Source organism: Paenibacillus sp. FSL R10-2736 (assembly GCF_038000245.1).
In the GTDB taxonomy this organism is placed as follows: Bacteria; Bacillota; Bacilli; order Paenibacillales; family Paenibacillaceae; genus Paenibacillus_AQ; species Paenibacillus_AQ phytohabitans.
The window spans coordinates 5,706,741-5,764,411 of record NZ_JBBOBN010000001.1 but is presented as its reverse complement, the minus strand read 5'-3'; the positions used below and the strand labels follow the sequence as shown (position 1 = coordinate 5,764,411).

Here is a 57,671-nt window from a genome sequence, read left to right as displayed (position 1 = left end):
GCTGAGACTGAACTCTCTCAATACCTGAATTCCCTGCTGCAGCGGGACTCCTGTAATCTCCGATACTTTGATCCGGTCATTGTCCTGCTTGGCTGTGTGCAGCAGATCCGCCTCTACCTGTCTGAAAATATCCCCGGCGCATCTTTTTATGAATTTATATTGTGCCATTAGCTCCTTATCTGCGGATTGCCTGAAAAGAATCTGTAAGGCGTCCTCCAGTATGCGGCAGGTTCCCCGGAAGGTGAATTCGAGCGTTCTTGCATCTCTGACCTTTGCTTCGAGATTATGCGCTTCATCTATTACGATCAGCGCCGGCCGTTCCGCAATTAAGCCCTTGGTTCCCTCCTTCTTCTTAATCAGGTCACGGATAAGCAGGTCCTGATTAACGATGATGAAATCCATGTCGCCGGGGCCGGCATTAATTTTGGCCCTCATCTCGTAGAACGAGCAGGTGCTCCGGTAATGGCATTGCTCAAATTTGCAATCATTCACACAAACTCCGGACCATACCGCGTCACTAACACCGCCCTCAATATCTGCCCGCTCATCGATCCCGTAATTCACAATACGTTCGGCAAGCGCAGACAGGGGGGGAGCAGCAGCATCCGGCTTGATTAGTTCAGCTGCCCTGTACCGGCAGGCATATTGCCCCATACCTTTCCCGACTACGGAGCGGACTGAGGTGAACCCGAGCCGGTTGCCGATGAACCGCAGATCTTTATGGATCTGTTCGGAGAGCTGGATGGAGGAGGTGGCAATAATGACCGGCTGCCGGGAGATCTGGTTAATGAGCAGGCCGGGGATAAGGTAGGCAAAAGACTTGCCGATGCCGACTCCGGCTTCAATCATCGCATTGCGGCTATGTACATAAGCATCCGCGATATCCAGAGACATATCCTGCTGGCCGAGCCTCTCTGTGAGACCGATCCTCGGAAACCGGTCATACATCCGGAAGATGGCATTGACCAGAGCGGGTTCGATGTCCTTTTTCAGCTCCCGCTTCTGTAATTTATAGAGATCATTTAACCAGCTGATAACGACCGCCCCTTTTCTATAATCAATGATGTGCCTGTCCCGAATCTATTTGGGTGAGGTTGTTATTATCATAGATGAAGCGCTAACAGTCAAGGGTTAGAATGTAACAGATTCGTGGAATGCTCCAGTCTCTTTGTCAGACAGTTCTTGAAAACAAAAGGCGCGCCTGCTACTGTTACTGTTATAGAGCGGGAAGGAAGGTTTAAAGATGACAGAACACGCGCAAGTATTCAAACCTGCGGAGACACATGTGAAATTGACCGGCCGGACGCATTACAGCAATGATGTGCTGTGGCTGGCACTCTCCGGCAGCGGTATCGAATTTTCATTCTATGGCACCAAAGCGGAGATTACATTGAAAGCTGATAATATTGCCTTAACCGGTAATAATCTGGCCAGGATTGGCATCTGTGTAAACGGAGTACGGGTCATTGACGACCAGCTGGACACGCTGCTTAGAACGTATACGATATTTGAGAGCGAGACGGAGCAGGAGGTCAGGGTAAAGGTCACCAAGCTGTCTGAGGCGGCAATGTCAACGGCAGGGATTCAGGAGATTGCTGTCCATGCAGCGGATGGAATCAAACCGGCTCCGGCAAAAGTACATAAGATCGAATTCATCGGCGATTCCATTACCTGCGGCTACGGCGTGGATGATGAGGACGGGCTGCATTCCTTCTCCACAGCTACAGAAGATGTCACCAAAAGCTATGCTTATCTGACGGCCCGCCATCTTGATGCGGACTATAGTATGGTTTCGTATAGCGGCTATGGCATTATTACAGGATACACAGAAACCGATCAACGGCTGCTGACACATCTTCTCCCGGATTATTATGAACGGGTAGGCAAGTCCGAGGGTAAATTTGACGGCGTTCTGCTGCCCCAGGATATTCGTTGGGATTTCAACAGGTTTGTGCCCGATCTGATTGTCATCAATCTCGGAACGAATGATGATTCCTACACCAGAGACGATACCGGCAAGCAGACGGAATATGCCGGGGAGTATGCTGAATTCCTCAAAATGGTCAGACGCAATAACCCCCGCACACCCATTCTGTGCACGCTGGGCATCATGGGAGACAGATTGTATCCTTATGTCGAACAGGCAGTGAAGGGATATATGCAAGAAACAGGAGACAGCAATATTTCTGCCATGAAATTTGACGTGCAGGAGGCAGCGGATGGATACGCCTCCGACTCCCATCCTTCCCAAGCTACGCACAGTAAAGCTGCCCGGAAGCTGACGGCTCATATCAAGGGGCTTATGGATTGGTGATACAGGGAAGCATGATTGGGCAGAATAATATCTGCTCTGAATATTGCCTAAAGGAAGAAAGCGGCCCGTCTCCGGACGATCGCTTTTTTTGTTTTTCCTACACTGGTGAATACATAGAGAACAATGGGAAAGCTATAAGGGTAAAGGGAGTTTCGTTATTTGAAATTATGGGTATATAAGCTATATTTTCGAAATATAAACGTCAGCAAGCCACAAGTCGGAAAGTGAGGGTCCTCATGGATTTCCCAGTCAACATCCTTCTCGTAGACGATCACCCCGAAAACTTGCTTGCCATTGAGGCTGTTCTAAGCGGAGAACCATATCATCTGTTTCGGGCATATTCCGGGGTAGAGGCTTTGCGCTGTTTATTGGAAGAAGAATTTGCCGTCATCGTCATGGATGTGCAAATGCCGGGAATGGACGGGCTGGAGACGGCACGCCTCATCCGGACCCGGGAGAAAAACAATTACGTGCCTATCATCTTTATGACAGCGACCAGTAATACAATGGAGGATATCTTCGCAGGCTATTCGGTCGGTGCAATGGATTATATGACGAAGCCCTTCGTCCCGCAGCTGTTCAAATCCAAAATCGAGGGCTATGTCAGTATGTATGAAGCTAACAAAACCCTGCAGATCCAAAGCGACATGCTCAAGCAACAAGCGAAGCAGATGGAGAAAACGAATCAGGAGCTCAGAGAGGCTAAGGAAGCGGCGGAAATCGCATCCCGTGTGAAATCGGAATTTCTGGCCATGATGAGCCATGAGATCCGGACTCCGCTGAATGGGATCATAGGCATGTCTGATCTGCTGCTCACCTCCGATTTGCCGGAAGAATACGCTGAGATGGCAGGAATTATCCACACGAGCAGCAATGCACTGCTTTCGGTCATCAATCCTATTCTCGATTATTCCAAAATTGAATCCGGAAAGATGGAAGTGGAAGAGGCGCCGTTCTCCCTTCAGGACTGCCTGGCTGAAACGATAGATTTGTTCACAGCCAAAACCAGGGAGCGGAAACTGGAGATGGCTGTGACCGTAGATCCTTCGGTTCCGCCTTATATAACGGGTGATATGACCCGCCTCCGTCAGGTATTGAATAATCTGGTGGGCAATGCAGTGAAATTCACCCATGAAGGCAGTATATACATAATGGTTAACAAGCTGTCCGAAGAGGCGAATACGCTTACGCTTGAATTTACAATTAAAGATACGGGCATCGGAATTCCCCCGGATAAGATAAACGAGCTGTTCCAGCCCTTCTCCCAGCTGGATGCCTCTACAACACGCAGGTTCGGAGGCACAGGGCTTGGATTATCGATCAGCAAATCTTTAGTTGAATTAATGGGCGGCAGCATCCGGGTAGAACCGTCGAATGAACCTGGCGCCACCTTTGTTTTTACAATTGCAGTCAAACAATTCCAAGTAAATAATGCATAAGGGGCAGGGTTGATACTATGAGCGATCAGAACCAAAGCAAAGAGATAAGCGGGGATCAGATTGATGCCGGCGAATTGCTCAACGCCTTAATGGCGATGAAGAAAGGAAACTTCTCCCACAGAATGCCCTATGACCGCACGGGAATAGCCGGTAAGGTAGCGGATACCTTCAACGAGATCATGGATATTCAGGAGAGTCTGGTGAATGAAGTCCAGACAGTAGCCAGGGTGGTCGGTAAAGAAGGTAATCTGTCGCGCAGATTCGTGCAGAAGAATCTGGGCGGCTCCTGGGAGACCATTACCGATTCGCTGAACGGGATGGTTATTGACTTAATTCAACCGACCAGCGAGATGGTCCGGGTGATTAACGCCGTAGCCAAAGGCGATCTGTCCCAGAAGGTGGAGCTGGAGATCGAAGGGCGGCCGCTCACTGGTGAATTCCAGCGGACGGCAAGCAATATTAACATGATGGTGAATCAGCTCAGCACATTTGCCTCCGAGGTTACCCGGGTAGCACGCGAGGTTGGTACGGAAGGGATTCTGGGCGGCCAGGCAGATGTCAAAGGAGTATCGGGAACCTGGAAAGACTTAACTGACAGCGTGAATTACATGGCGACTAACCTTACGGATCAGGTACGTAATATCGCGGCGGTAACGACTGCTGTGGCGAACGGTGATCTGTCAAAGCAAATTACAGTAAATGCACGGGGAGAAATCCTTGAGCTCAAAAATACGATCAACACCATGGTGGATCAGCTCTCCATGTTCTCTTCCGAGGTTACTCGTGTAGCGCGTGAGGTTGGTACGGAGGGCAAGCTGGGCGGGCAGGCAGACGTGAAGGATGTATCGGGTACATGGCGCGATCTAACCGAAAGCGTAAACTACATGGCCTCTAACCTGACCAACCAGGTGCGTAACATCGCGGTTGTGACCACTGCGGTCGCAAACGGCGATCTGTCGAAGAAGATTACTGCCGATGTCCAGGGCGAAATTCTGGAGCTCAAGAACACCATCAACACGATGGTGGATCAGCTGTCGACCTTCGCTTCCGAGGTTACCCGGATGGCGCGTGAGGTCGGTACGGAAGGGATCCTTGGCGGACAGGCAGATGTCAAAGGCGTATCCGGCACCTGGCGGGATTTGACGGAAAGCGTAAATTACATGGCCTCGAACTTAACCAATCAGGTGCGTAACATTGCTGAAGTAACAACCGCTGTCGCTAAGGGCGACTTATCCAAGACGATAACTGTCGATGCGAAAGGCGAAATTCTCCAGTTGAAGAGCACCATCAATATTATGGTGGATCAGCTCAGCAACTTCGCCTCTGAGGTGACACGGGTGGCGCGGGAGGTCTCCACGGAAGGAATTCTCGGCGGTCAGGCGGATGTGAAGGGCGTATCCGGCACCTGGAAGGATTTAACGGACAGCGTTAACTTTATGGCGGGTACCCTGACCGATCAGGTGCGTAATATCGCTGAAGTGACGACGGCGGTGGCCAAGGGCGACCTGTCCAAGCAGATCACGGTAAATGCGACCGGAGAAATCCTTGAGCTCAAGAACACAATTAACACCATGGTGGAGCAGCTCTCTACCTTCGCTTCCGAGGTTACCCGTGTGGCGCGCGAGGTGGGTACCGAGGGCATGCTGGGCGGACAGGCCCAGGTTAAGGGCGTTGCCGGGACTTGGCGGGATTTGACCGAGAGTGTAAACTATATGGCCTCGAACCTGACCAATCAGGTGCGTAACATTGCTGTTGTAACGACGGCAGTAGCGAACGGAGATCTGTCCAAGAAAATCACTGCCGATGTACAGGGCGAAATCCTGGAGCTCAAAAATACCATCAATACAATGGTGGACCAGCTCTCGATGTTCTCCTCCGAGGTGACGCGTGTGGCCCGCGAGGTAGGTACAGACGGCAAACTGGGCGGACAGGCGCAGGTGAAGGGCGTCGGCGGAACCTGGAAAGACTTGACCGAGGGCGTAAATAATATGGCCCGGAATCTGACGGACCAGGTGCGGAATATTGCGGACGTTACGACGGCGGTAGCCAAAGGGGATCTGTCCAAGAAGATTACCGTAGATGTCAAAGGTGAAATTCTGGAGCTGAAGAATACGATCAACACCATGGTGGACCAGCTCTCCATCTTCGCCTCCGAGGTTACTCGTGTAGCGCGCGAGGTCGGCACGGATGGCAAACTCGGCGCGCAGGCAGAAGTTAAGGATGTTTCCGGTACCTGGAAGGATCTGACCGATACGGTCAACTACATGGCCAGTAATCTGACCATTCAGATGCGCAACATTGCCGGTGTTACGACAGCGGTAGCGAACGGCGATCTGTCCAAGAAGATTACGGTAGACGTTAAAGGCGAACTGCTTGAGCTGAAGAACACGATTAATACGATGGTGGACCAGCTGAATTCGTTCGCTTCCGAGGTTACGCGTGTGGCGCGCGAGGTCGGTACAGACGGTAAGCTGGGCGGACAAGCCCAGGTGCGCGGCGTCGGGGGGATCTGGAAGGATCTGACCGACAACGTTAACATTATGGCGACCAATCTGACGGATCAGGTGCGCGGGATCGCCAAGGTTGTGACTGCCGTTGCGAACGGTAATCTGAAGCAGAAGCTGACCGTGGAAGCCAAAGGTGAAATCGCCGAGCTGACCGATACCATCAATAATATGATCGAGACACTGGCGACCTTCGCCGACCAGGTGACCACGGTGGCGCGGGAGGTAGGCGCCGAAGGGAAGCTGGGCGGACAAGCCAGTGTGCCTGGAGCAGCAGGAACGTGGCGTGACCTGACCGACAACGTTAACTACATGGCGAGTACGCTTACCACGCAGGTGCGGGCCATTACGAATGTTGCCACGGCGGTAACGAACGGCGATCTGTCACGGGCCATCGACGTATCCGCCTCCGGGGAAGTCGCGACACTCAAAGATAATATTAACGAAATGATCCGGAACCTGAAGGAGACGACCCGGATTAATACAGAGCAGGATTGGCTCAAAACCAACCTGGCCAAATTCTCACGGATGCTGCAAGGGCAAAGAGATCTGTATGCGGTGAGCCGTATGATCCTGTCCGAGCTGGCTCCGCTTGTATCTATGCAGCATGGGGTCTTCTACATCAATGAGCCTTCTAACGGTGAAGCGGTTCTGAAGCTGTTCGCCAGCTATGCTTATCAGAGCCGCAAGCATCTGGCGAATGAATTCCGGGCCGGGCAAGGGCTGGTCGGCCAGTGTCTGATTGAGAAGCAGCGAATCCTGCTTACCAACGTGCCGGGTGATTATGTTGTGATCTCGTCCGCATTGGGAGAAGCTACCCCGCTTAATATTATTTTGCTGCCGATTATTTTCGAAGATCAGGTGCTGGCGATACTGGAGCTGGCCACCTTCCGCCCTTATAGTGATATCGACATCGCCTTCCTGGATCAGCTTACAGAATCCATCGGCATTGTGATCAACACCATGCAGGCGAACCAGCGTACGGAGGAATTGCTGATCCAATCACAGTCGCTCACCGAGGAGCTCCAGAAGCAGCAGATGGAGCTGCGGAGTACGAATGACGAGCTTGAGGATAAAGCGAAGCTGCTGGTGCTGCAGAAGGCGGAAGTGGAGAGCAAGAATCATGAGGTAGAGGTAGCCAAGCGTTATCTGGAGGAGAAAGCGGAACAGCTTGCGCTCACGTCCAAGTACAAATCCGAGTTTCTGGCCAACATGTCGCATGAGCTGCGAACCCCGCTGAATTCCCTGCTGCTCCTGGCAGAACAGCTGGCCGAGAACCCGGATGAGAATCTTCATGAGATTCAGGTGAAGTTCGCGAAGACCATTCAGGACTCCGGACTTGAATTGCTTAACCTTATCAACGATATTCTGGATCTGTCCAAAATCGAATCGGGCACGATTACGCCGGATTACAGCGAGGTTTCTCTGGCAGAGCTGACAGACGGGCTGGACCGTACCTTCCGCCATATGGTGGATGCCAAGAAGCTGGACTACCGGATCATCATTGATTCCGGCGTGCCGGCCAGAATAGCAACGGATTTCAAGCGGATTCAGCAAATTCTGAAGAACCTGCTGTCCAACGCCTTTAAGTTCACGGAGCAAGGGCAGATCATGCTGCAGATCCGGAAAGCAGGCGAGGGCTGGCATCCGGAGAATGAATCGCTGACGCGGGCCAAAACGGTGATCTGCTTCTCAGTAAGCGACACGGGAATCGGTATCCCGCCTGAGAAACAGCAGATTATCTTCGAAGCCTTCCAGCAGGCAGATGGCAGCACGAACCGGGAATACGGCGGGACAGGCCTGGGTCTTGCCATATCCCGCGAGATCGCCGAGATGTTAGGCGGAGAAATCACCCTGTACAGTGAAGCGGGCAAAGGAAGCGTCTTTAATCTGTACCTGCCTACTGAAGCGGAATTCACCGAACCGGAGATCCCCAAGGCACATGTTCCGGAGGTGATCGATATCACCCCATCCAAACGCAGAAGTACTCTGGCTAAGCTGGCAGATGACACGTTCCTTGATGACCGGGATCAGATCGAGCCGGGAGACCGTGTCTTCCTGATAATTGAGGATGACCAGAAGTTCAATGAAATTATGCTGGATCTGCTCCATAAAAAAGGAATCAAAGCCGTGATTACATCCAGCGGCTATGATGTGCTGGAGCTTGTTCATAAGTACCAGCCGATTGCTATAACACTCGATCTGCATCTTGGCGGAGACGCCGACGGCTGGCTGGTACTCGAGCAGCTGAAGAACGATATTGAGGTGCGGCATATTCCGGTTTGTGTGATGACGGTCGATGAGGATGAGGTACTGCTGTTACAGCGGGGCGCTCATGATTACTTCCGCAAACCGGTGACCAATGAAGAGCTGGAGAACGCGCTCGACCGTCTGAACCAGTTTGCGGATAAGAAGACCAGAAATCTGCTGGTGGCGGTCCAGAATGAGGAAGAGCGCAAGCAAATCATTGAGCTGTTAAGCAACCCTGATATCAGTCTCACGGCAGTGGACACGGCACGCAAAGCGTTGAACCAGATGAATACCAAAGAATTCGATTGTGTGGTACTGGACAGCGGCCTGCCGGAGATGAATCTCATCCGGTTTATCCGGGATATGTACAAGAACGCGAAGAACAAAAAGGTTCCCGTCCTGGTTCACATGAGCAAGAAGCTGACACCGGCGGAAGAAAGCGAGTGGGATGAGCTGGTCAAAATGGCGGTGCTCAAAGAGGTGAAATCGAATCTCCAGCTGATCGATGAAACGACCCTCTTCCTGCACCGCAAGGCGGAGAACCTGCCGTCCGGTTCAAAGGATAAGCTGGTTAAGCTGCATCACTCGGATGAAATGATTGAGTCCAAAAAAGTGCTTGTAGTGGATGATGATATCCGGAACATCTTCGCACTCACTTCCATTCTGGAACGTCATCAGATGAAGGTCATCCCTGCGGAGAACGGGCAGGATGCCATCACTCTTCTGGAACAGACACCAGACATCGAAATTGTCCTGATGGATATCATGATGCCGGGGATGGACGGCTATGAAACGACCCGTGCCATCCGGCTCAAGCCGGAATTCAAGGACCTCCCCATTCTTGCGCTGACGGCGAAAGCGATGAAGGGAGACCGGGAGCTGTGCCTCGAAGCAGGCTGCTCGGATTACATTACCAAACCGGTCAACAGTGCACAGCTGTTATCTATGATGCGTACATGGCTGGATAACGGTAACTAAGATTTATAAAAAAGGAGCCGACCCCAAAGCCGTGAAAAGGCTGCTTGGGTCAGGCTCCTGTTTTATTAAAATGATTCATGGGAAGGTTCAAGCCGCAGGCAGGATGATCTTTCGATAAACAGCGTATCGACCTTGACCTTGGTGGTGACTGCAGACGGCCTTTGAATGGCAGCGGTTAACAAATCAACAGCCCATGCAGCCATCCGTTCTTTCTCTACATGAACAGTAGTCAGCTCAGGTGTCACGATAAGAGCTTCGTTGATATTATCAAATCCGATGACAGACACATCATCCGGAATCGAGAAGCCCAGTTCGCTGAGCGCCTTCATGGCGCTGATGGCAATATAATCACATTCACAGAAGAAGGCTGTGGGGAAGGGCTGTCCGCTCTCCTTTAAGTGCTGCAGCTTGTCCCGTAACGGCTCCTGGGAGGAGAACATGGTTGGGGGCACCGCCAGAATGTTGCTCCGGGATATCTCCACATGATATTCAGCCATTGCAGACATGAATCCCCGTTGCCGCTCATCAAAGTTATGTATCCGTTCCTCGGAAGCGATATAACCTATTCTCTGATGGCCCCGCTCTGCCAGATAGGTCCCCGCCTGATAAGCCCCCATGTAATTATTGATCTCTACAAAATGGACAGGGAGCGCATCGAAGCAAGTGTCCAGGACGACCAGGTGTGGCAGCTTGTCCGCAATATCGGCAATTCTGGAGGCCCCTAAATTGGTGCCCAGAAGAATAACTCCGCTGGTCCGTTCCTCCATAATCGTCCGGATTCCCTCCGCATAGTGCTTCTCTTCGATCGCTGAGAAGATCAGGCTGTAACCGCCCATACGGCAGCGCTCTTCAATATAATGAATGAGTTCCCGGAAAAAAGGCTGCTGATAATATTGCTCATGGACAAGTCCGGCATTGGTGAACACCAGGAACCTCAAGGATCTGCCGTTCGGATCTGCGTGCGCCGCCCGTCCTTTACCTGTATATCCTAATTCTTTGGCCAGGCGGAGAATACGCTCACGTGTATCCTGTGAAACCCCCGGTTTCCCGTTCAGTGCCAGAGAGACGGCTCCTTTGGAGACCCCGGCCAATTTAGCAAGCTCCTCCATATTCAATGGATATTCCTCCATTCCCAACATGTTCAGTACGTTTAGTGTAAGGGAAGATATTAAATATAGCAATTGGACAGATTTCTTATGGGAACGACAAGGTGAGGTGTTAGAAATCTCGACAGGTTATGCGTTTTGTTTAGTGATGTTTAGTTAAGGTTACTCCTGATTTAGCATTAATTTGCAGTGGGAAATAAGGTTGTTGACGAAGTTTACTTGCGTAGTGTAGGATTGGTTTATATAAACAATATTGATTTATATACATATTGTTTAGTTATTGTTTAGTTGGTGTTGGTTAGTTATTTGCTTGTTATTTATCTTATGTTTCATACAGAAGGGAGCAGGTATTATGACTATTCAAGGGAGTGTCTCTATTTCGGTCCCGGACCCGGTGTTCAAATGGGGAGTATGTGAAATTGTACTGCATGGAGGGCTTGTACGGGGGAATCCGTATACGGATGTTTCATTGCATGCAGAATTTACACTCGGAGAACGCTCTATTCAAACTTCCGGGTTCTATGACGGGGAGGGAGTGTACCGCATCCGGTTCATGCCAGGCAGCGCAGGGAAGTGGGGGTTCCGGACAAGCAGCTCAGAACCCGCTCTTCACGGGATTGAAGGAGCCTTCGAATGTGCAGCGGCAAGTACAGGGAATCATGGGCCGGTCCGTGTCAGGAATACCTTTCATTTTGCCTATGAAGACGGGACGCCGTATCTTCCAGTTGGAACCACGTGCTACGCATGGACGCACCAGGAAAAAGAGATGGAACAGCAGACTCTGGAAACTTTGAAAGCGGCTCCATTCAACAAATTAAGAATGTGCGTCTTCCCTAAGTCATATTCCTACAACTCTAATGAGCCGGTGTATTATCCGTTCGAAGGCTCGCCTGAGGATGGCTGGGATTACAGCAGATTTAACCCGGCATTTTTCCGGCATTTGGAGGAGCGGATTGCCGACCTCGGTGAGCTTGGCATTGAGGCAGATCTCATTCTATTCCATCCTTACGACCGCTGGGGATACGCTGATATGGGCAGGGAAGCGGATAACCGCTACCTTCGTTACCTTGTGGCAAGACTCTCGGCTTACCGTCACATCTGGTGGTCTCTTGCGAATGAATATGATTTCATGGGAAACAAAACGCTTGAGGACTGGGAGCGATACGCCCGAATCGTGACAGAGAATGATCCTTATCAGCACCTGATCTCCAACCACAATGGCTCGATATTCTACGACTTTGGCAAACCCTGGGTTACCCATTGCAGTATTCAGCGTGTTGACGTATACAAGACATCTGAGAGTACAGACGAATGGAGACAACAATGGAACAAGCCGGTAGTGATCGATGAATGTGCTTATGAAGGCAACATCGAACACGGCTGGGGAAACATTACCGGAGAAGAAATGACCCGCCGGTTCTGGGAAGGGTTCGTACGCGGAGGATATGTGGGGCACGGTGAAACCTATCTGCATCCGGAGGAGAAGCTTTGGTGGGCCAAAGGCGGCCAGCTCTATGGTACCAGTCCTGAGCGTATTGCGTTTTTGCGGCGTGTATTGGAAGAAGGGCCTGCCGGGGGCTTGAACCCCTTGCCTTCCCAGTGGGATCTGCCTTGTGCCGGGGTTGAAGATGAATATTATCTGTTCTATTTCGGGTTCAATCAGCCTATGTTCCGTGATTTCAAGCTGAACCCGAATATCCGCTATAAGGTTGAGCTGCTCGATACCTGGAACATGACCGTGGAGACACTGGAGGGCAGCTATGAAGGCAATTTCCGGATCGGCCTGCCCGGGCGGACTTACATGGCGGTGAGAATGACACGTCTCTATGGGGACAATCAGCAGCTGGGGGAATCTTGTTAGAGGTGAGGGATATGTGGAAGATAGGTGTTGTGGGTGCGGGGTATTGGTCCGATAAGCATCTGAAGGCATGGCAGCGCATCCCCGGGGTTCAGATTCAAGGCCTATGCGATACAGATACGGAAAGGCTGCATAGAAAAGCACAGGAATACGGTATTCACGCCGATAAGCTGTACGCTACGCTGGATGAGATGCTGGCTGCTGCTGATGTAGATGTGATCGATATAATTACTGCGCCCGGTACCCATCCGGAGTTAGTAGGTTCAGCTGCCCGGGCAGGCAAACATATCATGTGCCAGAAGCCGTTTGCCCGTTCCATAGAAGAAGCCCGTGGCATGGTTGAAACCGCCAAGGCTGCGAAGGTGCGGCTGATGATCACGGAGAACTGGCGCTGGCTGCAGCCGGTCCAGACCCTCAAGCAATTACTTGCTGACGGTGCAGCCGGAGATTTAAATATGATCCGCTACATCCATACCGATTATTATTCGCCGCGGTTTGCACCGGAGAATGAGCTTCCGCAGCCGTTCTTCCGGGAGATGCCGAAGCTGCTGTTCTATGAGATGGGTGTTCACTGGTATGATACATGGCGGTTCCTGTTTGGAGACCCCAAGCGGTTGTATGCGGAGATGAGACGGATCAGCCCGTACATTACAGGTGAGGATGCAGGACTGATTACTCTCGGATACGAGAATTATATGGGCTTAATGGATATGAGCTGGGCGACCCGGCAGAATCTGCAGGGCAAGCTAACGGCACCAGTGCTGCCTAATCATCTGGAGCAGCTGATCATCGAGGGCGATAAGGCAACAGTGAAGCTATACAGCAGCGGCACCATCAGCGTGATTGATAACAATGGTGTGGAGACTATAGTTTCGGAGAACAACGGCCTTGATTTCGAAGAGAGCCACTACCGCCTGCAGTCACATTTCATTCAATGCCTGAATACGGGCGGGGAATTCCAGACGAGCGGAGAAGACAATTTGAAGACGCTGGAGCTTGTATTCGAAACGTACAGAAGCGCTGAGGAACATAGGGTTATACATTTTTGAGCAGCTTTAGCGCCTTGATGTGTTCATTATGGATGATTACCAACACCCCAAACTACTCCGCCTAAGCGGAAGGCTTGGGGTGTTCTATATTTATACAAATATATATTTTAAAATTGAAATAAATATGGATTTGCTTTATTTTTAAGCAGGAAAATATAAACATATATTGAATACATCAAGCAAAGAGGGAGGATGGAAATGGGATACAGTGAAAATCAGTTGCGCTCGTCATTAACACCGGCAGTTTCAATGATTCTGAACACTCATTATCACTCTGTAATCATGAAAAACCCCCAATCCGCCTGGTTCATAGAGACGCATAAGGAATTATTAGATGCAACCTTCACTATGACCTTAATGTCTATAATAGAAGCATTGTTCCTGGGGCCTTCTGATTATGAGCAGTACCTGCACACACAGGAGCAAGAGGGGTTTGCGCAAGGGGCTTATACTGCAGAGATATTCGGCGACCATTTTGATATCCTGCTTGAAATGAGCAAAGATTTGAACTTAACCGCCCAGAATATGATGTTCCGGACCATTGAAGCGCTTGTGGATGATTCGGCGAACCGGCTGTTTTTCTATAATCGGCTGATGGAATCCAACTGGACCCGGTTTACCGGCTTCGCTCAAGGTTATTTGTCTAATAAAAACCAGCAGATCGACAATCTGCATGAACAAAAAATTGCGGTTATGGGACAGATGGCCGCAGGCATGGCACATGAAATCCGTAATCCGCTGGCTTCAATCAAGGGCTTCGCCCAGCTTGTGAATAATAGGCTTAATGAGCCTGAGATCAAAGCTAATGAACTGCGTGCCTACATGGATATTACAATTAAAGAGATCGATACGCTGAACGGCTTAGTTACGGACTTCCTGATGCTGTCGCGGAAAGGGGATCATGCGAAGAACAGCGGCGTAGTGTTTAATGTAATCGAGGTTATACATAGAGTGAACAACATTGTGAATCAGCTCATACTTAGCGGCGATATTATTCTGGCAGTGGATTATTCGGATGAGACTATTCTGACTTTCGGAAATGCCTCACAGCTGGAGCAGGTCTTCCTGAATATTTTGAAGAATAGCATTGATTCCTTCACCGCATGCCAAGGCAGGATAGATATTACAGTGACCACGGCGGATGAGACCCATGAAATCATGCTGATCTTCAAAGACAATGGCGAAGGGATACCGCCGGATAAATTAAAACGGATCTTCGATCCGTTCTATACCACCAAGCAAAAAGGGACAGGCATCGGCTTGTCCATCTGTAAACAATTAATTGAAATGTACGGCGGTCAGATTAGGGTAGATTCGGAATTTCAGGCAGGAACCAGCGTGAGGGTAACTTTGCCGTGGGTGTGCGAATCCAATGAGCGTGTGGAGGGTGGTCTGTTGAATGCCCAGTAGGGAGCTTTGGTGTGTTGGCTGTGGTCCCCAAGGGCATAATTCGAGTAGGTTAGGGAGTGGAAGATGTTTTCTATACTCAGTATGATTATTTTTTATATCTTCGTAGTCCCTTTATCTGTGTTCCTTCATGAGATGGGCCATGCCGCTGCTGCAATAGGTTTAACGAAGAAGGAAGTGCTGGTCTGTATGGGGTCAGATAATCCCAGCCAACAGGCATCATTGAGATTAGGCCGTTTGAAAATTCACTTCACCTGGGGTTTAACCGGTAGCGTTTCGACAAAGGATGAGGGAGCAGCTCTTTCAAAAAGGCAAATTATTGGCATCGCATTAGGCGGCCCCATCGTTTCACTATTGTTAGCCGTTTCTATGCTCGTTGTATATCTAACTGTTCCAAAGAGTGCATTTATAGACAATCTAGTTTTTGCAGCCGGTATATTCAACGTCATTAACCTTGCTGTAACGTTAGTACCGGTGATCTATTCTGCAGGGCCTTATGCCGGTCGCCCATCTGACGGGTATCGGATTCTTGCTGCTTTGGGGAGAAGATAGCTCATTAGTATGTTTTCACGTACACTGGTAGGATAGAGCAATTATCGAACTGAGCTGCGGGGTGAGTGGAATGGAGAAGCTGATAGAACGGATCAAGGGTGAGTTATTGGCACAAGCAACGATAGAGAGTGTTGATCCACTGGAACCCGTGAAGGTCCGCAGCGTGCCGAAGCCCTGGAAGGTGCTGGGAACCGGGAATTACGCTGCCGTATTCTATCATCCGGAAGCTCCCGGTTATGCAGTGAAGGTGTACGCCCCGGGCAGGCCGGGCCTTACGGAAGAAGCAGAGGTGTACCGCCGCCTCGGCCGTCATCCGGCATTCTCCGAATGCTATTACAGCGGACCGGACTTTCTGATCCTGAAACGGCTGCAAGGAGTTACCTTCTATGACTCGATGAAAAGGGGAATTCTCATCACCGCGCAGGCCATAGAAGATATTGACAGCGCGCTGGGTTATGCCCGTTCCCGCGGACTCCACCCGCATGATGTCCACGCCAAGAATGTGATGGTTCAGGACGGCCGCGGCCTGATCGTAGATATATCCGATTTCCTGAAGGATGAGGACTGCAGCATGTGGGAGGATTTCAAGAAGGCGTATTATCACCTGTACCGGCCTGTTGCCTCCCGCTGGATGTTTCCGGTTCCCCGGCCCATTCTGGAGATCGTCCGCAAGGGCTACCGGTTGTGGCGGCGGTTGAAGGAATAAGCTGGGCGGTCACTTATTTCTATTACCGGAGGATGGAGTAGTAGGCGACCGATTCGTCGATCAAGCGGGATAACGTCAACTCACGGAAGCGGCTGTTTACCGGGTATGGAGTAAAGGCGGCATGAGAGTTTACCTGATGCGCATGTCTTCCGTGCCCCGCGGTAACAGGAACCCTGACCTGAAGAATGCCGGATAAGGCGGATTGCAGCAATCCAAGCTGACCTGTTGCCCACTCCTGCTCCTTGCGGCGCAAGGTTACCACTATCTCCTCCACTGTTGAATGGTGAATACATCTCAGAGGAGCCCCCCATTTCGTCAAATCAAAGGATTGTCCACTTCGTGTAATCTCGATCTCGCATGCCCCGTAATGAATTTGTTCTCCCCAGGTGAGCCGCAGCAGCAGATATAATGAACCGGCCCGGACCGGTCTGTCGGCGAACGAAGGAGTGGTATCAAATGCAAAGAGTTCAATCTGCGATAGCTTGTTACTATTCATGGATACTGCCCTCCTGAAGTTCCATAGGCACTATTGATGTTAAATGATGGGTTTGTTTCGCCCGGGCCAGATAACCGGTAAGCTGGGCTTCATTCTCGCAAACGGCCGCATGCTCCAGCCAGATACTATATTTAGTTTTACGGACAACAGACAGATGCAAGGGGAATTTGTCACGGGACCGGAGGACATACCAGCCATAAGACATACTTTTCCAGGGTTCCTTGAAGGCTGTCCAAAAAGCCAGGCGCTTGCGCGTCTGCCAGTCACGTTCCTGCTGCTTGTCTCTGATGCTAGTGTAAATATTGTACAGCACCTGTTCATTAGAACAAGTGAAATAGGCTGAGGCTCTGCAAAAGTGAAACAGCGTTTCGATCTGGTCTGCCCCAAATCCGTAACCTACAACATACCGTTGCTTGCCCTCTTCGTACCACAGTACCCCAAAGCTCGAATACTCCAGACTTACCGGATCCAGCATATGCGGATGAATGCCCAAATAATAGGTTGTCGATGTCTGTATCTCTGCCACTCTTCAAGACTCCCTCCAGTTGCTCACAGGAACTCAGCATAGGTGTTAATGGGAATCATACACGCAGTTCTATTCCATGTAAAAAGCGCAACCGGCGTTAAAAGTCAGCCATAGCACATATCCCGGCAGAAAGTGAGAATAATCCTGCTTATTCTTGGTGTCAGCATGGTTTTTCTTCCGTATACGTTAGTTTGTTGCCTTCTTAACGGGATCTTAACTGATGGCAGAATAGTCTTATAAGTTCTTAATCCCGGGGCGGAAGGCCGAGATCATCTTGAACACCTTGCCGAAATGGGTGAGGCTCTCGAAGCGGGCAATGTCTATATTCTCCTAATCGGGTGACTTGAAAATTAAGGTTTGATATAGCCGGCTCCATTTACAATGGTAGGGATAGTTACAGCTAATTGAAAATGGACAGGAGCGCGGCCAATGCAATATACCAACCCCGTAATACCCGGATTTCATCCCGATCCCAGCATCTGCCGGGCAGGTGACGAATATTATCTGGTGACCAGCACATTTGAATATTATCCGGGAGTACCCATTTTTCACAGCAGGGATCTTGTCCATTGGCGTCAGATTGGACACTGCCTTACAACGGCCGGACAGCTGCCTCTGGAGAATGCAGGGAGCTCCGGCGGAATATACGCCCCGACGCTCCGCTATCATAACGGCTGGTTCTATATGGTGACCACCAACGTTAGCGGAATGGGCAATTTCTTCGTCAAGACACAGAACCCGGAAGGTCCCTGGTCACAGCCGTACCCGGTTGCGCAGAGCGGCATCGATCCTTCCCTGTTATTCGATGAGGACGGACGCGTCTACTTTCAGTCCGCCCGGGACGGTGAGCAGGGGAACGGGATCTACCAGTGTGAGATTGATATCGAAACCGGGTGTATGCTGACAGAGAGTATGCTGATCTGGAAGGGAACCGGCGGCGCTCATCCCGAGGCTCCGCATGTCTACCGGAATAACGGCTGGTACTATTTGATGATCGCCGAGGGCGGAACGGAATACGGGCATATGGAGACCATCGCGAGAAGCCGCCAGCCTTACGGGCCTTATGAAGCTTGTCCGCATAACCCGATTCTGTCCAACCGCAGTATGCACAGCAGCATACACGCTACGGGTCATGCGGACCTGATTGAAGCGCAGGACGGCAGCTGGTGGGCGGTTTGCCTGGGGATCAGACCGGTCTCTTATCCGATGGGGCATCATTTGGGCAGGGAAACTTTTCTGGCTCCGGTGACCTGGACGGCTGAAGGCTGGCCGGTGATTGGGAACGGCGGCCACATCGAGCCGGTTATGGACTCGCCGCTGCTGCCGGAAGTTCGCTGGCCGGAGAAGCCTGTGCGGGACCACTTTGACGGCACCGGGCTTGGCCTGGACTGGACTTTTCTGCGCAATCCCGCAGAGGGAAGCTGGTCGCTGGAGGAACGGCCGGGCCATCTGGTGCTGCATGGCCACGAGGCCACGCTGAATGAAGCGGCTGCGCCCGCTTTTGTTGGCCGCCGGCTTAGTCACTTCACGGCCAATATAGCAGCAGCGCTGGATTATGAGCCGCAGCATGAAGGAGAAGAAGCCGGGCTTACGGTGTATAAGAATGAGAGGCATCATTATGAGCTGGTCCTCCGCACTGCGAACGGCCGGAGAGTCGCCGTGTTCCGGCGGACGGTCGGTTCGCTTCGGGTGGAGCATGTAGAAGAATGTCCGGCCGGACCGGTTATTCTGAGGATTAAGGCGCTGCCCGGCAGCATAGAAGCCTCGGTTCAAAGCCCGGAGTCCGGGGTGACGGAAATTGGCAGCGGAGAGACACATCATCTCAGCACAGAAATCTCCGGAGGATTCACAGGCGTATTCGTTGCGATGTATGCAACGTCAGGGTCTGGGCTGGCTACTCCGGCGGCGTATGACTGGTTCGATTATGAGCCGCTGGATCAGCCCGCGGTATAGAGTACGGAGCAGGGGTCCATGCAGACCTGCTGTATGGACCCCTGCAACTGCTGCCCTGGCGGCAGGATCACCCGTCCCCGCTGGGGTTTAAACTATAACTGATTGAGCTTGCTTTCTGGCTCTTCACCATTTCCTACACGTTTTATATTATTTATGAAGAAATCATATCTTTTTTTATGGAATTTTCGGCCATCAGGCATTCCTGCTGTATGAGGAGTAAGGATCACATTACCCAGATTCCGGAGTTCACTGTCAATGGGAAGCGGTTCCGATTCAAACACATCCAGGCATGCGCCTGAAATATCCCCGTTTTTTAAGGCATCTATCAAATCTCTTTGGTTGACAATCCCGCCCCGGGCTGTATTGATGAAAAGACTGGTATTCTTCATTTTGCTCAATGCCGCTTTGTTGATCAGCTGTTTGGTTTGCGGAGTCAAGGGTACATGTACACTGACTATGTCCGATGTGCTTAGAAGAGTATCGAAATCTGTCATTTTCACCAAACCGTCTGATTGAGGAGCAGCATGTCTCGCATAAGCCAGTACATTCATATCAAAAGCCCCGCAAAACGCAGCTACTTTTTTGCCGATAGCGCCCAAACCGATAATCCCAATCGTTTTGCCGTTTAATTCACTCCCTGTATAGTCCAATTGATGTTCATCCAGCTTGTTTTTCATGAAATGATCAAGAAACGGTATGTTTTTATAATAAGACAATATCAGTGCCATTACGTGCTCGGCCACTGCCTGTGCATTCACTCCTGCAGCATTGGCCACCCAAATACCGAGCTGTGTACAGGCAGGGATATCTACATTATCAAATCCTGCACCCGTCTGTACCAATTTTAATTTTTTGGCGTTAGCAAGCAGGCTGTGATCCACTTTAATATGTTCAGGGATGAGTACCTGGCAGTCTTCAATATGATGCAGCATTTCTTCTCCGGGCGGTACAATAACCACGTTCCAGTCTTGCGGAAAATACCTTGCAATATTTGATTTTGCGGTCTCGTTAAAATAGCCAACGATGAGAATCTTCATTACTTAACCACCTTTCATATTTTTAAACATACTGAATAATTTTGTGAAACACAAATACTACTGCTGATTACGGTAAGCCTTTGGGGACCTGCCGTACGTTTTTTTGAAGAGGCGGGTGAAGTAGTTGCTGTCATTAAATCCGCACCTATAGGAGATTTCTGTAATCGGGTGTCTGGTTTGCCTGAGCAGTGAGCAGGCCTGTTCCAGCCGGAGGCGCTGAATATAAGCAATCGGTGTAGTCTGATAATACGCCTGGAAGATCCGGTTCAAATGCCGGACAGAGATATCTGATTTGGCGGCAATGGAATCAAGGGTAACCGGTTCATGATAGTGATCCTCGATATAGGAGATCGCACTGGCGAGGTGCATCAGGCTGTTGTCCACGCCCTTCTCCTGAGTGTCATAATGTCTGGACAGATAAACGACAAGCTCCATGAATCTGGAGGCGAGCATGGTCTGATAACCGTGGTGCTTCTGCTCATATTCGTTAATCATCCCGGCCACAAGCGATGACACATATTCCAGGCTGACGATGGGGAGGTTCATTTTGCTTTTATAGGCGTTAATGCTGCGGTAAAAGGGTTCTAAGACAAACAGCGCCTGATAGCCGTTCAGCGTTCTTAAGTCCGGTCCGGCCAGCTTGAGCATATCGGCTTTGTACATAATGTTGCAGATCTTGAAATCATACGGGTCCTTATACGCATGCGGAGTACCGCCGTTAATGACGAATACATTGCCTTTCTTAATAAAGGCTTCCTCATCATTGACGATATGCGAAGCATGCCCCTTCAGCACAATCACAAGCTCCGAGAAATCCGCATGCATATGCAGATCCATATCTTCCTCATGGCCGCCGTATTGAATAAAGAACGGGAAATGCTCATCGGTCGTGAACCAGTTCAAATATACATTGCTCATAAAGCTCCCACCTCTGAAATACGTGTTTGTCTATATAATGCTAGTCTGCGACTCGAAAATCAAGGTTATCCGCCAACATCGGCGCTAAAATGAGACTGTAAACGCATTCAGCAAAAGGGGATGAGAGAGATGAAGGCAACACTTTCAAGAAAACTAGGCACGGCGCTTCTGGCAGGCACGCTGCTCATTTCGGCAGGCTGCAGCAGCAATGCGGGCAATAACGCCGGGAATGCTGCGAACGGGAATACCAGCGGAAATGATACAGCTCCGGTCACCTTTACTTTTTTTGGTGCCGATGCCAGTCCGAACTGGAACAAGATGCAGGATGATATCGGCAAAGAGATTACCGCCAAGACAGGGGTTACCCTGAATGCGGAATTCGATGTCGGCAGCGGCGGCGGTCAGGACAAAATCTCCATGATGGCAGCCAGCGGGGATTATCCCGAACTCATCTATGCCAAGGGCGAGCTGGGCAAGCTGGTGGATGCGGAAGCCGTCCTTGATCTGACCGATCTGATCGACAAATACGCGCCTAATATCAAAAAAGTAATGGGTGATAACATGAACCGGATGAAATACAGTAACGACAACCAGGCCATTTACTCGATCCCGACCAATGTCGGTGTGGATAACCAGAATTTTGATGCAACCAACGGCTTTCAGATTCAGCACCGCGTATTGAAGGAGCTTGGCTATCCGGAGGTCAAAACGGTGCAGGATTATGAGAATGTGCTTAAGGAATATGCGGCCAAGCATCCGACCACGGACGGGCAGCCGACCATCCCGATGACGGTGAACGCGGACGGCTGGAAGGTTATGATAACCGTCACCAATCAGGGGGATGTCACAACAGGCGGAACCAATGACGGCGAATATTATGTGAATCCGGAAACGTACGAGACGATGCTGCATTATAAGAAACCGGAGGAGAAGGAGTACTTCCGCTGGCTGAACCATATGTATAATGAAGGGCTGCTCGATAAGGACTCTTTTGTCCAAAAGGATGATCAATACAAAGCCAAAATCGCCAGCGGCCGGGTGCTGGGTCTCACTTCTGTAGAATGGGAGTATCAGGATGCGGAGAATGCCCTCAAAGCGGCCGGCAAAGATGAGTATACGTATGCGCACTTCCCGGTGACGCTGAGTGAGAAGTATAAGGATCATGCGATGCAGTCAGTAGGAGTGGACGGCTATGGCATCAGCATCACCACTGCCTGCAAGGATCCGGTCCGCGCAATTAAATTCCTGGACTGGCTGTCCTCGGAAGAAGGCCAGGTGCTGAGAAACTGGGGCATCGAAGGCAAACAATACAATGTGGACAATGGACAACGTGTCATTCCTGCTGACATTCTCGACCAGAAGGTTAACGATGCCGCAAATTTCACCAAGAATACAGGGATTGGCTTATATTCCATCCTGGGTGTCCGCTACGGTGACGGGGTGAAGGATTCCACGGATAATTACTATACCACGAACTTCCCCGAACAGATCCTTGCCGAATATTCGGATGCAGAGAAGGAAAGCCTGGCCGCTTATAAAGCGACAACCTGGAAGGATCTCTTCCCTGCGGAGGATGAATTCCCGGTCAAAGAGTGGGGCGCGCTGTACAACATGCCGGTGCCAACCGATGGGGACTATCAGGTCATCTATCAAAAAACACAGGATATCGTCCACAAGCGCATACCGGAAGCCATCCTCGCCAGCACAGCCGAGTTCGATACAATCTACGATGATTTCATTGCAGAGCTGAACAAAGCCGGTGCTGAGAAGATGGAGAAGGAATATACGGAGCTGGTAAAAGCGAGAGTGGAGCTGTTTACCGGGAAGGATGTTGAGTAGGAGCATATGAAGAAACAGCGGCAATCCGGGACGGGGAAATAAGGTCCCGGATTGCCGCTGTTTGATTTAGCTGCCGCGCTCAATTTCTATGGCTGCGATTTATCGTTTAGAAATTTGACAACCTCTTCATAGGCGATTTGCGCAGGCTCCGTCTGTAGTTGGTAGATATAATCATGAGGCAATTTATTTCCGCTGCCTGTCCAATAAACACTTGTAACGTCAACACCCTTAGCTCTGAGAACGGCGTCCATTTCGTAGGTTTGAGGTTCCAGAGGATCAGCATCACCTGCGGTTATAAATGTTGCCGGATATTCGGAGGTGATATTTTTTACAGTTGAAAGCTCGTCTAATCTGGAGTAGTTTTCGTAATCTTTCTGTCCAGTGTAACTCCAGGCATATTTTCTAAACCCGGGGAAGTTATCCCGTGCTACAGTATCAAAGTCATATACACCATTCAATAACAGTAAGCCTTTCACGTTTGCAGCCGGTATATCCAAATTTACCCCGACTTGCTGTTCAAGAGTGGGATTAGTAATCATCGCTCCCAGCTGACTTGATATTTGCGCACCCGCTGAGTTACCGCCGATGAAGAGCTTTGCAGGATCTGCATTGTATTCCTCAGCATGAGTCTGCAGATAATGGATTGCTGCTGCGGCCTGCTGTATGGGAGCCGGATATCTGTACTCAGGAGCGAGCGAATAATCCAGGGAAGCCACAACATATCCTTCCGACGTTAAGAGTTTCGAGAAGGAACCCACTTGTTTCGCAGTACCTACGGTCCAGCCGCCGCCATGTATGAATAAAATCAGGGGCTTAGGCTTGTCTGATTCAACGCCAAAGGTATACATGGTTATCTGCGCATCGGGTAAACCCTCGACAGGAATACTGATTACGTCACTAACTTCAACATCTATGATTTGTTCAGCGTACGGACCCACATTTACAGCATTCTCCTGGGTACTAATTAATGCTCTAAAAATAGCCACAAAAGGACGCGGTGTTAGCTGGTTTACAACGACAATTGCGATGATCAGGATAGCTATAATACTTAATGTGATTCCGGTTTTCCTGCCGATCCTGAATTTTTGAACTGATATGTTCATGGTGCCCTCCTAATGAGATTTCTTTGGGTCGAACCGGAATTTAAAAGGTACATTAATCGTTGTGAAGGAATGTTAGCCCTTTGGTATTTTCCGGTAGCTTGAAGGAGAGAAGCCCGAAATCTTCTTAAAGAGCCGGGAGAAATAATAAGGATCATGAATACCCACGGCCGAGCTGACCTCTTTAATGCTCAGTTCAGTAAGATCCAGAAGATGACCTGCCCGTTGGATCTTCAGCCGCAGGAAATATTCAATTGGAGAGACTCCGGTTTCGGAATTAAACAAATAGATCAGATGCTGCTTCGACACTCCCACATGATTAGCCAGCTCAATTAGTGAAATAGAGCCGCCCATATGCCCATTCATGTATTGAACCGCCTGCTCCAGATAAGTTTCGCGTTTCTTCTCTTGAGCCGATTTTCCGGCATTAAGCCCAATTCCTGAGAGCAGCTGCCTTACGGTCTGCGCAACATGTACATGTGTAGTCAGCGCATAAGTCCGCTCGGCCAGCATCTCAAAGGCAGGGATGAACCATTCAATTAAACGGGCTTTACCGCTTGGTGATAATGAGAGGGGAGCATTAGATAAACCGAACAGCTGCACCAGTCTATTCGCGTGGCTTCCTTTGAAATGAAACCAGTAGATGCTCCAGGGGTTCTCCTGCATTGCCCCATACCTGTGTGCGGTTTCGGGAGGAATAATCATCATGTCTCCCTGCTGCAGGTGCATGCGTTCTCCGTGATTCAGCTCGATCCAGCCCGCTCCGGCTTCGCAAAAGATAAAGATATGCGACGGGCTGCCTTCCAGGCGTTCCCTGAAATGATACTGGGCGTTAGGGAAATAACCGATGTCCGTAATAAATAAGGAAGCAGTCAGCTCCTCCTGCTCCAGCTCCTTCATCCAGTATTCCGGAAGCACATATAGCTTCTCCTCGACAAACCCTTCAGGCTTGCGAATATGGTCATGACTCATTTCTGCTGCCCTCCCCCTGTTAAGGGAATATATAGAATCACTAAGCAATAAACGAAAAGCGAATAGGAACGGAGGGGGAATTTGGAACTGTAGGAGCGGTAGCGACCGCCTTTGTCACCGGATTTCAAACCGCGGACAGCGGCAATAATCAAGAAATCTGGTGACAACAGCGGCCGGAAGTCCAAATGTTCACCGCAGTGACGAACACGCTTTAAGTTTAATGCTTTTGGGCTTCTCATATATTTTCGAATAAGAATATAATCCATCACTTCCCGCATTTCGTCAATTGGAACCTTCCCCGGCAGACGCTAAAGTATAACTATCAAGACTAGGGAGGCAGTTTAAGCATGAAGCAAGAAGCTGTAGAGCGTACATTGGAGGCGGCTCCAGCCGGGTCTGGCGGAATCCAAGTTCAGGTATGGGAGACAAGTGTGTTGATTCCTACGTATGAGGCGGGAGAAGCTGACCCCAATCCTATGTTTCTGGAGAAAAGAGTCTATCAGGGAAGCTCAGGCCGCGTGTATCCTCACCCGGTAATCGAGTCCATCTCGGATGTGAAGGCCGATAAAAACTACAAGCTGGTGATCCTGGAGAATGAATACGTCCGGATTGAAATTATGCCGGAAATTGGCGGCAGAATCTACCGGGCTCTCGACAAGACCAATAATTACGACTTCGTCTACTATAACCGGGTCATCAAGCCGGCACTCGTTGGCCTGGCCGGGCCGTGGATTTCCGGGGGGATTGAATTCAACTGGCCGCAGCATCACCGCCCGAATACCTTCGGTCCGGTAGAATACCGGTATGAGCAAACCGAAGATGGAAGCGCTACAGTATGGGTCAGTGAAATTGACCGGATGTACGGCACCAAGGTTACCGCTGCCTTCAAGCTATATCCGCGCAAAGCTTACCTGGAGATTAATGCTCAAGTTTACAACCGGACACCTCAGCCGCAGACCTTCCTGTGGTGGGCGAATCCGGCGGTGGCGGTCAATGATCATACGCAATCGGTGTTTCCTCCGGATGTAACTGCCGTATTCGACCATGGCAAGCGCGATGTATCCCGGTTCCCGATCGCGACCGGCACCTATTACAAACAGGATTATTCGGAAGGTGTAGATATTTCCCGCTACAAGAATATCCCGGTTCCGACTTCTTATATGGCTTATAAATCCGATTATAATTTCGTCGGCGGCTATGATCACGGCGTAGAAGCTGGGCTGCTGCATGTGGCGAATCATCATGTTTCGCCCGGCAAAAAGCAATGGACCTGGGGAAATGGAGAGTTCGGCCAGGCGTGGGACCGTCAGTTGACCGATGAGGATGGCCCGTACATTGAGCTTATGACTGGCGTATACACGGACAACCAGCCTGACTTTACCTGGCTGCAGCCTTATGAGGAGAAGACCTTCACGCAATATTTCATGCCTTACAAGCAAATTGGGGTCGTGAAAAATGCTTCAATTGACGCAGCTGTCAACTTGGAGATTGATGCTGAATCCGGTCAGGCATTGGTTAAGGTGTATGCGACCTCAAAGCTGGAGCAGGCAGTCGTAGAACTGAGCGGGGCAGCCGGCTGCTATCTGCGTGAGACGGTGGATGTGTCCCCGGTGGATGTGTATCAGACAGCTGTACCACTGGACAACGGGGAGCAGGAGCATGACTTGAAGCTGTCTGTCCGGAATGCGGAAGGCAGACTGCTTATCGCCTATCAGCCGAAACGTCCTGATATTGAGCGTATTCCCGATGCTGCCAAGCCGCTCGCGGCGCCGGAAGAGCTGTGTTCAGCAGAGGAGCTGTATCTGGCAGGCCAGCATCTGGAGCAATACCGGCACGCTACGTTCGAGCCGGAAGCCTACTATCTGGAGGGCTTGAAGCGGGACGGCGGAGATATCCGGCTGAATGTGGCATATGGAATCTTGCTGCTGCGCCGCGGACTTTATAGGGACAGCGAGCCCTATTTCCGTAAGGCGATTGAACGTCTGACCCGGCGTAACCCTAACCCGTATGACAGCGAGGCTTACTATCAGCTGGGTGCCGCACTTCGCGGCCAGAACCGTCTGAACGAAGCCTATACTGCTTTTCACAAATCAGTCTGGTCGGCAGCCTGGCAGGATGCAGGTTACTTCTCTCTGGCACAAATTTCAAGTCACAAGGGAGAGTATGCGGAAGCGCTTGACCAGGCGGAACGTTCGCTGATCCGCAATTCACGCAATTACAAAGCCCGTAATTTGAAGGCAGCTATGCTCCGCAAGCTTGGATTATTGGAGCAGGCCAAGGCATTCGCTATGGAAACTATGGGTCTGGATATCGCTGATTTCGGTGCCTATAACGAGCTGGCGCTGGCACTGCGTGCACTGGAAGACACTGCTGGTGCTGAAAAGGTTCTGTCCGAACTGCATCTGCTCATGCGCAGTGACGCACACAACTATCTTATTCTGATCTCAGACTATATGGACAGTGGCCTGCTGCCAGAAGCCATTGAGATTGGCGAAAGAGCTGTTCCTGCCGGAAGCTCCGTGTATCCGGTGCTGCATTACGCTCTTGGAGAGCTGTATGCACGTACGGGGCAGCTTCAGAAGGCGGAAGAGCAGCGCCGTGCCGGCCAGTCCGCAGATCCAGCCTATTGCTTCCCTAACACTTTGTTTGAGCTGGCACTGCTGGAGAGCACCGTTGAGGCCAGTCCGGAAGATGACAAGGCGCATTACTATCTGGGCAACTTCTTTTATGATAAAAAACGCCCGGAGGAGGCTATCGCAAGCTGGGAGCGTTCACGGGAGCTTCGGGGGGATTACGCTACAGTTCACCGTAACCTGGGACTCGCCTATTTCAACAAGCAGGATAACCCGCGGGCGGCCATGGCTTCGCTTGAGCAGGCGTACGCCTGCTCACCGGAAGATGTGCGGATACTGTTTGAACTGGACCAGCTCCGCAAGAAGCTGGCCTGGACCTCAGCTGAGCGCCTCGCCATTCTTGAAACGAAGCGCGGCCAGGTGGAGCGGCGTGATGATCTTTTCGTCGAATATGTTACGCTGCTTAACAATCTTGAACGGTATGATGAAGCTCTCGCAGCCTTAAGCTCACGGAATTTCCACCCTTGGGAAGGCGGGGAAGGCAAAGTAACCGGACAATACAAGTTCGCCCATACGGAGCTTGGCAAACAGCATCTGCAGGCTGGACTTTACGGGGAAGCGGTTGCCCGCTTCAAGCAGGCTCTCGTCTATCCGCTGAATCTGGGTGAAGGCAAGCTGGAGGGTGCCCGGGAGAACAATATCTACTATTACCTCGGTATGGCCTACGAAGCTCTGCAGCAGAAACAAGAAGCCATCGCCAGTTATGCCATAGCTTCACAGGGACTGGATGAACCGGCAAGCGCGATGTTCTACAACGATCAGCCGCCGGAAATGATTTTCTACCAGGGGCTGGCGTGGCTGAAGCTGCATAATGAGAAGGAAGCCAAACGCCGCTTCAATAAACTGATTGATTATGCGGAGAAGCATATTTTTGATGAGATCAAAATGGACTACTTTGCGGTGTCGCTGCCGGATTTCCTGGTGTTTGAGGATAACCTGGACCGCCGAAATGTGATTCACTGCCGGTATATGCGCGGACTGGGATTGCTCGGACTCGGACGTACCCTAGAAGCTGCTGAGGAGCTGGAAACGGCTCTATTCATGGAGCCTAATCATCAAGGTGCGATGATTCACCGCCGCTTATGTGTACAGAAGTGAAGGGTCAGATCGGGTTGAAATACACAGGCGAGAGGACGTGGATATCTTGATCAAAGAAGGACGTTACACTACAAGACTGGAAGAGGGCTGGAAGTTCCAGCCCGGCCCTGTAACCCGGGGCGAGCAGGAAGGATGGCAGACTTCAGGCTTGCCGTCCCCGGTTACGGTCTCCGTTCCGCATACCTGGAATGTACAGGAGGGCCTCGAGGATTACCGCGGGGCAGGCTGGTATGAACAAATGTTAACAGTCCCTGACGAGTGGAAGGACTGCCGGATACGGCTTTCCTTGGAAGGGGCTTACCGCGATACGGATATCTGGGTTAATGGTGTAGAGGCAGGCAGCCACTACAATTCCGGCTATACCCCATTTGAAGCGGAGCTGACCCCATATATTCATGCGGGAGGCGGGAACCGGCTTGTGATTCGAGTGGACAACAGCAACAGTGACGTGGCGTTGCCCCAGGGCAACAGCTTTGACTGGGCCGATGACGGCGGGCTGATCCGGCCGGTAACGCTTGTCGTCACAGGATTGGCGTCCATTCAGCAGCTCAAGGTGGAACCGCTGGTCATCTTCGCTGACCAAGGCGGACATACGGACGGCAAGCTATCTGCACGCATCAAGCTATGTGAACCATCAGCCGTTGCGCTCAGTGCAGACATTGCCGTCTACCGCAAGGATATCCGCATTTGGCAGGGAACCGAAGAGGTCACTGGCGGAGCGTTGTCCTGGAGCTTCAAAGACATCCTGCTACCGGAGGTTGATTTGTGGCATTTTGACCATCCGGATTTGTATGAGCTTGAGATTGTACTGCGCACTGGGGATCAGGTCCAGGACCGGGTAGTCCGCCCGTTTGGCTTCCGGGAGATTGTCGTGAAGGGACATGAGCTGTGGCTGAACCGTGAACCGGTCCGGCTGATGGGTGTGGAGTGGATGCCTGGCTCGAATCCGGCGACTGGAATGGCCGAGAAGCAGGCAGATCTGATTGCGATGCTTGAGCGGTTGAAGGAAGCGAACTGTGTCATTACACGATTCCACTGGCAGCAGGGAAATGATTTGCTGGACTGGTGTGACCGCAATGGCCTGCTCGTTCAGGAGGAAATTCCGCATTGGCAGCAGCCGGCAGAGCCGGGGAAGGACACCTTCGCGCTCGCCCTGTCTCAAGCCAGGGAGATGATTGGCAGTCATGCGCATCATCCGTGTATCTTTGCCTGGGGGATGGGGAATGAGCTGGATGGCCAGTCTGACGTGACCCTGCGTTATATGGAACAGCTCAAAGCGGAGCTTCTGCAGCTGGACCCGAGCCGGCTGATCAATTATGTAAGCAACAGTGTTCTTTATCAGCCTGACAGGGATGCCACTGGTGCGGGTGATCTGCTCATGTGGAACGAATATATAGGAACGTGGCATGGCGATTTGGATGAGCATAAGGTCATCCGGCAGATTATTGCCGATTATCCTGATAAGCCCATTGTTGTGGCTGAATATGGGCTTTGTGAACCGGTGTTTGAAGGCGGGGACGCCAGAAGAACCCGGCTGCTTATCGAAAAAACAGAAATCTACCGCCAGTATCCCCAGTTCGCGGCGTTAATCTTCTTCAGCCTAAATGATTACCGCACGCAAATGGGTGAAGAGGGTGAAGGGAAGCTGAAGCAGCGGATCCATGGTTCTGTAGACATTTATAACCGGGTGAAGCCGTCGTTTGCTGCCTTGCGTGAGATTTCTTCACCGCTCATGCTGGTAGAGTTACCAGTCTGGCACGACGGAGCGCTTGAGGTAACCCTGACATGCCGGAAGGATATTCCCAGCTATGCCGTGCGGGATTATTATTTAACGGTGTCCTCAGCAGGCGAGGAAGGAACCAGATTAGTCATTCCAGATATGCAGCCGGGAGATCTCCTGACCTTGAACCTCCCTGTGCAACCAGCGCCCGGACAGCAGCAAGTGCTTACCGTGTATCGGCCGAACGGGTACAGTGTCATAGAGCAGCAATTGAACAAAGGAGAGTCAGACCTTTATGAAGAACTACCCGATCAAAGTAAACGATGATAAAAAGAATATATTCTCAGGTCATATTAAGCTTGGCGGCGTGAACCCTTCGGGCGAACGGATCAGCTTTACGAACTATTATATGGAGAAGAACGGGGAGCCGTATTACGGTGTGTGCGGTGAATTCCATTTCTCCCGGTATGATGAAGCCTACTGGGAAGATGAGATTATTAAGATGAAGATGGGTGGCGTTAACATCGTCACGACTTATATTTTCTGGAATTTGCATGAAGAAATCGAAGGCATATATGAATGGGCAGGCAATAAAGACTTGCGCCGGTTCATTCAGCTATGTGATAAGCATGATCTGTACGTCATGATCCGTATCGGCCCTTTCTGTCATGGGGAAATGCGAAACGGCGGGATGCCGGATTGGCTGTTCGGCCGCCCGTTCGAGGTCCGCTCCAATGAAGAAGGGTATCTGGCCTATGTGCGGAGGCTGTATGCGGAAATCGGTTTGCAGGTGCAGGGCTTGCTGTACAAAGAGGGAGGGCCGATTATTGGCACCCAAATCGAGAATGAGCATAATCACTCTTCGGCACACTGGGGCCTGACGACCGGCATCAATAATATGTGGCTGAATGGCGGCAGTGACGGTAACGAACATATGCTGCTGCTGAGAGATCTGGCGATTGAGGCAGGAATCGATACGCCTATTTATACATGTACAGGCTGGGGCGGTGCTACGACACCAGTACCAGATATGCTGCCATTGTGGGGCGGATATGCGTATTGGCCGTGGATTTACTATGAGACGGACCGCTTTGACGGGATTAAGGAGCATCCGGCAACGCCGGAGTATATTTTCCGCGACAAACATAATAACGACCTTCCGAAGAGCTACAATTTCGAGCCCTTCTACCAGCCGGAAGACTATCCGTATGCCTGTTGTGAGATGGGCGGCGGGATGGTTCAGTTCTATAAATACCGGTTCAAGTTTCCGTATAACAGCGTTCCGGCCATGTCTGTCATGAAGACGGCGGAGGGCTGCAATATGCTCGGATACTATATGTACCACGGAGGTAGCAATCCTAAGGGAAAGGTGAATCCGTTCACGAACGATCTGGCGACACCGAAGATTTCCTATGATTTCAATGCGATGATTGGTGAATTCGGACAAGTGCGCGAATCGTACAAGCGGACGAAGCTGCAGCATTATTTGTTCACCGGGTTCCAGAATCAGTTCGCTTTGACCAAGACGATTCTGCCGGGTGACACCTCGGAGAATGATCCGTACGATGTGAGTGAATTACGCTATGCCATCCGTTCACATGAAGGCTCCGGCTTCCTGTTCCTGAATAATTTCCAGGATCATGTGGAGAATCATGATTTGCAGGATATGAACGTCAGCATTGAGCTTCCCGGTGAGACGATTACGATTCCGGCTCAAGGAGAGCTGACGCTGGGCAGCGGGAGCTTTGTAATTATGCCGTATAACTTCGATCTGGCCGGTATCACGCTGAAATATGCAACCGCGCAGCTGATTACGAAGCTGGACGTGGAAGATACTGCGTATTACTTCTTCTTTGTGCCTGAGGGCATGAATGGCAGCTATGCGCTGCAATCGGAAGATGTGGCGGGTATTGAGACCGAAGTCGGTCATACCAGGCAGCTTGATGATCTGACAATCATTGAAGTGGAAGAGCAGACTTCGGGCATCGTGCGTCTTGTGTCTGCTGCAGGCAAGAAAGTTGTCATCTACACTATGACGGATAAGCAAAGCTTAGGGTTCTGGAAAACCGAAGTCCGCGGCAAGCAGCGTGTCCTGTTCACGGACGCGAATCTGTTGGTATCCAGGGACGAGATCAAGCTGGAGCTGACGGACCGGGAGGAAGTCACGCTGAGCGTGTTCCCTGATTTTGAAGCAGGTTTAGGTTCGGTATCGGGCGGAGAGCTGGTGGAAGCATTAAAGGACGGTTTATTCACAACCTACAAACTGCTCGCACCGAAGACAGAAATTGCTTTTACATGGACGAAGGTCAAGGATGAACGGGCGGTTCTTGAATTCGCATCCGGCTCTCTGGATGGTGTCAAAGAAGCCTTGCTGCAAATTGATTATGCCGGAGATATCGGCTATGCCTTCATTGACGGTGATCTCATTAACGATAACTTCTGCAACAATACGACTTGGGAAATCGGACTTAAGCGGTTTGAAGAGCGGCTGGTTGACAAGGGATTGTATCTCTATGTATCACCGATCCGCAAAGGTACTGTCGTGAATAGTAATACGACGATGGCAGGCTGGAATGAGAGCGCTGCTGAGCTGATTGCCGATATTGCTTCCATTCGTGCAGTTCCTGTGTATGAGCTTGTGATTAGAACGGAATAAGACGCGAATCCCCAAATTAGGAGTGATAATAATGAATTCAGTCATTCAAAAGTTACCGCGCAAACTGACCATCACCATGTGGGATTTCTCCTGGTACACGATGACCCTGCCTGGCGAGCCTTACCACGATTTGGCCGCACGCTTCCAGGAAGCAGTGGATAGAGGCTACAATACGGTCCGGATCTGTGCGATGCCGTTCTTATTGTTCACGGCGGAAGGTAAACGGCCGGGCCCGTTACATTTCGGCAGCCTCGGAGAAGTCGGGCAGCGGACACGCTGGTATAATTGCCGGGGCGGTGCCGAGCTGGACGGGCATGCCCACCTGCTGGAGCTGTTCAGGCAGGCCAAGGCACATGGCGTCTACATCATGCTGTCTTCCTGGGAATATCAGCAGAGTCCGAGCTTCCTTGCGTATCCCGCGCTGCGCGACGAACTGGCCGCTATCGCTCCTAGGGAACGCTTTCTGGCAATCGCCAGCTCCATGGATCAGCTCATCCGGTTGGTTAAAGAAGAAGGCTTCGCCAGTCAGATCGTCTATGCCGAGCTGCATAACGAGGTGGAATTCGGACAGCTTACCGCTGTCGGCGTGGAGCAGGGGATCGGAGAGACGGATACGCCTAAGCTGGTAAAAGCGATGCAGCCTTACATAGAAGAAGCGGTGGATTATCTCCGGGCGCAGCATCCCGACATCCTGATAACGGCCAGCTATACGCTGAATGAAGCCTATCCGAAGGCTTATGCGGCCCGCAATATGCAGGTCGCCCATTATCATCTCTATATTAAAGGCGTATTAAATGAACTCATGGATGCAGCTGGACTAAATGATGAACAAATGTCATTTCCTAACGCTTTTGTCCGGTCTTTATTAAGAGAGGATGCACCTCCCTTTGAGAAGTGGACACTGCCGGCAGGGCAGGAATGGCGGATGGAGGGCAATCCGGTCGGGATGAAGCTCATCTACCTGCATGATTGGGCCGATCCGGACCGGTGGGACCTCTATTTATATGACCGTTACGGTGCCCATAAGCTGGCTATGCTGCAAAAGGCGGATATGCGCCTGGAAGAAGCCCATGAGTGGGCCTCGCATTCCGGCATACCGGTCGTTATAGGTGAAGGTTATGTCGGTTATACCCCGCTGCATGCAGGTTTCGAGGAAGGACCAGTCGGCAAATTCATTGCCGAGTATTCGCTGCGCAAAGGTATGGCGCTGGGCTTCTGGGGAATGACGTTATGCTCCAACTGTGCACCGCATCATCCATTCTGGAACGACATCGCCTGGCAGCAGAAGTGGAACCGTTTCATTCTTGAGGCGGAATAGCTGCTGCATATGGGCAGCCCTGCCTTGCTTGCTACGGTATTGCAATCTTACGGACAGCCTGTCACTGGCAGGGCAATTTGCCCCATGGTATATTGAGTGTACTAAACAACGGTTCGTTCCAGTATGGGTAACAGGAGGGAGACTAGATGTTGGAGCATTCCTGCCGGAGGTCAGCTGACCTTCCTTACTCTATATATCTGAAGCGCGTTTATGAGCCGGCGGCTCCGGAGGACGGGTACCGGATACTGGTGGACAGGCTATGGCCGCGGGGAATTGCGAAGCAGCAGGCTGCCATAGACGAGTGGATGAAGGAGCTTGCTCCAAGCCCCGGGCTGCGCCAATGGTTCGGCCATATACCAGAGCGGTTTGCGGCATTCAGTGACAGCTATATCCGGGAGCTGGAGGAAGATCCGGCGCGGGGAAGACTTGCTGCGGAGATCGCAGAATTGGCGCTGGCGCAGGACGTTACATTGGTATATGCCGCGAAGGACCCTATACACAATCATGCGCAGGTACTATATAAATGGCTGCTTTCCCGTCAATAAGCACACGGACCGCCCCGAATCGTAATGATTTGGAAGGCGGTCCGTGTGCTTTTTGGTATACCGGGTTCATGGGCTGCGTACTTAGACCCGCAATCTATCTGCTGCTCAATTGAAGTGCCGGTCCGAAGAACTCGTAATGAATCTGTGATTCTTCCATTCCGAGCTTGCGTAATTCTCCGATCATCGCTTCCATAAAAGGTACAGGTCCGCAAACATACGCATCGCCGGTAATGTCCACATAACTCTTCAGAATCTCACCTGTAATGACGCCGTCCGGACCGCTGGAGTAGAAGAATCTGGTCTTGACGCTGCTCATGGCAGCCGCATGTCTGTCGATATCCCGGCGGAAGGCGGCAAGCGCCTCGTTCCGCGCGGAATGGAGGAATACCGCCGGCCGGTCCGGTGTTACTGCGGCAACAGCCTCGAACATGCTCATCATGGGGGTAATACCTACGCCGCCGGAGATGAACGCTACAGGTGTGGTTTTGGTAACATCGAGCAGAAATTCGCCTGCCGGAGCGCTGACTTCAACAATGTCTCCTTCGTTCACCTGGTTATGAAGATAGACGGAAACCACACCATTCGGATCATTCGTCTCTTCACGTTTCACGGAGATGCGGAATTCATCTGCCCGGGGAGCCTGCGACAGGCTGTATTGGCGGATCATGGTGTATTGCTCTCCGGGAATCAGCACACGGATAGAGATGTACTGGCCCGGCTTGTAATCCGGTACGCCTAAGCCGTCCGCCGGCTTCAGATAGAACGATGTAATACTGCCGCTTTCCTGAACTTTACGCACAACGGTAAAAGGCTTGAAGAAATTCCAGCCATTGTCCTGTTCGCGCGCTTCCTTATACATGCTGTCTTCGACGCCGATAAAAGCGCCTGCAATAACTCCGTATGCTTCTTCCCAGGCTGTAAGAATCTCATCCGTTGCTGCCTCGCCCAGCACTTCCTTGATCGCCTTCAGCAGAAATTCCCCGACAATCGGATAATGCTCCGGCTTGATGCCGAGACTGACATGCTTGTGTGCAATCTGCACTACTGCCGGCAGAATATTCTCAAGATTATCTATGTGGACTGCCGCTGCGTAGACCGCATTGGCCAGTGCCGCCTGCTGGCGGCCTTGCGCCTGGTTGGCATGGTTAAATACATTCAGCAGTTCCGGGTGGGCTTCGAACAGATTCCGGTAAAACACCGTTGTAATAGTGGTGCCGTGTTCCGCCAGGACTGGCGCTGTGGATTTGACAATGTCACGGGTTTGTTGTGATAAAATAACGGTCATCCCCTCTCCATAAAGTACAAAATTAATATATACGCTTTTTAAGATAAAAGATATATTTAAAATACCACTTTAACAAAATAGACAAAAAATATGATATCATCTGTAAATAATATCACTTACATAAGGCGGAATTCGCGTTCTCTTTCTTCGCTTGTTGGCTGTATGTGTCCGTTGGACAAGCTGGGGTGTTATGGGCGTGGTATAGTTGGGTAGGGGGTAAGGCTGGTTTCGACGGGAGGGCGTAACAGGTGGATTTTCTCCACTTGCTGATCTACAGAAGAGTCCTGGCGGGCCAGCAGATGGATAAACAGCACTTAAATGATCACAATTCTTCCAAAGAGGCCAAACCGGCGTTATATAGATGCTGTTTTTCCACTTGCTTTCGTATAATCGGCAGAAATCGAGAAATTAAACTACCTTTTTCCACTTGCTTGTTTTGTTGCCGAGGGGACTTGCTAAACTTCCCTCTTGCTTGGACGTTGTATCTGTCCGTGTGACATCGAATTTCCTTGTAAAAGGCCGGCAAAGCCTGTTCTGCTTGATGGAAGCCGCTGTTCGCGGCAGAAATGCGTTGACTGCATTGCATTTGTAAACAGAATGGAGAGAAGAGATGAGGCTGACGTTATATACCGACTACTCCTTGCGAATCCTCATGTATCTCGGAGCGAAGCAGCGGGAAGAGCTGACAACTATACAGGATATCTCCAGCGCATATGGCATCTCCAAGAATCATCTGATGAAGGTCTCGCATGAACTAGGCAAGGCGGGCTATATTGAAACGGTCAGAGGGCGCGGGGGAGGGATTAGGCTTGCGCTTGCGCCGGAGAAGATCAATATCGGGGAGGTCGTACGCCGGATGGAGGATGATTTCTATCTCGTCGAATGCTTCCATCCTTCAGGCGGCAGTTGTCCGATCTCCCCGGTGTGCGGACTCAAAGGCGTGCTGGGCAGAGCCCTGCAAGCTTATCTGCAGGTACTGGGCGAGTATACGCTTGAGGACCTGTTGATGAATAGAGATGATCTGCGTGCCATTCTGCAGGAGAGCAGCAGCCGTGCTACTCCCCGAACAGAAGACGTTCCTCATCCCGGCTATGAACCGCGTTCACTACCAGCAGCGCATGGAACTGGTGAAGCACACAGGGAGTGAGCCCTTCTTCTGCCAGCATTACTTTGACATCCTGAACTATAATCCGCAGTAAGTCATGATCACGTGCAAGCCGGAGAACTGCGTCTTGCAGGCCGGGATTCTTCCCGGCCATCTCCTGATAGAATCCGTCTTCCTCCGCATCGGCGTGGCTGATAATCCGCGTCTCCCAGTACTCGATTAAATGCTCGGCGGCCTGGTGCGCCACTTCGAATTCCTTCGCTTCCAGCAGTTCCTCCATTTCTTCCGTCTTGGCTATAGCGCCGGAGAGCCCGCCCTGATGAATAGCATGGTGAGCGTGCAATTGGCGCAGTGAGGGTCCTGGCATGTTGCTTCATCCTCCCGTTTTTGTGTCAGTATAACACAGAGCTTTGTAGTGTAATTCCCGCTAAGGCATTCCCCGGACAAGAAAGAGGGAAGTCCCTAACAGGCCCCTTGACGGGTACAATAAACGGCCAGAATAAAGCTTTTCTCCTCAGCGGGAAAGGCTTATTTGCATTGGATTCAGATCAAGGGAATTCCCGAGGTTCAATAGGTGTTTCCCTAATGGGAAGCCGGGCCGGGGAGATCCATAATGGACTTAACTGAATAGAGATTTTGAAGGGAGTGTTCCTGAGCGATGAAGAAGAAATTCGGCCTTAACTTTTTTAAACCGGTGGAGAGCTATTCCGGGAACTGGTCCATTCTTGAAGAGAAAAACAGGGATTGGGAGAATATGTACCGCCAGCGCTGGTCTCACGATAAAGTAGTGCGCACCACTCACGGAGTCAACTGTACAGGCTCCTGCAGCTGGAAGGTGTTCGTGAAGAACGGAATCATCACCTGGGAGAACCAGCAGATTGATTATCCCTCCTGCGGGCCGGACATGCCGGAGTTTGAGCCGCGCGGCTGCCCCCGCGGAGCTACCTTCTCCTGGTACGAATACAGCCCGCTGCGCGTGAAATACCCGTATATCAGAGGGAAGCTGTGGCGGCTGTGGCAGACGGCGCTGCAGGAGCATGACAATTATGTAGACGCCTGGGCCAGCATTGTTGAAGACCCTGAGAAGGCAAGCCAGTACAAGAAAGCGCGCGGGAAAGGCGGCCATATCCGTGTAGCCTGGGATGACGCGCTGCGGCTGATCTCCGCACAGCTGATCTATACGATCCGTAAATACGGCCCCGACCGGATCGCCGGCTTCACCCCGATTCCGGCTATGTCGATGGTCAGCTACGCCTCGGGGGCGCGGTTCATCTCCCTCCTCGGCGGTCAAATGCTGAGCTTCTATGACTGGTATGCCGATCTTCCTCCGGCTTCGCCGCAGATCTGGGGGGAGCAGACGGATGTGCCGGAATCTTCGGACTGGTACAATGCCGGTTACCTGATGATGTGGGGCTCTAATGTACCGCTAACCCGGACGCCGGATGCCCACTTTATGACGGAAGTACGCTATAAGGGAACCAAAGTCGTGTCGGTCGCGCCGGATCTCGCCGAGAACGTCAAATTCGCCGACAACTGGCTGGCTCCGAATCCAGGCTCGGACGCGGCGCTTGCCCAGGCCATGACGCATGTCATCCTGCAGGAGTTCTACCAGGAACGCCAGGAGCCGATGTTCCTGAATTATGCGAAGCAATATACAGATATGCCGTTCCTGATTCTGCTTGACCCTCATGAGGATGCCCTGAAGGGCGGACGTTTCCTGCGGGCGAGTGATCTTGGAGATACCTCTCCGCATTCGGACTGGAAGCCGGTCATCTTCGACGAAGCAGCGGGTGAGATGATGGTTCCGAACGGAACCATGGGGCAGCGCTGGGAGGAGGGCAAGAAATGGAACCTGATTCTCGAGCGGGAGGACGGCCGTAAAGTGCAGCCCGCGCTGACTATCGCAGGGCACGGGGAAGAGTGGACGGAAATCGTGTTCCCGTTCTTCGATAATGCGGGCAACGGCACGTTCAGACGGATGATTCCGGCCCGGACCATACGGCTCGCCGACGGCACAGAACGTTATGCCGCCACAGTCTATGATCTGATGATGAGCCAGTATGGCGTCGCGCGCAGAGAGAGTCCGCTGAATGCCAAGGGGTATGAGGACGAATCCTCTCCGTACACCCCGGCCTGGCAAGAGAAGATTACGACGGTGAAGGCGAGTGTCGTCGTGCAGATTGCCCGCGAATTCGCCCAGAATTCGCTGGATACGGGCGGGCGCTCCATGATCATCATGGGCGCAGGGATCAACCACTGGTTCAACAGTGATACCATCTACCGTTCTATTCTGAATCTGGTGGTGCTGACCGCCTCCCAGGGTGTTAACGGCGGCGGCTGGGCGCATTATGTCGGCCAGGAGAAATGCCGCCCGATTGAAGGCTGGTCAACGGTTGCCTTTGCCAAGGACTGGCAGGGTCCGGCACGCCAGCAGAACGCGACATCCTTCTTCTACTTTGCCACAGAGCAATGGCGTTATGAGGAGAGCGGCACTGATTCGCTGAAATCACCGACGGGCGGGGAGGTAGCTTACCAGCATCCGGCGGACTATAACGTGCTGGCTGCACGTCTTGGCTGGCTGCCTTCCTTCCCGCAATTTAACAAGAACAGCCTGCTGTTCGCCGAGGAGGCTGCGCAGCAGGGCAAGAAGTCGAACAGTGAGATTATCAGCCACACCGTGGAAGAGATCACCTCGCGGAAGACACGGTTTGCCGTGGAAGATCCCGGTGCACCTGAGAACTTCCCCCGCTCCCTGTTCATCTGGCGCTCGAACCTGATCTCCAGCTCTGCCAAAGGGCAGGAATACTTCATGAAGCATCTGCTTGGGGCCTCCGATGGTCTCCTGGCCGAGCCGAATGAAGAGCAGAAGCCGGAGGAGATTGTCTGGCGCGGGGATGTGGAAGGTAAGCTGGATCTGATGGTAGCCCTGGATTTCCGGATGACCACCACACCGCTCTATGCGGATGTCGTGCTGCCGGCCGCAACGTGGTATGAGAAGACTGACCTGTCGTCCACCGACATGCATCCGTTTGTGCATCCGTTCAATCCGGCCGTGAATCCGCTATGGGAATCCCGTTCCGACTGGGATATCTACCGCCAATTGTCAGAGGTATTCTCCGAGATGGCGAAGTCGCAGCTGCCCGGCGTCTATAAGGATGTTGTGATGTCACCGCTGGGCCATGACTCCATCAGCGAAATTTCGCAGCCGATGGGTCTGGTCAAGGATTGGACCAAGGGCGAAGTACCGGCCATCCCGGGTACAACCATGCCGAACTTCACGATTGTGGAGCGGGATTACACCCGGATTCATGACAAATACACTTCACTTGGACCGAATCTGGCAACCGGCAAAGCAGGCGCGCACGGCATCAGCTTCTCTGTCGCTGAAGAATACGAGGAGCTCAAGAAGATCAGCGGCGTGCATTACGATGAATCGATTAAGAACGGACTGCCGAAGCTGCTAACCGCCCGTCAGGCCGCAGATACCATTCTTCATCTGTCATCAGCCACCAACGGCCGCGTCTCCCAGAAGGCTTATGCTGCAGCGGAGAAGGATTCAGGTGTAGAGCTGAGGGATATCTCGGCAGACCGGGCGGCCGAGAAAATTACGTTCCAGAGCATTACCGCACAGCCGCGCGAAGTGATTCCGACCCCGGTATTCAGCGGCTCGAACAAGCAGGGACGGCGTTATTCCCCGTTCACCACGAATATTGAACGTCTCGTTCCGTTCCGGACCCTGACGGGAAGACAGCATTTCTACATTGACCATGAGATCTTCCAGCAGTTCGGCGAAGCGCTGCCGGTCTACAAGCCGACGCTGCCTCCGATGGTCTTCGGCCCGCGTGACAAGGCAGTGAAGGGCGGAACCGATGCGCTGGTTCTGAGATATCTGACACCGCACGGGAAATGGAATATCCATTCAACCTATCAGGATAACCAGCACATGCTGACATTGTTCCGGGGCGGTCCAACGGTGTGGATCAATAATGAGGATGCTGCGGCCCATCAGATTGCCGATAATGACTGGCTCGAGGTCTATAACCGCAACGGTGTCGTAACGGCACGCGCGGTAGTCAGCCACCGGATGCCGAGAGGTACCATGTTCATGTACCACGCCCAGGACAAGCACATTCAGGTGCCGGGTTCTGAAATTACGGATACGCGCGGCGGAAGCCACAATGCGCCTACCCGGATTCATCTGAAGCCTACCCAGATGGTCGGCGGATATGCACAGCTCAGCTACGGCTTCAACTACTATGGTCCGATCGGCAACCAGCGTGATGTCTACGTAGCCGTCCGCAAAATGAAGGAGGTCAACTGGCTTGAAAATTAAAGCGCAAGTGGCAATGGTAATGAACCTGGATAAATGCATCGGCTGCCACACCTGCAGCGTGACCTGCAAGACGACCTGGACGAACCGCAAGGGTGCGGAATATATGTGGTTCAATAACGTGGAAACGAAGCCCGGTATCGGTTATCCGAAACGCTGGGAGGACCAGGAGCTCTACAAGGGCGGCTGGCAGCTGCGCAAGGGGAAGCTGGAGCTGAAATCCGGCAATAAGCTGTCCAAGATCGCACTCGGCAAAATCTTCTACAACCCCGACATGCCGGAGATGAAGGATTATTATGAGCCGTGGACGTACAACTATGAGCATCTGACGAATTCGGGGGAACAAAAGCATTCCCCGGTGGCGCGGGCCCATTCCGCTGTAACCGGCGAGAAGATGGATCTGGAATGGGGACCGAACTGGGAGGATGATCTGGCGGGAGCCCATGTAACCGGCCCGCTGGACCCGAATATCCAGAAGATCGAAGAAGAAATCAAATTCAACTTCGAGAAATCGTTCATGATCTATCTGCCGCGTCTCTGTGAGCACTGCCTGAATCCAAGCTGTGTCGCCTCCTGTCCTTCCGGTGCGATGTACAAGCGGGATGAGGACGGCATTGTCCTCGTGGATCAGGAAGCCTGCCGCGGCTGGAGATACTGCATGACCGGCTGTCCGTATAAGAAAGTGTACTTCAACTGGCAGACCAATAAAGCAGAGAAATGCACCTTCTGCTTCCCGCGTGTGGAAGCGGGGCTGCCCACGGTATGCTCCGAGACCTGTACCGGCCGGATCCGTTACCTCGGGGTGCTGCTGTATGACGCCGACAAGGTTCTTGAGGCGGCATCCACGCCGGACGAGAAGGATTTATACAAGGCGCAATGTGATCTGTTCCTGAACCCGCATGATCCGGAGATTATGGCGCAGGCGAGAAAAGACGGCATCTCCGAGGATTGGCTGGAAGCCGCCCAGAACTCGCCGGTCTATAAGCTGGCGATTGAGCACAAGCTGGCCTTCCCGCTTCACCCGGAATACCGCACACTGCCTATGGTGTGGTATGTACCGCCGCTTAGCCCGATTATGAATTATTTCGAAGGCAAGGATTCGCTGAAGAATCCCGATATGATCTTCCCGGCCATCGAGGAGATGCGCACACCGATCCAGTATCTGGCGAACATGCTGACGGCCGGCGACACGGAAACGGTCAAAGAAGCCCTGCAGCGGATGGCGATGATGCGCTCCTATATGCGCGCCCAGTCCACCGGCCGGGAATTCGATCTTACCCGTCTGGACCGTGTTGGCATGACCGCACAGCAGACAGAGGAAATGTACCGGCTGCTTGCGATTGCCAAATATGAAGACCGTTTCGTCATCCCGACCTCCCACAAGGAGCAGCACATGAATCCTTACCGTGCCCAAGGCTCGGCAGGTTACGGCAGCGGGATGGGAGACATGGGCTCCGGCTCCGGCTCCGGCTGTGACGGGTGCGGACCGGCCAGCCCTTCCGGCGACACCATGAAGACCGGCAAGGAAATGTATGAAGAGAATTTCTACGGGGGGATTTGGCGTGATTGATCTGATCAAACTGCATGATTACAAGGAATCCTTCGGTTATTTCGCCCTGCAGCTGATGTATCCGGAGAAGCTGGACTTTCATCCGGCTTTTCTGGAAGAGGCGTTTGACAGCACTCATCCGGGTTATGCCCACGTGCATGCCTATTGGAAGCAAATGCAGAGCTTCAGCCTGGATGAGATTCAGGAGAGCTATGCGGCCACCTTTGATTTTCAGAAGGACTGCGCGCTGTATATGACCTATTTCAAATTCGAGGAGGCCAAGGAACGGGGGCAGATGCTCGCCAAGCTGAAGCTTCTGTACGAAATGTTCGGCCTTGCCATGCCGGAGGGGGAGCTGCCTGATTATTTACCGCTGATGTGTGAATTTATATATGCCGCGCAGTGGCTGGAGGTCCCGGGAGCGCCGGAGAATTTCCGGATGCTGATGGCGATTCTTGAGGACGGCACCTACCATCTGCTCAAGGCGCTGGAGCGGAATGAAAGTCCCTATTACCATCTGGTTAAGGGGTTGCGCGAAACCTTCAAAGCTTGTGTTGAACAGGAGGCCCTGAGTCAATGAATATGTCAGGTCAGTTTTTATGGGTCATTTTCCCCTATATGTGTCTGGTGGTCTTTATCGGCGGCCATATCTTCCGTTACCGTAAGGATCAATTCAACTGGACAGCCAAATCGAGTGAATTTATTGAAAAGAAACAGCTGAAATTCGGCAGCATTCTGTTCCATCTCGGCATTATGCCGGTTATTCTGGGCCATATCGGCGGGCTCGCTGTCCCGAAATCTTGGCTGGAGGCCGTCGGTGTGAGTGATCATCTCTACCACATCGGCGCGGTATATATCGGGGGAATCTTCGGCGCAGCTACCCTGCTCGGGATGCTGATCCTGACCTCGCGGCGCTTTACGCTGAAGAACGTCCGCCGGCTCAGCAGCGCATCGGACCTGATCGTCAACTCCCTCCTCCTGTTCATCGTGTTTATGGGGATGTACTCCACGATTGTAACGAATGCCGTACAGCCTGAGTTTGATTACCGTGATACGATTTCTGTCTGGTTCCGCGGTTTATTCATGTTCCGGCCGGACCCGTCGCTGATGGGTGAGGTGCCGTTTTCCTTCAAGCTTCACATTCTGTCAGGGTTTGCGATCTTTGCCTTTTGGCCGTTCACCCGGCTCGTCCATGTATGGAGTGTTCCGTTGAATTATGTAGGCAGAAGTTATATCCTATACAGAAGAAATAAATCGAATTAACGGAAAGAGCCGGGTGAATTTCTTTCCCTGTTCAAATGAGGAGAGAAACGATGAACAATAAGGTGGATTACCAAATCGAGCTTGACCGGATGCGCATAGCTTTGGGATATGACTTCATGTCGCTGGCTTTCGCTGAACCGGCGGAATATGACTATGTCATCCGGTGGAAATACGCCTCAGGGAACACAACGGACCGTTACAAACGGATTGTTCTTCAATCAGGCAGAGGGATTGCCGGCATCGTGTTCAAGACCGGCAAGCCTTTCTTAATCCCGTCTGTGCAGACAGATGTGCAGCCGGATACCTTGTTTAACTATCCCATTACCAAGATGGAGAATCTGAGCAGCATCGGGGCTGTGCCGGTGTGGAATGATGCCCGTGTCGCAGGCGTGCTTCTTGGCGGTTTCAGGGGCGAACGGCAGGTAACCCCTGACATGCTGGGGGACCTGGACAGGGCAGCGCGTAAGGGGATTGGAGACTTGAACGGAAAGGAATTGTTGCTCAGTTGATGACACCCGGAACGGATCTGCAGAGTCTGCTCATGACGAAGCTGTTTGAGAACAGCTCGGAGGCGATGTTCTTTTTTGACCGGCAAGGGAAAGCCCTGGCCATGAATCCGGCTGCCGAGAACATCGTGGACAAGGATATTCTGAAGCAGCTGTATCAGGGGAATCCTGAGGCGCTTTGCGGGATCTGCCGGGGATACACGAGTGAGACGGAGCTCCGTACCTGCCTCAATTGTTATTTTCATACACCGGACTCCGAGGAGTTCACCTCATACCAGGTATATCTGGAGACGAAGGATAAGGGGGTTGTCCCTTATGCCGCCACCTTTCACACCATAGATGACGAGAAGGGCATCAGAGTATTTATGCTTAGGGATCTGACCAGACAGTTCAAGACGCAAGAGAAGTTCTACCAGAACAAAATGATGAAGCATATCATTGAGGCGCAGGAGAATGAACGCAAGCGGATCTCCCGGGAGCTGCATGACAGCGTGGCCCAGGAGCTGATGAGTGCCGTGATTGATCTGCGTGTGCTGAAATATATGACAGCGGATGAGCAGCTGCTGAAGAAGATGAAGCAGACCGAGGTCTCCATGACCAGGCTTCTGAATGATATCCGCAACCTTTCGGTAGAGCTTAGGCCGGCGGCCCTGGATGATTTCGGCCTGGAGGCCGCATTCCGGTCACACTTCAAGCGGGTGGAGCAAACCTATGGCCTTGTGATTGATTATGAGTCCCGGCTCTCCGAGAAACGGTATGGGAGTGAGATCGAAACCGTCATGTACCGTGTGTGCCAGGAAGCAGTGCTGAACGCCCTGAAGTATGCGCAGGTTGACAGTGTTAAAGTTTCCCTTACCGAAAAGGACGGCGTACTGCTGCTTCGGGTAGAGGATAAGGGAACCGGCTTTAATCAGGGTGACGAGCCGGATGGAACCGGACTTGGCCTGTTTGGCATGCAGGAGCGGGCGGAGCTGGTGGGCGGCACCTTCAGCGTAGATTCAGAGATAGGCAGGGGTACGGTGATTATTTTACAGGTGCCTGTATGATTTGCGCGAGGAAAGGAATGAGCTTCTGATGAAGATCGTCATTGCAGACGACCATGCGATCGTACGCAGCGGATTCTCCATGATTCTCAATTTTCAGAATGACATTGAAGTGATCGGGGCGGCGGCAGACGGCAGGGAAGCTTACACCATGGTAGCCAAATTCCGGCCGGACATTCTGATTATGGATTTAAGTATGCCTCCGGGTGAGAGCGGGCTGACTGCTACCGGCAAGATTAAAGAGGATTACCCCGATACCAAAATCCTGATTCTGACGATGCATGACGATGATGAATACCTCTTCCATGTGCTGAAGAACGGGGCCTCCGGTTATGTGCTCAAGAGTGCGCCGGACGAGGAGCTGCTGCTGGCCATACGGACCATTTATGAAGGCGGTACCTATATTCATCCCAAGATGGCAACCTCGCTGGTCCGTGAGTTCATCAAGCAGGATAAAACGGCAGGCACAGAGGATCTGTTCGAGCTGTTATCCAAGCGGGAGCTCGAGATCCTGCCGCTCATTGCCAAGGGATACGGGAACAAGGAAATCGCCGAGAAGCTGTTCATTTCAGTGAAAACAGTGGAGGCCCACAAGGCAAAAATTATGGAGAAATTAAACCTTAAGAGCCGACCGGAGCTGGTCGAGTATGCTTTGAGGAAAAAAATGCTGGATTTCTGACCGGCGAATGGAGGTAAGCCTTGATGCCGGAACATGCAGGGCTCAAGTTTACGGTGCCCGCCATGCGCATTCTTGAGAATGAACACCGCTATTTATCTTTTCTGATGGAAGAATGGCATGATATCGTACTTTGGTTTGAGGGGGAGCAGCCCGCTCCGGAAGAAGCCAGAGCTCAGCTTCATAAGCTGCGTAAGGCGGTTCTGGAGTTTACGGGCCCGCTGAAGAAGCATACCGTGAAGGAAGAAACACATTTTTTTCCGCTGCTGGGCCGTTACATCGGTTTTGAACAAGGGCCGCTGGTCGGCATCCAGGAGGAGCACCGCGAGATTGACGGGTATATAGGACATTTCCTGCATCACACAGAGGGCAATGCCGAACTGATGACGCTTGAGGATATCCGTGCTGCGGTGAAGGATGCAGGGGAAGCTTTTGAGGTGCTGACGGTACACTTTGTCAAAGAAGAGACGGTTATCTTTCCGATGGCTGAGCATCAGCTTAGCGCGAAGGACAAAGAGCGGTTAAGCCAACAGCTGAATACGCTTATTACGTGAGAATGCATGAACAGGCTGCTCCTATGTGGGGCGGCTTTTTTTGTGCACAGGAAATTAGACAACAAGAAATCTGGATAAATCGGGGGAGGCAGATTAAGTCACTTGCAACAGCATGGGTTAGGTTTAAATGCAGCGTCTTCCGAAAATAATTGGATTTTCTCCACTTGTTAGTGAACAAAGCCTCCCCTGTCAAACAGCAGTTGGAAAAACAGCACTTAATATGCTGCAAACAGTCAGATTAGAGGAAATAAATAAAATTAAGTGACGTTTATCCAACTAATTCCTTTACATGATCCGGAATAATAAAATTAAGATACGTTTTTCCAACTAATGTAACAGAGGCCGAAGTCCGAAGAAGGCGAAAGAGAATATGTAAGATGTTTCGTTTGTGGCAGGGGTTGCAGGAGTGAATAAGGTCTGGAGCAATGCCCCGCTGTGCGGGGTTATTTTTTTAGGGTTTCCCCTGTCAGGGAAAGGGGACTCCCCTATATCTGAGCCGGGGGACCGGCGGATACAATGAGTACAGGAAGTATTCGTACGAATAATCAAGAGAATAAACGGCGAAAAGGTGAGTCGAATGATTAAAAAAGTGCAATTGCCGCTACAAACCTTAAACTTGATTACCGGATTCATGGTGTGGGTGATCATCTCTTCCCTGATGCCCTTTATTTCCGAGGACATCAGCATCCCTCCGGGAAGACTTGCGATGGTCACAGCGATTCCGGTGGTGCTTGGCTCGATTCTAAGAATTCCTTTGGGCTATTATGCGAACATTCTGGGAGCACGCATTATTTTTATGTCCAGCTTTATCCTGCTGTTGTTTCCGGTCTACTTCATCAGTGAAGCGTCCACGGTTACTCACTTGATTATCGGAGGCCTGTTCCTTGGAATCGGCGGGGCCGTATTCTCGGTGGGGGTGACCTCTCTGCCGAAATATTTTCCCAAAGATAAGCATGGTCTGATCAACGGAATCTACGGGATCGGGAATATCGGCACGGCGGTCACAACCTTCTCGGCTCCGATGGTGGCGGCACAGATAGGCTGGGCCCCTGCGGTGAAAATGTATCTGATTCTGCTGCTGGTGTTCATCGCCTTGAATTTCTTCTTCGGGGACCGTCATGAGCCTAAGCTCAAAACACCGATTATTGAACAAATCAAAGGCGTATCCAAAAATGAGAAGCTCTGGCTGTTCTCCTTGTTCTATTTCATTACCTTTGGCTCCTTTGTGGCCTTCACGATTTATCTGCCTAACTTTCTGGTATCGAATTTCGGTCTGGACAAGGTGGATGCCGGGATGCGCACTGCCGGCTTCATTGCCGTTGCGACCTTCTTCCGTCCGGTAGGCGGCTGGCTTGCCGACAAGTTCCAGCCGCTGTTCCTGCTCACCGGCACATTCAGTATCTATACAATTGCAGCTATTATCCTGGCCTTTATGCCTGACATGGGATTATACACAGCCGGATGCCTTGCGATTGCGTTCAGTGCAGGAATCGGTAACGGAGTCATTTTCAAATTAGTCCCGCTGTACTTCAATAAGCAGGCGGGTGTCGCGAACGGAATTGTATCGATGATGGGCGGCCTGGGCGGCTTTTTCCCTCCGATCATGCTGTCGGTGATTTATTCGGTGACCGGGCAATATTCCATCGGGTTCATGCTGCTCTCCCAGGTGGCGCTGGCCAGTCTGGTGCTGGTCGTGTGGCTCTATTTCCAGGACCGGCTTGCACTTACCTCTGAAGTGTTCAATTCTACCGGACAGGGGATTCTGGTTACCGATGTTTCCGGTTTGATTAAGACCGTCAATCCGGCCTTCACGAGGCTCACCGGCTATACGGAAGACGAGGTTCTCGGCAGACAGCCCAGCATTCTCAAGTCAGGCCGCCAATCCAAAGAATTCTACCGCGTCATGTGGGGAGAGGTCAGGGACAAGGGAATGTGGCAGGGTGAGATCTGGAACAGGCGCAAGAACGGGGAAGAATATCTGCAGTGGCTGAACATCAGCGCTGTGAAGGATGACACCGGCGAGGATGTCCGGTATGTAGGCACATTCAGCGATATTACGCAGAAATAACCGGATGAAGTGGCGTTGAACCGCTGCAGCCAATCCCTTTCCATACAGGACGGCATAGCCGGTTCTACTGGGTCCGGCATCAAGTTAGGAGCAGATGAAGGTGGAAAAGACCAGAAATCCGGTTACCGTGGCGGAAGCTGTATTCCGGGTAACCGAAAGAGTGTGCAGCACCGGTACAGAAAGGGTACCGCTTGCCGCAAGCTATGGGCGCATCCTGGCGGAGCCGTTGACGGCAACCCATGATGTTCCGCATTTTACGCGGTCCCCCTATGACGGGTATGCAATTGCTTCGGCAGATTCAGCCGGTGCTTCCGGCAACAGTCGGATCAGCTTCACGGTTGTAGATCATATCGGTGCAGGGGAGATATCTCAGGTTACGCTTGGGGCATTTGAAGCTGTCCGTCTGATGACGGGAGCCGCGCTGCCGGCGGGTGCAGATGCGGTAGTCATGTTCGAACAGGCCTCGGAAGCGGGCCGGACGTTTACCATCCGCAAATCCTTTGCCCCGCAGGAGAATCTGTCCCTGCAGGGTGAAGATATGCGCTCAGGCGAAAGGATCGTTCCGGCAGGTAGCTTCATTCATCCCGGAACTGTGGCGCTGCTGGCTACCTTCGGGTACGGGGAGGTACGGGTCGGCAAGCGGCCGGTTGTAGGCATATTGTCAACGGGAACCGAGCTGCTGGAGGTGACGGCTCCGCTCGTACCCGGTAGAATCCGCAACAGCAACGGGCCGATGATCGCTGCCCAGCTCTCCCGGATGGGTATCCCTTACCGGATGTACGATACGGCAGCGGACCAGCTGGAAGAATGCCTGCTAACGGTCCGGCAGGCGATGACAGAAACAGACTGCCTGATCACCACAGGCGGCGTATCCGTCGGCGACTATGACTACTTGCCGGAAATATACAAGCGCCTCGGGGCCGATGTGCTGTTCAACAAGGTGGCTATGCGTCCGGGCAGCGTGACTACAGTCGCGGTTGCCGGGGAGAAGTGCCTGTTCGGATTGTCCGGCAATCCGTCGGCGTGCTTCACAGGCTTCGAGCTGTTTGTCAGGCCCGCCCTGCTCACGATGATGGGGGCAGATAAAGTCTATCTGCCGCGTACGACAGCCGTACTGGCAGAGGATTTCCCAAAGGCCAATCCGTTCACCCGGTTTATCCGGGCTGTTCATGACCGGACCTCGGTGCGTCCCGCCGGCTTCAACAAATCGAATGCGGTATCTTCCATCGCACGCGGGAATTCGCTGATTGTGCTGCCGGGCGGGACAAGAGGTTATGCTGCAGGGGATCCTGTGGAGGTACTGCTCCTCGGCGTTGAGGAAGGTACGGACGAATGGGTGCTGTAAGCTTACCGGAAGGGAGACAGACCTATGACTGCTCATCCATTGCAGGACCAGCTGCGGCGGCCGATTCATGATTTGCGGATCTCGGTAACGGACCGGTGTAATTTCCGCTGTTCCTACTGCATGCCGAAGGAAGTGTTCGGAGAGGACTATGCCTTCCTCCCGGCAAGCGGGCTGCTTACCTTTGCAGAAATTCTCCGGCTGACGAAGCTCTTCGTCTCCCTTGGCGTAAGCAAAATCAGGCTTACCGGAGGCGAGCCGCTCATGCGGCAGAGCCTGCCCGAGCTTGTTGCCGGAATCCGCGCTATCCGTGGTGTCGAAGATATGGGGCTGACGACGAACGGGGTACTGCTGGGCGGGCAGGCAATGCCGCTCTATGCTGCGGGACTCCGCAGGCTGAATGTCAGCCTGGATGCTCTGGAGCCTGAGCTGTTCGGCAGAATGAACGGGCGGGGTTACAAGCCTGGAGCGATTTTAAGGCATATTGATTATGCCATAGCAGCCGGCTTTGAGGTCAAAGTAAACATGGTGGTACAAAGAGGGGTGAACGAATCGGAGATTGTGCCGATGGCGGCCTACTTCAAAGATAGAAATATAACGCTGCGCTTCATCGAATTCATGGATGCCGGCAACGACAACGGCTGGAGCTATGAGAAGGTTGTTACCAAAAAAGAAATTCTGGAGCGCCTCCAAGGTACTTTTGTGCTGGAAGCCCTGGAGCACCATTATTTCGGCGAGGTGGCGCAGCGTTATGCCTACAAAGGCAGTCAGGCGCAGATCGGCTTTATCACTTCCGTATCCGAATCCTTCTGCTCCTCCTGCACGCGGGCCCGGCTGTCTTCCGACGGCAAGCTGTATACCTGCCTGTTCGCATCGGAGGGCTTTGATCTCAGGGCAATGCTCCGCAGCGGTGCGGATGATCAACATCTGCTGGCTGCCATTAGAGACGTCTGGGAGAAGCGCGCTGACCGCTATTCCGATGAGCGGACAGAACAGACCGCGGAGAACAGAACCAAGATCGGCATGTCCTATATTGGAGGTTAAGCACAGAACGCATTATTCAGCGGTTGAGCGGGCAGGAATGCAGCCTGTAACTACATTGTATATGACGGGAGACGAACTGAACTTATGAACGGAGCACAGCTGCTGATTGAGATGCTGATCGAGAAAAAGATTGAGACCCTGTTCGGCTACCCCGGCGGTGCCGTATTGCCTTTATATGACGCGCTCTATGATTGTGACCGGATTCAGCATGTGCTGGTCAGACACGAGCAGGCTGCGGTCCATGCTGCGGACGGATACGCAAGAGCGACGGGACGCCCGGGGGTAGCCCTTGTTACCAGTGGTCCTGGAGCAACCAATGCCGTCACCGGAATTGCTACCGCCTTCATGGATTCGGTTCCGTTAATTGTCCTCACCGGCCAGGTATCCACCGAGCTTATTGGTCTGGACAGCTTTCAGGAAGTGGATATTTACGGGATGACGATGCCGGTTACGAAACACAATTATATCGTAAGGGAGATCGAGGAGCTTCCAAGAATTATACATGAGGCGTTCCATGTGGCGACAACAGGGCGGCCCGGTCCGGTTCTGATCGATCTGCCGAAGAATGTCATGAATGCGGAATTCACTGCAGCAGGTGACTTCTCCGGCCAGTCCTCCCCGCCGGTTATCCGGGGGTACCAGACCGATTATTTCATAGACCCGGCGGATATTCAGCTGGCGGCAGAGCGGCTGAACCGTGCGCAGCGGCCGCTTGTGCTTATTGGCGGAGGCTGTATTCAAGGGGAGACCCCGGCACTCCTGAAGGAATTCGCCGAGCAGCTGGGGCTTCCTGTAGCCAGCACGCTGATGGGCCTCGGAGCTTTCCCGTCCGGACACTCCCTGCATCTGGGCATGGTCGGGATGCATGGAACAGTAGCTGCCAACCGTGCACTCCAGGGTGCTGACGTTGTGCTATGTCTCGGTGTGCGGTTCAGTGACCGGGTAACGGGCAACCGGAAGGCGTTCTCGCCGGGTTCCTATAAAATTCAAGTAGATCTGGATACCTCCGAGCTGAACAAGAACATTCCCATAGATCTTGCTGTCACCGGTTCCTGTGCAGATTTCCTTAGCGGATTACGGGGACAAGTACAGGCGGCGGAGCATTCCGCCTGGGATCAGCAGATCATGGCCTGGCTGAAGCGTCCGGTGAAATCAGGCAAGGGCCAGGATGCCAAGATGACTCCCCAGGAAGTTATCGGCTGCATTCAAAAGGCTACAGCGGGCGATGCGATTATAGCCACAGATGTCGGCCAGCATCAGATATGGACGGCTACGCATTACGAGTTCTCGGAAGCACGGTCGTTCCTGACCTCCGGCGGGCTGGGCACCATGGGGTACGGCTTGCCTGCTGCAATCGGCGCCGCTGTTGCTTTTCCTGACCGCCATGTGGTTTGTATTACAGGCGACGGAAGCTTTCAGATGAATATGCAGGAGATTATGACGGCTGTTGATCATGGGCTGAACGTCAAGGTTGCGATCTTTAAGAACGGGTATCTGGGGATGGTAAGACAGTGGCAGCAGCTGTTTCTGGGCCGGCGGTATTCCTCGGTGCGGATCAGCTCGCCGGATTTTGTCGCCTTGGCGGAGTCCTTCGGCGCCCACGGGTTCCGGGCACGCACGCTTGCTGAAGCGGAGCAGATTATTGAACTTGCGCTGCATACGGAGGGGCTTGTTGTTATGGAGTTCGATATTACCGAGGAGAGCAATGTATACCCCATTGTGCCGCCGGGATCGAGCAATCAGGATATGATCGTGGAATAGCATTATGCAGCAAAAAGGAAGCTCCTCTACCGTGATTACCGGCAGAAGAGCTTCCTGATTTTATACGTTTGGGGTTATTTTATACGCTAGAAGTACAGCACAAGCACAGACACATATAACATAACGGAGAAGCCGATCTCGATGATTCCGGTACGTTTGGCAGTGATGCCCGTCTTAGGCAGGATGGCCGCCCGCAGGAGCAGGATTAGCAGCGGAACCAGCAAAGACGGAAACAGGAACAGTCCAACTGCTGCAACCAGCAGATGATAGAGCACCGAGCCGTAATAGAAGCGGATATTGTTCCGTTCACGGATGACGGTTTTGACATATAATGCGGTTCCTGTGAAGTACAGCACGGCCAGCACGAACAGCTCGGTCGCAGTCTGCCAGCTCCCGCCCTGACCGACATAGAAGACCGGATAGATGATCAGGCAGAAGGCCACTATGGCCGAGATGTCATTGAGCAGGGCCCGTTCATTTTTGGTTCTGGCATAATAGAGATTCACAGCGAACAAAGGCACGAGCGGCAGAACAAACCATAACAGCACAGGTTCAGCTGCCACCAGATAGATGATCAAAGGGAGCAGCAGAATACCATACAGCTTCAAGGGCTGGGCATAACGCTTGAATTTCCTTGTCTTCACCCCCTGCAGCAAAGGAAAGCTGAACAAATAGATCAGCAGCCAGCAGACAAACAGCGGAATATGTATAAGCTGCCCCCGGGATGCGGCTACCCCGAACAGAAAGGGCAGAACGAGCATCGCCCAGGCGCCGTGCTGGTTAGGGATATATTTCTTCATACTAAACATGACCTCCTACCCTGAACTATCATGGCCTGTGAGGATGCCAGACTCCTTAACTATACTTTTTATAATGGGGGACGCGGGTGATTTGAAGCACAAGATATGCGCTGCTCCCCAGGGTTATCACTGAACGTTATTATGACGAAGGAGAGGCTGCAACGTGACTATGGAATCTCATCATGCAGCAGTACGGGGACCGGTTCCTGTACTGCAAATTGTCGGTTATAAGAATAGCGGAAAAACTACCCTGGCCTGCCGTTTAATCCGCGCCTTATCCGCCCGTGGGCTGCGTGTCGGGTCGGCCAAACATGATGCCCACCACTTTGAATTGGATGATCCGGGCACAGACAGCAGCAAGCATCTGCTGCACGGTGCAGTTGAAGCTGTACTGACCTCGTCAGAGGCTACAAGAATCATGCGGAAATCCGAAACCTCATTGGAAGATATCGCAGCGTCTATGTACGGTAAGGTTGATCTGCTGATTGCTGAAGGCTTCAAGTCTGCGGATTATCCCAAAATCGCATTGATCCGCAATGCAGACGAGATGAGCCTGCTGCGAAACCAGACTGCGAATATATGCCTATGGCTGAGCTGGGAAGAGAACGCGGTTGAGCACGGTGCAGCCTCTCCAGTGAGCCCGAATACTATCCCTGTACTGCCTCTGCGGGATCAAGCGCTTATTGATGAAGAAGTTCTTTCTCTGGCTTATTCACTTCTCTAATCAAATGGAGCCGGAATATTTACGGGAGGTGCTTAATTTGCTGACTGGAGTCATACTGGCAGGCGGACAGAATTCCCGGATGAAGGGCCGGAATAAGGCGCTCCTGACCTATCAAGGGGAGCGTTTCGTGGATAGACAGCTGAAGGAAATGCGAACCGTCTGCTCTAAAATAATTGTTGTTACGAACGATGCTTCTCCGTACATGGACTACCCTCCCCAAGGAGATATCCGGTATATTCCGGACATCTGTGCGGGGCATGGACCGCTGAGCGGGTTTCATGCTGCTTTTGCCGGGGTGGAGACGGAATATGCCTGGGTTGTGGGCTGTGATCTCCCTAAGATTTCCGCTCCCGCCGCTTCGTGGATGCTTACCCGGCTCATGGAAGAGGACTATGAGGCTGTTCTTCCCCTGATGAATGGCAAACATCAGATGCTTCATGGGGTATACCGGCCGCACCGGATTCTGGCGGATATTATTGAAAGACTGGATACACGGCAGTACCGGCTATCCGGATTATTAGATTCCACGCACTGGTCAGGGGTAGACAAGGACGATCTAGCTGGTGCGGGTATACATGAGGATTTCACTGCAGATATTGATACACCTGAGCAATATAAGGATCTGCTGCACGCAGATATGGAAAGGGAGTGATCACTTGGGCAGTTCATTATTCGAAATTACAGACAACCCGATTCAGCCGCAGGCGGTATCTGATAAAGTTCTGCGGAGAGAAGCGGGAGCGGTCACTTTATTCATAGGTACGGTAAGGGAGCTCACGCAGGGTAAGCGGACATTATATCTTGAATATGAAGCGTATCCGCTTATGGCGCTCACGCAATTGGAACGCATCGGGCAGGAGGTCAGAGAACGCTGGCCGGATACCAGGGTTGCTGTGACACATCGGGTAGGAAAGCTTGAAATTATGGATATCGCTGTGGTGATCGCTGTATCTTCTCCGCACCGTAAGGCTGCTTACGAAGCGAATGAATATGTGATAGACCGGATTAAACAGATTGTACCGATCTGGAAAAAAGAAACGGGCGAAGACGGCAAAGCATGGATTGGCGACCAGCTGAATCAATGTGCTTATCCGGAAGGGCGGCCCCTCTTGCCGGATATTCCTGTGGAAGACAGGAAGTAAAGAAGCCGCAATTCACTATCTGATGAACTACCGGATTGCTGATCTGAATGCATTAAGGGAGTTCCCGTAACGGGGCTCCCTGTTTTTGGGTATTCCGGATATACACAAAGCGGTGCAGAGATAGAGCGCGGATACCCGCAGGCTCTGCTTCTGCTTGTTACACATACTCGCACTTAAACTCCGTGAACTCCGCCGATGAACCTTCCCCGCATGCATACAGTCCGATCAGGACACCCGTGAATCCTCCGGCGACCTCGGAAGAGAGGTATCTGGTTTGGGCCGACCCGAGGGGGATTTCCCCGTGTTCATTACTAATGAAGAAGCTGTAGCGCTCCTTACCGGATTTAATCAACAGCGTGGCCTGATTGCTACTGCCCAGAGCCACTTCATGCTGGATGGATTTTACATCTCCAATATTGAGGCGCTCGATCACCCGGTACTGCGCTCCGTCTTGGCGGATCGCCAGATCATAATGATGATTCTCATCCATATAGAGCGTGATGCCCGCTTCTCCGCCTGTCAGCGTTATGTTGCAGGTAATCACCGCGTCGAAATCCCGTTGGCGGAGGCCTATAAAGGTCGGGGATGCCGGAACATCCAGCGTTACCTCTGTGCCTCGTAACGTCAGCTTGTCTTGTCCCAGTAGATAATTCTCTGTGGCCGGATGGCGGAGATAAGCCCAGTCCAGATTCCAGTCGGTATTCTCAAAAGTATAGCTCTTCTTCTCCTGCTGAACCACCGTGTCCGGAATGCGGTCAGTCTCGAAGCTCAGAAGCACCGTTCCGTTATGCCCGGCTGTGAACCAGCCGTCTTCGCCGAAGGTCACCGGAGTCAGGAACACTTCGCGGCCCAGATGGTGGTAAGTGAGCCAGCGTCCGGTTTGCCGGAATCCCAGATGCAAGAGCCACCAGTTCCCTGCGTCATCCTGGATCAGATCGCTGTGCCCGACACCCTGCAGCTCGTAACCGCCCAGATTGCGGTTGGTCAGGACAGGATTCTTCGCATAGGCCTCGAATGGGCCGGAAGGGGAAGTCCCCCGCGCATAAGTCGCCATATGTCCGTATTCGGTTCCGCCTTCGGCTGCGAGCAGGTAGTAGTACCCGTTGATTTTATAGAGATGAGGGCTTTCCAGATAACGTCCGCCCGTTCCCTGCCAGATGGACCGGCTCGGCGATAGTTTGCTGCCTGTCTCAATGTTTATCTCACACTGAATCACACCCGGGGTGCCGTTATCATCCAACCCGTTGCTCATAAACAAAGTCTTGCCGTCTTCAAAATACAAATCCGGATCGATTCCGCCCTGATCGACATAGACCGGTTCCGACCATTCGCCGTAAATATCGTCCGTCCAGACATAGAAGTTCTGGTGGGTCGTGTCATTGGTAGTCACCATGTAGAACCGGCCGTTATTGTGCCGGATCGTAGGGGCGAACACGCCGCCGGAGCTGCTCACCGTGCCCAGCTGAATCTGGCTCTCGCGGGTCAGGCAATGGCCGATTTGCTTC

General features: G+C 52.1%; 43 protein-coding genes (2 of these 43 cut by a window edge). 31 read left to right on the top strand and 12 right to left on the bottom strand.

The window, feature by feature from the left end:
* On the bottom strand, positions 1–894 hold the 5' end (the start) of the coding sequence (locus NSQ73_RS24580; protein ID WP_340988526.1) for an ATP-dependent DNA helicase. It extends 975 nt beyond the left edge of the window; only the first 894 of its 1,869 coding nucleotides appear in the window; its start codon is at positions 892–894; the stop codon falls past the left edge of the window.
* A gap of 349 nt (positions 895–1,243) precedes the next feature.
* On the opposite strand from NSQ73_RS24580, the gene NSQ73_RS24575 reads away from it, so the two are divergent.
* The 3 genes from NSQ73_RS24575 (at position 1,244) to NSQ73_RS24565 (ending at position 9,485) form a co-directional block, all read left to right on the top strand.
* Positions 1,244–2,314: an SGNH/GDSL hydrolase family protein gene (locus tag NSQ73_RS24575; RefSeq protein WP_340988525.1), complete on the top strand. Its 1,071-nt coding sequence runs from the start codon at positions 1,244–1,246 to the stop codon at positions 2,312–2,314.
* A gap of 236 nt (positions 2,315–2,550) precedes the next feature.
* A complete protein-coding gene (locus tag NSQ73_RS24570; RefSeq protein WP_340988524.1) occupies positions 2,551–3,753 on the top strand; it encodes an ATP-binding protein in 1,203 nt (400 codons plus the stop codon).
* Between the two features lie 17 nt (positions 3,754–3,770).
* Positions 3,771–9,485, top strand: coding sequence for a HAMP domain-containing protein (locus NSQ73_RS24565; RefSeq protein ID WP_340988523.1), 5,715 nt, complete (start codon positions 3,771–3,773; stop codon positions 9,483–9,485).
* Positions 9,486–9,550: 65 nt separating this feature from the next.
* Here the strand turns inward: NSQ73_RS24565 and NSQ73_RS24560 are convergent, their stop codons facing one another.
* Complete coding sequence (locus tag NSQ73_RS24560) at positions 9,551–10,600, bottom strand: LacI family DNA-binding transcriptional regulator (protein ID WP_179093409.1); 1,050 nt, start codon at positions 10,598–10,600, stop codon at positions 9,551–9,553.
* A 343-nt stretch (positions 10,601–10,943) separates the two neighbouring features.
* Between NSQ73_RS24560 and NSQ73_RS24555 the strand changes: the two genes are divergently transcribed.
* From NSQ73_RS24555 to NSQ73_RS24535, 5 genes are all read left to right on the top strand, one after another.
* Complete coding sequence (locus tag NSQ73_RS24555) at positions 10,944–12,452, top strand: DUF5605 domain-containing protein (RefSeq protein ID WP_340988522.1); 1,509 nt, start codon at positions 10,944–10,946, stop codon at positions 12,450–12,452.
* Between the two features lie 11 nt (positions 12,453–12,463).
* Positions 12,464–13,498, top strand: coding sequence for a Gfo/Idh/MocA family protein (locus NSQ73_RS24550; protein ID WP_340988521.1), 1,035 nt, complete (start codon positions 12,464–12,466; stop codon positions 13,496–13,498).
* Between the two features lie 198 nt (positions 13,499–13,696).
* Positions 13,697–14,908, top strand: a complete 1,212-nt coding sequence (locus NSQ73_RS24545; RefSeq protein ID WP_340988520.1) for a sensor histidine kinase — start codon at positions 13,697–13,699, stop codon at positions 14,906–14,908.
* A 63-nt stretch (positions 14,909–14,971) separates the two neighbouring features.
* Entirely contained in the window at positions 14,972–15,457 is a 486-nt protein-coding gene (locus tag NSQ73_RS24540; protein WP_076242493.1) for a hypothetical protein, read from the top strand.
* Between the two features lie 70 nt (positions 15,458–15,527).
* Complete coding sequence (locus NSQ73_RS24535; protein ID WP_042134675.1) at positions 15,528–16,163, top strand: serine/threonine-protein kinase; 636 nt, start codon at positions 15,528–15,530, stop codon at positions 16,161–16,163.
* Positions 16,164–16,185: 22 nt separating this feature from the next.
* Here the strand turns inward: NSQ73_RS24535 and NSQ73_RS24530 are convergent, their stop codons facing one another.
* Positions 16,186–16,659: a hypothetical protein gene (locus NSQ73_RS24530; protein WP_340947450.1), complete on the bottom strand. Its 474-nt coding sequence runs from the start codon at positions 16,657–16,659 to the stop codon at positions 16,186–16,188.
* A complete protein-coding gene (locus NSQ73_RS24525) occupies positions 16,652–17,185 on the bottom strand; it encodes a hypothetical protein (protein WP_340988519.1) in 534 nt (177 codons plus the stop codon). Before NSQ73_RS24525 ends, NSQ73_RS24530 begins: the two co-directional genes overlap by 8 nt.
* Positions 17,186–17,614: 429 nt before the next feature.
* Here NSQ73_RS24525 and NSQ73_RS24520 point away from each other — a divergent pair, with 429 nt between their 5' ends.
* Entirely contained in the window at positions 17,615–19,138 is a 1,524-nt protein-coding gene (locus tag NSQ73_RS24520; protein ID WP_340988518.1) for a glycoside hydrolase family 43 protein, read from the top strand.
* Between the two features lie 92 nt (positions 19,139–19,230).
* Here the strand turns inward: NSQ73_RS24520 and NSQ73_RS24515 are convergent, their stop codons facing one another.
* Together NSQ73_RS24515 and NSQ73_RS24510 are read right to left on the bottom strand one after the other, a co-directional pair.
* Positions 19,231–20,175, bottom strand: a complete 945-nt coding sequence (locus tag NSQ73_RS24515) for an NAD(P)-dependent oxidoreductase (protein ID WP_340988517.1) — start codon at positions 20,173–20,175, stop codon at positions 19,231–19,233.
* A gap of 57 nt (positions 20,176–20,232) precedes the next feature.
* Positions 20,233–21,093, bottom strand: coding sequence for a helix-turn-helix domain-containing protein (locus NSQ73_RS24510; RefSeq protein ID WP_171716931.1), 861 nt, complete (start codon positions 21,091–21,093; stop codon positions 20,233–20,235).
* Positions 21,094–21,222: 129 nt separating this feature from the next.
* Here NSQ73_RS24510 and NSQ73_RS24505 point away from each other — a divergent pair, with 129 nt between their 5' ends.
* Positions 21,223–22,932: an ABC transporter substrate-binding protein gene (locus NSQ73_RS24505; protein ID WP_340988516.1), complete on the top strand. Its 1,710-nt coding sequence runs from the start codon at positions 21,223–21,225 to the stop codon at positions 22,930–22,932.
* Positions 22,933–23,018: 86 nt separating this feature from the next.
* Here NSQ73_RS24505 and NSQ73_RS24500 read toward each other — a convergent pair whose 3' ends face one another.
* Positions 23,019–24,035: an alpha/beta hydrolase gene (locus NSQ73_RS24500; RefSeq protein ID WP_076242499.1), complete on the bottom strand. Its 1,017-nt coding sequence runs from the start codon at positions 24,033–24,035 to the stop codon at positions 23,019–23,021.
* A 72-nt stretch (positions 24,036–24,107) separates the two neighbouring features.
* The gene (locus NSQ73_RS24495; RefSeq protein WP_039308141.1) at positions 24,108–25,004 is read right to left on the bottom strand and encodes an AraC family transcriptional regulator; all 897 of its coding nucleotides are present in this window, start codon (positions 25,002–25,004) and stop codon (positions 24,108–24,110) included.
* Positions 25,005–25,351: 347 nt separating this feature from the next.
* Between NSQ73_RS24495 and NSQ73_RS24490 the strand changes: the two genes are divergently transcribed.
* From NSQ73_RS24490 to NSQ73_RS24470, 5 genes are all read left to right on the top strand, one after another.
* On the top strand, positions 25,352–28,735 hold the full coding sequence (locus NSQ73_RS24490; protein ID WP_340988515.1) for a tetratricopeptide repeat protein: 3,384 nt from the start codon (positions 25,352–25,354) through the stop codon (positions 28,733–28,735).
* Positions 28,736–28,781: 46 nt separating this feature from the next.
* The gene (locus NSQ73_RS24485) at positions 28,782–30,782 is read left to right on the top strand and encodes a glycoside hydrolase family 2 protein (RefSeq protein WP_340988514.1); all 2,001 of its coding nucleotides are present in this window, start codon (positions 28,782–28,784) and stop codon (positions 30,780–30,782) included.
* On the top strand, positions 30,751–33,111 hold the full coding sequence (locus tag NSQ73_RS24480; protein ID WP_340988513.1) for a beta-galactosidase: 2,361 nt from the start codon (positions 30,751–30,753) through the stop codon (positions 33,109–33,111). The genes NSQ73_RS24485 and NSQ73_RS24480 overlap by 32 nt, the downstream gene beginning before the upstream one ends.
* 31 nt (positions 33,112–33,142) lie before the next feature.
* Positions 33,143–34,429: a cellulase-like family protein gene (locus NSQ73_RS24475; protein WP_340988512.1), complete on the top strand. Its 1,287-nt coding sequence runs from the start codon at positions 33,143–33,145 to the stop codon at positions 34,427–34,429.
* A 146-nt stretch (positions 34,430–34,575) separates the two neighbouring features.
* Entirely contained in the window at positions 34,576–34,974 is a 399-nt protein-coding gene (locus NSQ73_RS24470; protein ID WP_340988511.1) for a DUF488 domain-containing protein, read from the top strand.
* Between the two features lie 94 nt (positions 34,975–35,068).
* On the opposite strand, the gene hmpA is transcribed toward NSQ73_RS24470, so the two are convergent.
* A complete protein-coding gene (gene hmpA, locus NSQ73_RS24465; protein WP_340989395.1) occupies positions 35,069–36,250 on the bottom strand; it encodes an NO-inducible flavohemoprotein in 1,182 nt (393 codons plus the stop codon).
* A gap of 619 nt (positions 36,251–36,869) precedes the next feature.
* Between hmpA and NSQ73_RS24460 the strand changes: the two genes are divergently transcribed.
* Positions 36,870–37,406, top strand: coding sequence for an RrF2 family transcriptional regulator (locus NSQ73_RS24460; protein ID WP_340988510.1), 537 nt, complete (start codon positions 36,870–36,872; stop codon positions 37,404–37,406).
* Here NSQ73_RS24460 and NSQ73_RS24455 read toward each other — a convergent pair.
* The gene (locus NSQ73_RS24455) at positions 37,315–37,731 is read right to left on the bottom strand and encodes a hemerythrin domain-containing protein (protein WP_340988509.1); all 417 of its coding nucleotides are present in this window, start codon (positions 37,729–37,731) and stop codon (positions 37,315–37,317) included. The two genes, NSQ73_RS24460 and NSQ73_RS24455, sit on opposite strands and share 92 nt — an antisense overlap.
* Positions 37,732–38,022: 291 nt before the next feature.
* Here NSQ73_RS24455 and NSQ73_RS24450 point away from each other — a divergent pair, with 291 nt between their 5' ends.
* The 12 genes from NSQ73_RS24450 (at position 38,023) to ilvB (ending at position 53,500) form a co-directional block, all read left to right on the top strand.
* Positions 38,023–41,697, top strand: coding sequence for a nitrate reductase subunit alpha (locus NSQ73_RS24450; protein WP_340988508.1), 3,675 nt, complete (start codon positions 38,023–38,025; stop codon positions 41,695–41,697).
* Positions 41,687–43,264 carry a nitrate reductase subunit beta gene (gene narH / locus NSQ73_RS24445; protein ID WP_340988507.1) on the top strand — a complete coding sequence of 526 codons (1,578 nt, stop codon included), beginning with the start codon at positions 41,687–41,689 and terminating at the stop codon, positions 43,262–43,264. Before NSQ73_RS24450 ends, narH begins: the two co-directional genes overlap by 11 nt.
* A complete protein-coding gene (gene narJ / locus NSQ73_RS24440; RefSeq protein WP_039308160.1) occupies positions 43,257–43,823 on the top strand; it encodes a nitrate reductase molybdenum cofactor assembly chaperone in 567 nt (188 codons plus the stop codon). The genes narH and narJ overlap by 8 nt, the downstream gene beginning before the upstream one ends.
* A complete protein-coding gene (gene narI, locus NSQ73_RS24435) occupies positions 43,820–44,506 on the top strand; it encodes a respiratory nitrate reductase subunit gamma (RefSeq protein WP_042134707.1) in 687 nt (228 codons plus the stop codon). The genes narJ and narI overlap by 4 nt, the downstream gene beginning before the upstream one ends.
* 50 nt (positions 44,507–44,556) lie before the next feature.
* Complete coding sequence (locus NSQ73_RS24430) at positions 44,557–45,015, top strand: GAF domain-containing protein (RefSeq protein ID WP_336102142.1); 459 nt, start codon at positions 44,557–44,559, stop codon at positions 45,013–45,015.
* The gene (locus NSQ73_RS24425; RefSeq protein WP_340989393.1) at positions 45,015–46,058 is read left to right on the top strand and encodes a sensor histidine kinase; all 1,044 of its coding nucleotides are present in this window, start codon (positions 45,015–45,017) and stop codon (positions 46,056–46,058) included. The genes NSQ73_RS24430 and NSQ73_RS24425 overlap by 1 nt, the downstream gene beginning before the upstream one ends.
* A 28-nt stretch (positions 46,059–46,086) precedes the next feature.
* On the top strand, positions 46,087–46,734 hold the full coding sequence (locus NSQ73_RS24420; RefSeq protein ID WP_039308190.1) for a response regulator transcription factor: 648 nt from the start codon (positions 46,087–46,089) through the stop codon (positions 46,732–46,734).
* 23 nt (positions 46,735–46,757) lie between these two features.
* A complete protein-coding gene (locus tag NSQ73_RS24415; RefSeq protein ID WP_340988506.1) occupies positions 46,758–47,285 on the top strand; it encodes a hemerythrin domain-containing protein in 528 nt (175 codons plus the stop codon).
* Between the two features lie 577 nt (positions 47,286–47,862).
* The gene (locus NSQ73_RS24410; RefSeq protein WP_340988505.1) at positions 47,863–49,353 is read left to right on the top strand and encodes an MFS transporter; all 1,491 of its coding nucleotides are present in this window, start codon (positions 47,863–47,865) and stop codon (positions 49,351–49,353) included.
* Positions 49,354–49,453: 100 nt separating this feature from the next.
* Positions 49,454–50,698 (top strand): molybdopterin molybdotransferase MoeA, encoded by a 1,245-nt coding sequence (locus NSQ73_RS24405; protein WP_445669610.1) that lies wholly within the window; start codon positions 49,454–49,456, stop codon positions 50,696–50,698.
* A 24-nt stretch (positions 50,699–50,722) separates the two neighbouring features.
* Positions 50,723–51,739, top strand: coding sequence for a GTP 3',8-cyclase MoaA (gene moaA / locus NSQ73_RS24400; protein ID WP_340988503.1), 1,017 nt, complete (start codon positions 50,723–50,725; stop codon positions 51,737–51,739).
* Between the two features lie 84 nt (positions 51,740–51,823).
* Entirely contained in the window at positions 51,824–53,500 is a 1,677-nt protein-coding gene (gene ilvB, locus NSQ73_RS24395) for a biosynthetic-type acetolactate synthase large subunit (protein ID WP_340988502.1), read from the top strand.
* Between the two features lie 86 nt (positions 53,501–53,586).
* On the opposite strand, the gene NSQ73_RS24390 is transcribed toward ilvB, so the two are convergent.
* Positions 53,587–54,300: a YwiC-like family protein gene (locus tag NSQ73_RS24390; RefSeq protein WP_340988501.1), complete on the bottom strand. Its 714-nt coding sequence runs from the start codon at positions 54,298–54,300 to the stop codon at positions 53,587–53,589.
* Positions 54,301–54,469: 169 nt separating this feature from the next.
* On the opposite strand from NSQ73_RS24390, the gene mobB reads away from it, so the two are divergent.
* The 3 genes from mobB to NSQ73_RS24375 are packed head-to-tail and all read left to right on the top strand — an operon-like array spanning position 54,470 to position 56,166.
* Complete coding sequence (mobB, locus tag NSQ73_RS24385) at positions 54,470–55,024, top strand: molybdopterin-guanine dinucleotide biosynthesis protein B (protein ID WP_340989391.1); 555 nt, start codon at positions 54,470–54,472, stop codon at positions 55,022–55,024.
* A gap of 37 nt (positions 55,025–55,061) precedes the next feature.
* Positions 55,062–55,676 (top strand): molybdenum cofactor guanylyltransferase, encoded by a 615-nt coding sequence (mobA, locus tag NSQ73_RS24380; RefSeq protein ID WP_340988500.1) that lies wholly within the window; start codon positions 55,062–55,064, stop codon positions 55,674–55,676.
* Positions 55,677–55,680: 4 nt separating this feature from the next.
* Positions 55,681–56,166 (top strand): molybdenum cofactor biosynthesis protein MoaE, encoded by a 486-nt coding sequence (locus NSQ73_RS24375; RefSeq protein WP_340988499.1) that lies wholly within the window; start codon positions 55,681–55,683, stop codon positions 56,164–56,166.
* Between the two features lie 157 nt (positions 56,167–56,323).
* On the opposite strand, the gene NSQ73_RS24370 is transcribed toward NSQ73_RS24375, so the two are convergent.
* Positions 56,324–57,671, bottom strand: partial view of a glycoside hydrolase family 43 protein gene (locus tag NSQ73_RS24370; RefSeq protein ID WP_340988498.1) — the 3' portion only. 143 nt of this gene lie beyond the right edge of the window; 1,348 of the gene's 1,491 nt are visible here — the last part of the coding sequence; its start codon lies beyond the right edge, outside the window; it ends in the stop codon at positions 56,324–56,326.

Bases quoted from the DNA above. Each gene is read 5' to 3' on its own strand.
- NSQ73_RS24575 (WP_340988525.1), top strand. From the start codon at position 1,244: ATGACAGAACACGCGCAAGTATTCAAACCTGCGGAGACACATGTGAAA.
- NSQ73_RS24570 (WP_340988524.1), top strand. From the start codon at position 2,551: ATGGATTTCCCAGTCAACATCCTTCTCGTAGACGATCACCCCGAAAAC.
- NSQ73_RS24565 (WP_340988523.1), top strand. From the start codon at position 3,771: ATGAGCGATCAGAACCAAAGCAAAGAGATAAGCGGGGATCAGATTGAT.
- NSQ73_RS24555 (WP_340988522.1), top strand. From the start codon at position 10,944: ATGACTATTCAAGGGAGTGTCTCTATTTCGGTCCCGGACCCGGTGTTC.
- NSQ73_RS24550 (WP_340988521.1), top strand. From the start codon at position 12,464: ATGTGGAAGATAGGTGTTGTGGGTGCGGGGTATTGGTCCGATAAGCAT.
- NSQ73_RS24545 (WP_340988520.1), top strand. From the start codon at position 13,697: ATGGGATACAGTGAAAATCAGTTGCGCTCGTCATTAACACCGGCAGTT.
- NSQ73_RS24540 (WP_076242493.1), top strand. From the start codon at position 14,972: ATGTTTTCTATACTCAGTATGATTATTTTTTATATCTTCGTAGTCCCT.
- NSQ73_RS24535 (WP_042134675.1), top strand. From the start codon at position 15,528: ATGGAGAAGCTGATAGAACGGATCAAGGGTGAGTTATTGGCACAAGCA.
- NSQ73_RS24530 (WP_340947450.1), bottom strand. From the start codon at position 16,659: ATGAATAGTAACAAGCTATCGCAGATTGAACTCTTTGCATTTGATACC.
- NSQ73_RS24520 (WP_340988518.1), top strand. From the start codon at position 17,615: ATGCAATATACCAACCCCGTAATACCCGGATTTCATCCCGATCCCAGC.
- NSQ73_RS24515 (WP_340988517.1), bottom strand. From the start codon at position 20,175: ATGAAGATTCTCATCGTTGGCTATTTTAACGAGACCGCAAAATCAAAT.
- NSQ73_RS24510 (WP_171716931.1), bottom strand. From the start codon at position 21,093: ATGAGCAATGTATATTTGAACTGGTTCACGACCGATGAGCATTTCCCG.
- NSQ73_RS24505 (WP_340988516.1), top strand. From the start codon at position 21,223: ATGAAGGCAACACTTTCAAGAAAACTAGGCACGGCGCTTCTGGCAGGC.
- NSQ73_RS24500 (WP_076242499.1), bottom strand. From the start codon at position 24,035: ATGAACATATCAGTTCAAAAATTCAGGATCGGCAGGAAAACCGGAATC.
- NSQ73_RS24495 (WP_039308141.1), bottom strand. From the start codon at position 25,004: ATGAGTCATGACCATATTCGCAAGCCTGAAGGGTTTGTCGAGGAGAAG.
- NSQ73_RS24490 (WP_340988515.1), top strand. From the start codon at position 25,352: ATGAAGCAAGAAGCTGTAGAGCGTACATTGGAGGCGGCTCCAGCCGGG.
- NSQ73_RS24480 (WP_340988513.1), top strand. From the start codon at position 30,751: ATGAAGAACTACCCGATCAAAGTAAACGATGATAAAAAGAATATATTC.
- NSQ73_RS24475 (WP_340988512.1), top strand. From the start codon at position 33,143: ATGAATTCAGTCATTCAAAAGTTACCGCGCAAACTGACCATCACCATG.
- NSQ73_RS24470 (WP_340988511.1), top strand. From the start codon at position 34,576: ATGTTGGAGCATTCCTGCCGGAGGTCAGCTGACCTTCCTTACTCTATA.
- NSQ73_RS24460 (WP_340988510.1), top strand. From the start codon at position 36,870: ATGAGGCTGACGTTATATACCGACTACTCCTTGCGAATCCTCATGTAT.
- NSQ73_RS24455 (WP_340988509.1), bottom strand. From the start codon at position 37,731: ATGCCAGGACCCTCACTGCGCCAATTGCACGCTCACCATGCTATTCAT.
- NSQ73_RS24450 (WP_340988508.1), top strand. From the start codon at position 38,023: ATGAAGAAGAAATTCGGCCTTAACTTTTTTAAACCGGTGGAGAGCTAT.
- narI (WP_042134707.1), top strand. From the start codon at position 43,820: ATGAATATGTCAGGTCAGTTTTTATGGGTCATTTTCCCCTATATGTGT.
- NSQ73_RS24430 (WP_336102142.1), top strand. From the start codon at position 44,557: ATGAACAATAAGGTGGATTACCAAATCGAGCTTGACCGGATGCGCATA.
- NSQ73_RS24425 (WP_340989393.1), top strand. From the start codon at position 45,015: ATGACACCCGGAACGGATCTGCAGAGTCTGCTCATGACGAAGCTGTTT.
- NSQ73_RS24420 (WP_039308190.1), top strand. From the start codon at position 46,087: ATGAAGATCGTCATTGCAGACGACCATGCGATCGTACGCAGCGGATTC.
- NSQ73_RS24415 (WP_340988506.1), top strand. From the start codon at position 46,758: ATGCCGGAACATGCAGGGCTCAAGTTTACGGTGCCCGCCATGCGCATT.
- NSQ73_RS24410 (WP_340988505.1), top strand. From the start codon at position 47,863: ATGATTAAAAAAGTGCAATTGCCGCTACAAACCTTAAACTTGATTACC.
- moaA (WP_340988503.1), top strand. From the start codon at position 50,723: ATGACTGCTCATCCATTGCAGGACCAGCTGCGGCGGCCGATTCATGAT.
- ilvB (WP_340988502.1), top strand. From the start codon at position 51,824: ATGAACGGAGCACAGCTGCTGATTGAGATGCTGATCGAGAAAAAGATT.
- NSQ73_RS24390 (WP_340988501.1), bottom strand. From the start codon at position 54,300: ATGAAGAAATATATCCCTAACCAGCACGGCGCCTGGGCGATGCTCGTT.
- mobB (WP_340989391.1), top strand. From the start codon at position 54,470: ATGGAATCTCATCATGCAGCAGTACGGGGACCGGTTCCTGTACTGCAA.